Source organism: Antarcticimicrobium luteum, from assembly GCF_004358185.1.
GTDB classification, from domain to species: Bacteria; Pseudomonadota; Alphaproteobacteria; order Rhodobacterales; family Rhodobacteraceae; genus Antarcticimicrobium; species Antarcticimicrobium luteum.
In genome coordinates this window covers 1-57671 of the sequence record NZ_SMUV01000050.1, presented here as the reverse complement: position 1 = coordinate 57671, position 57671 = coordinate 1, and the positions used below count along the sequence as shown (strand labels likewise).

Sequence of the window (57671 nt, the reverse complement as noted above, 5' to 3'; positions counted from 1 at the left end):
GGCTGGCAGGGCCGGATCACCCAGGACAAGGGCATCCGCCTGGCGCGCATTCTGCGCGGCGTCGAAGAGGTGCGCACGCTGGACGGTCCGATGCTGCGCTCGGGCGAGGCGCGCCGCACCGGCACCCTGACCCAGTCTCTGCAAGAGGTCTATGGCACCGCCGCGCAACTGGTGCGCAAGGACCGCTCGCAGATCATCTACGGCCCGCTGGGGCTGCTTAAGGCGATCCTGGACGAGGGCGAGAAGGGGCTGACGCTGCAACGCTACAAGGGTCTGGGTGAGATGAACCCGGAACAGCTGTGGGAAACCACGCTGGACCCCGATGCGCGCACGCTGCTGCAGGTCAAGGTCGACGATCTGGCCGAGGCCGACGACCTGTTTACCAAGCTGATGGGCGATGTGGTCGAACCGCGCCGCGAGTTCATCCAGAAAAACGCGCTGAGCGTCGAGAATCTGGATTTCTGACCCCTGCGCATGGGGCGCGCGGGGGCCGGCTCGGGCCGGTCGCGCGCGTCCCTCGAATGCGGGAGGAAAGGAACGACACGGGTGGGGTGGGGCGAGTTTGCCGCCGCCCCGCGGTCTTTCTGCTGAGCCATTCGGTTCTGCTGCGCCCGGCGATCAAGGGGGCGCGGCTACCACGGGATGTCCCTGCCTGCCCAGTCGAAAAAGCCGCCCGATTGCGCGGGCGTCAATCCGTCGATCACCCGCAAAAGCTGTTCCGCCGCCACCTCCGGCGTCACCGTGGGATGGTCGCCGGCAAAGTCCCGGGTGAGGGGCGTTTCCACCGTGCCCGGATGCAGGCAGACCGCGCAGGCCTGCGGGTGGCTGCGGGCCAGTTCGATCGCGGCGCCGTGGATCAGCTGGTTCAGCGCCGCCTTCGAGGCGCGATAGCTGTGCCAGCCGCCGAGCCGGTTGTCGCCGATCGAGCCGACCCGCGCCGAGAGCGCGGCAAAGACCGACGGGCGGTCGCGCGGGATCAGCCGCAGGGCGTGTTTCAGCACCAGCATCGGGCCGATGGCGTTGACCGCGTAGCTTGCCGTCAGCGCCTGCGCCGTGACCTGGCGCAGCGCCTTTTCAGGCGGGTGCCCGTCGGCGGCCAGAACGCCGGTGGCGACCAGGATCAGATCCTGCGGCGCGGAAAGGCGGCCCAAGACCCGTTCGACCGAGGCCTCGTCGGTGAGGTCGAGTCCGTCCACGCGCCGCGACAGCCGGGTGACAGCGGTGCCGCGCGCCTCCAGCGGGCCGGCGAGCGCGCCGCCGATACCGCCCGAGGCGCCGATGATGACAGCGGTCTGCATGACCCCCAGCTATGGCGCGGCGGCCCGGAGTCAAATGCGGTGTCAAATACGGTATTCGGTGGTGCACAAAGCCTCTGGGCAATTCGCCGGGCGCGGTCTAGCGTGCCGCCATGAGCGACAGCGCGGATATTCACGACAGCCGCTATTCCTGGCTGCGACTTGGCGTCACCATGGCGATTGCCATGGTGGCCAATGTGGGCATGTGGGCGATCATCGTGATCATGCCCGCGGTCGAGGCGGAATTCGGCGCGGGCCGGGCCGAGGCCTCGCTGCCCTATACGCTGACCATGGTCGGGTTCGGGGTGGGCAACCTGTTGATCGGGCGGCTGCTGGACCGGTTCGGCGTGACGCTGGCGCTGATCGGGGCGGCGGCGCTGATCGCGGCGGGCTTTTCCCTTTCGACACTGATGCCGACGATCCCGACGCTGGCGGCGACGCATCTGCTGCTTGGACTGGGCACGGCGGTGGGGTTCGGGCCGCTGATCGCCGATATTTCACACTGGTTCATCCGCCGGCGGGGCATCGCGGTGGCGCTGGTGGCCAGCGGCAATTACCTGTCCGGCGCGCTCTGGCCGACGCTACTGGCCGGAATGCTGGCCGGCAGTGGCTGGCGCATGGTCTATCTGACCCTGGCGGTGGTGGCGCTGGCGGTGGTGATCCCGCTGTCGCTGCTGCTGCGGCGGCGCGTCCCGCTCGAGGCGCAGGCCCATGCCGAGGCCGCCTCGGCGCTGGCGGCGCGCTCTGCCGGTCTGTCGCCGCGGGCGCTGCAACTGCTGCTGGGGCTGGCCGGGATCGCCTGTTGCGTGGCGATGTCGATGCCGCAGGTGCATATCGTCGCCTATTGCGTCGGCCTCGGCTATGGGCCCGCCGTGGGCGCCGAGATGCTGTCGCTGATGCTGCTGGGCGGCGTGGCAAGCCGGATCGTCTCGGGCCTGGTCGCCGACCGGCTGGGCGGGGTCAAGACGCTGCTGGCCGGCTCGATCCTGCAATGCGTCGCGCTGATGCTCTACCTGCCCTATGACGCGATGATGCCGCTTTACGTGGTCAGCATGGTGTTTGGCCTCAGCCAGGGCGGCATCGTGCCCTCTTATGCGTTGGTTGTGCGCGAGTACATGCCCGCGCGCGAGGCCGGCGCGCGGGTCGGTTTCGTGATGATGATGACGATTCTGGGCATGGCGCTGGGCGGCTGGATGTCGGGCTGGATCTATGACCTGAGCGGCAGCTATCAACTGGCGTTCCTGAACGGGATCGGCTGGAATATGGTCAACATCGTGATCATCGGCACGCTGCTGTTGCGGTCACGACCGCGCGCGCCCCGCACCCCGGACGGGGCGCTGGCCTGAGCCGCCCCCGGATCGGGGAGGTTCGGGCGCAAATCGTACAAAACGGGACGGGCGTGGGTGTCTATTCCGCCGCCAGATGCCTTTCGCCGCGGGCGCGGGCCAGGGCGATCTGTTTCTGCCGCTCGCGGAAGCGGGCCTTGTCCGCCTCCGAGGTCTCGTCGATGCACAGATGGCAGGAGACGCCGGCCTCGTACTCCGGGCGCGCCTTGTCCTGTGGCAGGATCGGGCGGCGGCAGCCATGGCACAACTCGTGCGGGCCCTCTTTCAACCCGTGGCCGACCGAGACGCGGTTGTCGAAGACGAAACATTCGCCCTGCCAGCTGCTGTCCTCTGCCGGCACCTCCTCGAGATAGCGCAGGATGCCGCCCTTGAGGTGATAGACCTCGTCGATGCCCTGACCGAGCAGGAAGTTGGTGGATTTCTCGCAGCGGATGCCGCCAGTGCAGAACATGGCGATCCGCTTGTTGTGGAACCGCTCCTTGTTGGCCTCCCACCAGGCGGGAAAATCGCGGAAGCTGTCGGTCTCCGGGTCCACCGCGCCCTCGAAAGTGCCGATGGCGACCTCGTAATCGTTGCGGGTGTCGATCACCGCCACATCGGGGCTGCGGATCAGGTCGTTCCAGTCCTGCGGCTCGACGTAATGGCCGACGCGGGCGCGCGGATCGACGTCCGGCTGGCCCATGGTGACGATCTCCTGCTTCAGCCGTACCTTCATGCGGGCGAAGGGGGGATGATCGCTGGTGGCCTCTTTCCATTCCAGATCGGCGCAGCCGGGCAGGGCGCGGATATGCGCCAGCACCGCGTCGATGCCGGCGCGGGGGCCGGCGATGGTGCCGTTGATCCCCTCGCGCGCCAGCAGCAGGGTGCCGCGCACGTTCTGGGCCAGGCAAAGCGCCAGCAGCGCGGGTTTCAGCGCGGTGGGATCCGGGAAACGGGTGAAGTGGTAGAGTGCGGCAATCGTGTACATGGGCGGCATTTACGCCTTGGGGGCCGTTCCGGCAAGAGGACAGGGGCGCGCAGGGGGGCGGGGCTTGCGCGGCGGCCGTCGGCCTTGATTCCGCGCAGGGGTTTCGCTCGGAGGACCGCCTCGGTCCGGTGGGAAGGGGTCTACCCCTGCACCCCCGGCAATACCGGCACCCGTTTGGCCAACGGCGTATCGGCCTGGCCTTCGGGGTAGAGTCCTGCCAGCGGGTTCCCCGACAGCAGATCGGGATTGCCCTCCAGGAAATCCTCGACACTGCCGCCGCCGTCCTCCATCCGCTGCGCGATCAGGCTGACAAAGGCAAAGGTCACCGTGGCGTTGAATTTCTCCGGCACCCCGGCATTGCCCGCCAGCCGTTGCAACCCGCACGCGATGCGGGCCAGCGCATCATAGAAATCATCCTGTTTCAGCGCGGCGACCGTCACCCCAACATGATCGCGGTGGGAAAACGCCGCCGGGTCGAGCGTGCCGGCGTCCAGCGCCGCAAGCATTCGGTCGTAAGGATCGCTCATTCGCCGTCCTCCCGCAGCTTGTGGCTGTCGCCGGCTGTCAGGTCGAAGTCATAGACCTGTTTCAGCATTGCGATCTTTTCCAGCGTGGCGGCGGAAAACGGCGCCTTGCCCTCGAAGGCGTGCAGCGCCATGCCCTCGATCAGATCGGCGGTCGACATGTCCAGATGCTCTGCCAGCGCTTTCAGCACCTTGAGCAGGCGTTTTTCAAGCCGCAGCCCGGTTTGTACGCGTTCGATTCGTTTCATGTTGCGATATATATACCTTGGTACCAAAATAGCAATTGCATCGCTTGACCACCGGGCGGGCGGTTCTTACCAATTTGCCAAAGGAAGGATTGCCCATGACCCATGCCCTGATCGTGATCGACGTCCAGACCGATTTCTGCCCCGGCGGCGCGCTGGCGGTGCCCGACGGCGATACCGTGGTGGATCCGATCAACGCGATGATGCCCGAATTCGACGCGGTGATCCTGACGCAGGACTGGCATCCGGCGGGCCATTCCTCTTTCGCCTCGTCGCATCCGGGCAAGGCGCCGTTCGAGATGACCGAGATGCCCTATGGGCCGCAGGTGCTCTGGCCCGATCATTGCGTGCAGGGCACGAGGGGGGCGGCGTTTCACCCCCGCCTGCGCACCGACGGCGACCTGATCCTGCGCAAGGGGTTCCGCCCGGCGATCGACAGCTATTCGGCGTTTTTCGAGAATGATCAGAGCACGCCCACCGGGCTTGAGGGATATCTGCGCAGCCGCGGGATCGACCGTCTGACGCTGGCCGGGCTGGCCACCGATTTTTGCGTCCATTTCTCGGCGGTGGATGCCGCGCGGCTGGGGTTTGAGGTGACCGTCCGGCTGGATGCCTGCCGCGCCATCGACCTTGACGGCTCGCTGCAGGCGGCGCTGCAAGCGATGGAAAAGGCCGGTGTCGCCCTGACCTGAAGAGTTTATTAACGACCGGGTGGCTAACTGAACCGAAGACAGGTTCAGCCATCAGGAATATGCCTATGCCGAATTGGGTTATGGGGCCCGGCGATCCAATTTCGGAATTCGAGGTGCGCAACAGCAAGTCCGGCCTGCTGCGGCGCCATGCGCGCGGCCGGGTCAAGAATTTCGGCAGCCGCCAGATCATGACCGTCGTGGGCGGGCTGTTCCTGTGGATGATGAACGGGCCGCAGGCCGGCTTTGCCGCGATGCTGATCGCGCTGCTCGGCGAGGCGGTGGATTGCCTCTATCTGCGCAGTGTCGGACGGCGGCTGAACGAGGGCGAGTCGCTGGAGCGCGTCTATGCCGTCAGCGCGGCGACCGGCGCGTTTCAGGCGATCACCATCTCGATCTGCATCGGTCTGGCGTGGTTCGGGGAAACCACCAGCGCCTCGCCGCTTTTCGCGGTCGCCTTTCTGGCCGGCGCGGCGATCAACGCGGGGCTGGTGCTGCCCTATCACCCGGCGGCAGGAACGATCCGGCTGGCGATCTACGCCGGGGTGGCCATTGGCCTGTTCGTGCTGTCCGGCATCCTTTACGGCCCGCCCGATACAAGGTTCTCGATGAACGCAGCCGGCACGCTGATGCTGGGATTCATGGTGTTCGCCTTTCTCGATTATGTCATCGCCGGGTTTCACCGGAACAGACGGTCCACCCGCGCGGTGATCGAGAAAAGCGCCGAACTGGAAGAGGCCAACCGGAAGCTCGCGCAGCGGCAGAAAGAGGCGCACCGGCTGTCGCTGGTGGCCCGCAACGCCAATGACAGCGTTCTGCTGCTGGATCGGAGCGGCAATATCACATGGGTCAATGACGCCTTTACCCGGATAACCGGCTATACGCCGGACGAGGCCATCGGGCGGCTGCCAGGCGATCTTCTGAACGGCCCGGAGACCGACCCAAAGACCATCGCGGTGCTGAGCGATGCTGTCGCGCTCGGTGTGCCGTTTCGCGGCGAAATCCAGAACCGGACCAAGACCGGTGAGGCGATCTGGATCGAGACCAACCAGGTCCCGGTGATCGACGAGGCCGGCGATGTGGACATGCTGATCGCCATCGAGCGGGACATTACCGCAACCAAGAAACACGAGAGTGAGATGGTCCAGGCGCGGCAGGCGGCCGAGGAGGGCGCGCGGGCCAAGTCGGACTTTCTCGCCACGATGAGCCATGAGATCCGCACGCCGATGAACGGGGTGGTCGGCATGGCCGACCTGCTGATCGAATCCGGGCTGTCGGCGGATCAGCGCGTCTATGCCAATACCATCCGCAACTCGGCCCAGGCGCTTTTGACGATCATCAACGACGTGCTGGACCTGTCACGGCTCGACGCCCGAAAGGTGCGGCTGGACCCGGTGGACTTCGATCTCAGATCCTGCCTGGAGGAGCCGGTTCGCCTGCTGCGCCCGCTGGCCGAGGAAAAGGGGCTGTGGCTGCGTTTTTATTTCGAGGGCGCGGGCGACGACCGTCTGCACGGCGATGACAGCCGGCTGCGGCAGATCCTGATCAACCTGATCGGCAACGCCGTCAAGTTCACCCTGAGCGGCGGTGTGACGGTGCGCGCAAGCATCGCAGGCGCCGGCACGGAGACCGCCGATCTTCTGATCGAGGTCGAGGATACCGGGATCGGCATCCCCGTGGACCAGCAGGAGCATATATTCGAGCGTTTCGCGCAGGCCGATGCCTCGACCACGCGGCAGTTCGGCGGAACCGGCCTGGGCCTGACCATTTCGCGGATGCTGATCGAAGAGATGGGCGGAACCATCGCGGTGCGATCGCAACCGGGCAGGGGATCGTGTTTCACCATCAGGCTGCACCTGCCCTGGGCCGAATACGGGCCCGACTGCGCCGCGGGCGAGGCCCGGATGCCGCGGGCCGGGGATATTGCCCTGCTGCAGGGCAAGCATGTGCTGGTGGCCGAGGATGCCGAGGTCAACCGCACCCTGATCCGCAAGTATCTGGACGGGCTTGACCTGAGGTTGAGCTTTGCCCACGACGGGCAGCAGGCGGTGGCCGAAACGCTGAAAACCCACCCCGACATCGTGTTGATGGACATGTCCATGCCGCGCCTCAACGGTATCGAGGCGACCCGCAGGATCCGCGCCGAGGCGGGGAAACAGCCGGTCATCATCGCGCTGACCGCGAATGCCTTCGACAGCGACAAAGAGGCCTGTCTCGGCGCCGGGATGGACGGGTTCCTGACCAAGCCGGTGCGCCGGGCCGAATTGCTGAGGGGCATGCTGGCCTGCACAGCGCGGACGCAACCGCAACCGGCGGCGTGATTTTCCTTGGCCCCGGGGGTCGGTCTGACGTATCACGCTTGGGCACAAATTCACGAGGCCCGCCTTGGACATCGCAACCCGCGTCTACAACCACAAATGGAAGATCGACCCGATCGTCCGTTCGTTGATCGACACCGACTTTTACAAACTGCTGATGTGCCAGTCGGTGTTTCGCAACAGGCCCGACACAAGGGTCACCTTTTCGCTGATCAACCGCTCCGATCACGTTCCGCTGGCCCGGCTGATCGACGAGGGGGAGCTGCGCGAACAACTCGATCACATCCGCTCGCTCAGCCTGACCCGCGGCGAAAGCACCTGGTTGCGCGGCAACACCTTCTACGGCAAGCGGCAGATGTTCCGCTCCGATTTCATGGAATGGTTCGAGGGGCTGCGCCTGCCGCCCTATCACCTGGAGCGGCGCGGCGACCAGTACGAGCTGACCTTCGAGGGCAGCTGGCCCGAGGTGATGATGTGGGAAATCCCCGCCCTCGCCGTGCTGATGGAGCTGCGCGGGCGCGCCGTGCTGAACGACATGCGCCGGTTCGAGCTGCAGGTACTCTATGCCCGCGCGATGACCCGCGTGTGGGAAAAGATCGAGCGTCTGCGCGCGGTCGGTGGCCCCCCGATCGCCGATTTCGGCACCCGGCGGCGGCATTCCTTTCTCTGGCAGGACTGGTGCGTGCGCGCCATGGTCGAGGGGCTGGGCAGCAGCTTTACCGGCACCTCGAACTGCCTGATCGCCAAGAACCGCGATCTGGAGGCGATCGGCACCAACGCGCACGAGCTGCCGATGGTCTATGCCGCGCTGGCCGAAACCGACGAGGAACTGGCCCAGGCCCCGTACAAGGTGCTGCAGGACTGGCATGACGAGCACGAGGGCAACCTGCGCATCATCCTGCCCGACACCTTCGGCTCTCAGGGGTTCCTTGAGAATGCGCCTGACTGGCTGGCTGGCTGGACCGGCATGCGCATCGACAGCGGCAACCCGATCAAGGGCGGCGAGATGGCGATCGACTGGTGGAAATCCCGCGGCGAGGATCCGCGGGAAAAACGCATCATCTTTTCCGACGGGCTCGACGTCGAAAAGATCGTCGATCTCAACGACCATTTCAAAGGCCGGGTAAAGGTCAGCTTTGGCTGGGGCACCCTGCTGACCAACGATTTCCGCGGGCTGGTGCCGGACGACGCGCTGGCGCCCTTCTCGCTCGTCTGCAAGGCGGTCAGCGCCAACGGGCGGCCCACGGTCAAGCTGTCGGACAACCCCGAAAAGGCGATGGGCCCGACGGACGAGATCGAACGCTACAAGCGCATCTTCGGGGTGGGCGAGCAGGAGCGGATCAAGGTCGAGGTTTAGGCGCCTCGCCGCCGCCCCGCCTCGGTGCAGACCCGGCGCCCGCCCGGACAAGGGGCGGCGGTTTCGAAGTGGCCGCGCGGCAAGCCTACCCGTGAAATGCCGCCACCGTCTTGAGCTGCGAAAACCCGTAGAGTGCCTCGAACCCCTTCTCGCGGCCGTGCCCGGACTTGCCGACCCCGCCGAACGGCAGCTCGACCCCACCGCCGGCGCCGTAGTTGTTGATAAAGACCTGGCCGGCCTGCAGCCGCTTGGCCAGCCGCATCTGCCGCGCGCCGTCGCGGGTCCAGACGCTGGCCACCAGCCCGTAGTCGGTGCTGTTGGCGATCTGAACCGCCTCTTCCTCGGTCTCAAACGGGATCAGAACCTGCACCGGGCCGAAAATCTCGTCGCGCGCCAGCGGGTGATCGGGTGGCACATCGGCAAACAGGGTCGGGCGGACATAGGCCCCGGCCTCGGGCGCGTGATCGACGATGACGCCCTGCGCGGCGATCTCCAGATCGGCACCCTTGTCCAGAAACCCGCTGACGATCTCCTTTTGCCGGGCCGAGATCAGCGGCCCCATGCGCAGATCCTCCAGCGCCGGTCCGACGGTCAGCGCGCCATAGGCCGCCGCCATCCGCGCCTTCACCGCCTCGTAGACCCCGCGCTGGGCAAGGATGCGGGACGAGGCCGAACAGGTCTGCCCGGCGTTCTGGCAGCCGGCGTTGACGAGGAAGGGCAGTGCCGCGTCGAGATCGGCATCGTCGAACACCAGTTGCGGTGATTTCCCGCCCAGCTCCAGCGTCACCGGCACCACGTTCCTGGCCGCCGCCGCCTGCACCAGCGCGCCGGTGGGGACCGAGCCGGTAAAGCTGACGTGCTGCACACCGGGATGCCCCGACAGCGCCGCGCCGGCCTCGGCCCCCAGCCCCGGCACCAGGTTCAGCGCACCGGCGGGCAGCCCGGCCTCCTGCGCGATATGGGCAAAGGCCAGCGCGGTCAGGCAGGCCTCCTCGGCCGGTTTCAGCACCGCGGCATTGCCCATCGCCAGCGCTGCGCCGACCGAGCGGCCGATGATCTGCATCGGGTAGTTCCACGGCACGATATGGCCGGTCACCCCATGCGGCTCGCGCAGCGTGTAAACCGTGTAGCCGTCGAGATAGGGGATGGTCTCGCCCATCACCTTGTCGGCCGCGCCGCCGTAGAACTCCATATACCGCGCCAGCGCCACCGCGTCGGCCCGCGCCTGGCTTAGCGGCTTGCCCACATCCCGCGCCTCCAGCCGCGCCAGCACCTCCACCCGCTCCAGCACCAGCTGCCCGATCCGGGTCAGCACCCGGCCCCGTTCCACGGCGGTCATCCGGCCCCAGTCGCCGTCGCGCGCGGCCTGGGCGGCGGCCACCGCCGCGTCGATATCCGCCACCGTCCCCCGCGCGATGCGGCAGATCTCGGACCCGTCCGAGGGGTCGATCAGCGGCAGGGTCCCGCCGCCGCCGGACTTTGTCCACACACCGCCGATCAGGCAGAGTGCCGGATCGAACCAGATCGGGTTTGCATCGCTCATCACAGGCTCCTTCCCTGCCGGGTCCGGCCCGGCCCTTCTTCTCATTTCAATAACGACCGCCGGAGGCACCGCCGCCTCACGCCGCGCCGACCTCGGGCAGCCTGGGCGCCGCCGCGATCAGCGCCTTGGTGTAGGCGTGCTGCGGATCGGAAAAAACCTGTTCGGTCGCGCCCTGCTCGACGATCTCGCCGGCCTGCATCACCAGCACCCGGTCGGTGACCGTGCGCACCACGCTCAGGTCATGGCTGATGAACAGATAGCTCAGATCATAGGCGCGGCACAGATCGGCCAGCAGGTCGAGGATCCGGGCGCGCACCGAGACGTCCAGCGCGTTCACCGCCTCGTCGAACAGGATCAGCTCGGGCCGGATGATCAGCGCGCGGGCGATGGCGATGCGCTGGCGCTGGCCGCCGGAAAACTCGTGGATGTATTTGCGCGCGTCCCCGGGCTGCAGGCCGACCGCCGTCAGCGCCTCGGCGATGGCCTCGCGCCGCCCCGCCCCGCGCGGCGGATCGTCCAGCAGGTGAAACGGTTCGGTGACAAGCCGTTCGACCCGGTGGCGCGGGTTGAACGAGCCGTAGGGATCCTGGAACACCACCTGCATCCGCCGCCGGACATCGAGGTTGGGACGCTGGCCGGACCAGACCGGCTGGCCGCCCAGCAGGATTTCGCCCCCCTGCAACGGCTCCAGCCCGAGAATCGCGCGGGTCAGGGTGGATTTGCCGCAACCGGATTCGCCGACCAGCCCCAGCCGTTCACCGCGGTTGAGGGTAAAGCTCACCTCGTTGACCGCCCGGTGATGGCCGGGATCGCGCAGGAGGTGCCGGCGCGGCAGGCGATAATCGCGCACGGCGTTCTTCACCTCCAGCAGGGGCTGCGGCGGCGGCGGCTCGGGCAGGGCGACCCGGTGCCCCGAGGCCTCGAACAACATCCGCGTATAGGGGTGGTGCATCCGCGCGAAAAGCTGCCGCGTCTCGCCCTGTTCGACCACCTCGCCGCGGCGCATCACCACGATGCGGTCGGCCATGTCCGAGACCACGGCAAGGTCGTGGGTGATCATCAGCAGCCCCATGCCATAGTCTTCGACCAGCCCCTTGAGCAGGTCGAGGATCTGCGCCTGGGTGGTCACATCCAGGGCGGTCGTCGGCTCATCCGCGATCAGCAGTTTCGGGCGCAGCGCGATGGCCATGGCGATCACCACCCGCTGGCGCTGTCCGCCCGACAGCTCGTGCGGGTAGCGCGTGAGCGGAAAGCGGTCCGCCGGCAGGCCGACCCGGTCCAGCACCTCGCGGGCGCGGGCGCGGGCGGCGTCGCGGTCCATCGCCCGATGGATCAGGATCGTCTCCATCACCTGATCGCCGATGGTCCTGACCGGGTTCAGCGCCGTCATCGGTTCCTGAAACACCATGCCGATCTCGCGGCCGCGGGTGGCGCACATATCGGCCTCGGGCAGCGCCAGCAGATCGCGCCCCTCCAGCATGACGTGACCGTTCACCACCGCCCGCTCGGGCAGCAGCCGCATCACCGACAGCGCCGTCATCGACTTGCCAGAGCCGCTCTCGCCGGTGACCGCCACGATCTCGCCGGAGGCGACGGAAAAGCTCACCCGGTCGAGGATGGTCAGCCCCGCGATCTTCAGCGTCAGCCCGGTGATCTCCAGCAGGCTCATCCGCCCCTCCCCCTCAGCCGGGGGTCGAGCCAGTCGCGCATCCCGTCGCCCATCAGATTCAGTCCCAGCACGGTCAGGATGATCGCCACCCCGGGGATCAGCGCCATATGGGGGGCGAAACTGACCATGGTCTGGGCGTCGGCCAGCATGCGGCCCCAGCTCGGCGTCGGCGGCTGCGCGCCCAGGCCCACATAGGACAGCCCCGCCTCGGCGAGAATGCCGAGAGAGAATTGAATGGTGCCCTGAACGATCAGCAGGTTCGCCACATTTGGCAGGATATGCTCGGCCGAGATCCGCGCCGCGCCCTTGCCCGCCACCCGCGCGGCGAGGATGAAGTCGCGTTCCCACAGGCTCAGCGCGGCGCCGCGGGTGACGCGGGCGAAGACGGGGATGTTGAAGATGCCGATGGCGATGATCGCGTTGACCGCACCGGGGCCGAACACGGCGGTGATCAGGATCGCGATCACCAGGCTGGGAAAGGCAAAGACCAGATCGTTGCCGCGCATGATCACCTCGTCCGCCCAGGTGCCCCGGCGCGCCGCCGCCGCCAGCCCCAGCGGCACCCCCAGGCCCATGCCGATGCCCACCGCCAGAAGCGCCACCGCGATCGAGGTGCGCGCGCCCACCATGATCATGCTGAACATGTCGCGGCCGAAATGATCGGTGCCGAACCAGTGCGCCGCGCCGGGCGTCTGCAGCTTGGCCGGGATGTTCATCGCCGCATGATCGTAGGGCGTCCACAGGAACGAGGTCAGCGCCGCCAGCACCACCAGCGCCGAGAGCAGCCCGCCGAGGATCAGATTGCGGCTCATGTCCGCGCCCTCAGCCGCGGATCGACCAGCGCATAGGCCAGATCGACCAGGAAATTCACCGTGATGACCGCAAAGACCAGCAGCATCACGACCGATTCCACCACGATCAGGTCGCGGGCGCTGATCGCCTGGAATACCAGCCGCCCGAGGCCGGGCAGGTAGAACACCTGTTCGATGATGATCGCCCCGGCCAGAAGGAACGAGAATTGCAGCCCGATGATCGTCAGCACAGGGATCAGCGCGTTGCGCAGGGCGTGGCGCCACAGCGCCTGACGGCGGCTGAGGCCCTTGGCCCGCGCGGTGCGCATGAAATCCTCGCCCAGAATATCGAGCAGTGCCGAGCGCATGACGCGCGCCAGGATCGCCGCCTGCGGCAGCGCCAGCGCGATGGCCGGCAGGGTCAGCGAATGCAGGCCGGTCAGCAGCCCATTCTCCCAGCCGGCGAAACCGCCGGCGCCGAACCAGCGCAGGTTGATGGCAAAGATCAGCACCAGCATCATGGCGAACCAGAAATTCGGCACCGCCACGCCCAGTTGCGTCGCCCCCATCACCACCGCGTCGCCTGGTTTGCCGCGCCGGGCGGCGGCATAGATGCCGGCGGGAAAGGCGATCAGCGTCGACAGCGTCAGCGCATAGAGCGCCAGCGGCAGCGACACCCACAGCCGGTCGGCGATCATGCCCGCCACCGGTGTGCGATAGGTATAGGAGGTGCCGAAATCCCCGGCCGCCATGCCGGCCAGCCAGCTCAGGTAGCGCTCTGCCTTGGGCACGTCGAGGCCCAGCTCGGCCCGCAGCGCGGCGACCGTGTCGGGCTGCGCGTTGATGCCCAGCATGAACGAGGCCGGATCGCCCGGCGCCACCTCGATCACGAAAAAAATCACCAGGCTGGCGACGGCCAGGCTGAGGATCAGCGAGAGCAGACGTTTGAGCGAATAGCGCAGCATCTCTGGCACGTTAGAGCGCAATCCGAAAAGTGGGAACCGGTTTTCGGAGCAAATTGCGCGACAGGGATCAGCGGCGGTTTTCGGGGCCGTCCAGAGCGATCCGCACGCCCCCGTGCACGCTTATTCCGGGCTGCGCAGATAATCGGCGTCGCTGACCTTATCCAGCCATGTGGCGGCGCTGCCGTCTTCCTTTTCCTGGATCGCCAGATGCACCATCGCGGTGTCGGGCGCGGCGCCGTGCCAATGCTCCTCCCCTGGCGGGATCCACACGGTGTCGCCGGCGCGGATGCGCTGCGGGGCCGCGTTGCGCAACCCGATCAGGCCGGAACCCGACAGCACGTGCAGCGTCTGGCCATAGGGATGGGTATGCCAGGCGGTGCGCGCGCTAGGGGCAAAGCTGACGCGGGCGGCGTTGACGCGGGCCGGTTCCGGCGCGTCGATCACCGGATCGAAGCTGACCGCGCCGGTGAAATAGTCGGGGTTGGGATCGGTGGTGGGGCGGCTGCCCACGGGAAAGATCTGCATGATGTCCTCGGGGTTGGATCGGCGTTCTTCAGGGATGCCACGTCTGCGCGGATCATTCCAGTTCGACCGAGACGCGGTCGCTGAGCCCGTCGCGGTCCACCACGACAAGGGTCGAGAATCCCCTGCCCGGGCTGGGAATGTCGACCTCGCGCGCGCGCAGGGCGGTCGCCACCGGCGCCCCGTTCGCCAGAACCGTAAAGGGCGCCGCGCCGCCGTTGAGCTTCAGCGTCAGCCGTCCGTCGCCAAGCGCGAGCCGCGCGCCATCGGGCGGAAAGGTCAGCATCGGCCCGCCGGTGGCGGTCAGCGCCGCGCCGCGCGGGCGATAGCGGCGCAGTGGCGGCGGCAGCTCGGCGGTGCCGAGGATCAGCGTCTCGGGCGGCGGCGCGGGCAGCGGTTCGATCTCGGCCTTCAGCCGCCCGAAGGCCTCGAACAGCACCGGCGCGGCCAGATCGCCGCCAAAGGCGCCCGGCACCGGGGTGCCGTCGGCGCGCCCCATCCAGACGCCGATCACATGGCCGCCGTCGAAGCCCACCGCCCAGGCATCGCGGTGACCGTAGGAGGTGCCGGTCTTGTAGGCCAGCGCATGCGCCGGGGCGCCCGGCGGCGGCGCCAGTCCGCGCAGGATATCGCCCAGCTGCCAGGCCGCGGCGGCCGAGATCACCCGGGCCGTCTCTGCCCGCGGTGCCTCCAGCCGGTCGCGCAGGACCGGCCCCTGACCGCCCCCGGCGATCACCGTGTAAAGCTGCACCAGATCGCGCAGGCTGGTGCCGACCCCGCCCAATGCGATGGCGAGCCCCGGCGCGCCGCCGGGCAACCGCGGATGCGCCTCGGCGCGGCGCAGCGCCCCCATCACCCGCGCGGGGCCGAGATCGTTGGTCAGTTTCACCACCGGGATGTTCAGCGACATCTGCAACGCCGCCCGCACCGGCACGTCGCCCCTGAATTGCCCGTCGAAATTATGCGGCGCATAGCGGCCGAACATCACCGGCCCGTCGCGGATCAGCGTTTCGGGATGCACCAGCCCCTGATCGAAGGCGAGGCCGTAGACCAGCGGTTTCAGCGTCGATCCGGGCGAGCGCAGCGCGCGGGTCATGTCGACGAACCCCTGGCGCCGCTCCGCCCCGGCATAGGCGGGCGAGCCGACAGCGGCGAGGATCTCGCCGCTGCGGTGATCGGCGATCAGGAGCGCGGCGGAGACGCGCGGCCCCGCCTTGCGCGCCGCCTCTTCCACCAGCGCCTCCATCCGCGCCTGAAGCCCGGCCTCCAGCGTCACGTCGTGGCGCGGCGCCAGCGGATCGGCGGCGCGCAGCGCATCGGCCAGATGCGGCGCCAGCAGCGGAAACGGGCGCATCGCCTGCGGCAAGGGCGCACGCGCCGCCGTCGCCGCCTGTTCCGCCGTCAGCACGCCACGCGCTTGCATCCGGGCGAGCACCCGCGCACGACCGGCGCGGGCCGCCTGCGGATGGCGGTCGGGGCGGCGGGTTTCCGGCGATTGCGGCAGCGCGATCAGCAGCGCCGCCTCGGCGGGCGTCAGCCGCGCGGGTTCCTTGCCGAACCAGGCCAGCGTCGCCGCCCGTATTCCCTCCAGATGGCCGCCAAAGGGCGCGTGGGTCAGGTAAAGGGTCAGGATCCGGTCCTTGTCCAGCCGCCGCTCCAGCGCCAGTGCGACGCGGATCTGCCGCAGCTTGCCCGCCCATCGCCCGGTGCCGCCGTCCTCCAGCAGCCGCGCCACCTGCATGGTCAGCGTCGAGCCGCCGGAGACCGCCCGCCCGTTCCACAGCGCCTGCGCCACCGCGCGGCCCATCGCCAGCGGATCGACGCCATGATGGCGACGAAACCGCTTGTCCTCATAGGCCAGCAGCATCGCGAGATAGCGCGCGTCCACCCCGCCAGCGGGCGGCGCGGCCAGCCGCATCAGCCCGTCGGCCACCGGATAGGCGCGCAGCAGCACGCCGTCGCGATCCCGCATTTCCACCGAGGTCTCCGACAGCACCACCGGCAGGTCGGTCGCCGCCACCCAGGCGTCGCCCGCATCCCGCAGCGCCGCCGCGCTGTAGAGCAGCAGCGCCAGCGCGAAGAACCCGCGCGCCGCCCTAGCCATCGACCCAGCCCTCCCAGAGCCCGGGGTAACGGGTGACGAAACCCGAGGGGTGCACCTCCAGCCGCGCCTCGAAATTGGCCGAGGTATAGGCGACGCTGCCATCCTCCTGAGGGCAATAGCTCTGCTCCAGCGGCGCCAGCCGGTCCAGCCCCGGCACCAGCCAGGCCGCCCGCACCGGAACCGGCCCTTCTGGCATCAACCGCCGCAGCGGCAGCAGGTTGGTCGCCGGGGTGAAACTCAGGTCGATATCGGTGCAGCCCGCCGTGCCCGGCTGCTCCACCCCGTTCATCCGCCACCCCTGCGGCCCGGACAGGATGCGCAGCGCCACCGGCGCGCCGGCCCGTTCCCCGGCGATATCGGCCGAAAGCGTCGCCCAGTCCGGCCCGCAGCGCACGGTATAGAGGAGCGAGGACTCTTCGCCGCCCTCCTGCCAATGGACCTGCCCGGTCAGCAGCCAGCCGTTCTCGGCCCGCGCCAGCGTGCAGCGGTCGGTGCCCTCGCCGTCGAGCCGCCGCCAATGCGCCATCGCCAGCGCGCGCCCGGGCATCACCGGGTCACCGTCACCTGGCCGGTTTCGCCCCGTGCGCGGAACCGGGGACGGTACATGTCCTCGACCGAGGCCGCCGGATGGTGGAACACGCCGGGCGTCACCGCGCGCACGATATAGGCCAGCGTCACTTTCTTCGCCTCGCGCATGTCGAGGGCGGCCAGGAACCGGTCGGAGCGGAACTCCGCATGTTCCGCCGCCGAGGGTTTCAGCCAGTCCAGCGCCCGCACATCGCCCGAGCGCAGCAGGTTCGGATTGTCGATCTCGAAGCCGGCGGGCAGCGGATCGTCCACCATCAGCCGCGCGCCCGCCGCCTCGAACGGGGTGACCTCGATCACCGCCACCATCCGCTCGCCCACGGCAAAGCGGTCGCCGTCCACCGGCACCCCCTCCAGGCTGTAGTACTTCCGGCTGATCGCATAGCCGGTGCCGCCCGCCTCCGGCGCCACCTGCGGAACGCCGAGCGTGGTCAGGGTGATATCGGTGGCCTGCCCGTCGGCGGCGGTGATCTCCACCCCCGGGGCCGGCGTGTCATCGGCGCGCATCTGCACGAAGGGGCCGGTGATCGGCGCGCCGTCGACGCGCAGTCCCGACTGCTCGGGCGATGCGATCAGCGCATGCGCCGCCAGCAGCGACCAGGCCGCCTCCTGGGTCGAGGGGCGCAGATCGGCGCGGGTGATCCTTGCGGTCAGCGCATCCCGGTCCACCGCCGCGCTGCCCGCCTCGGCCGCCAGCGCCAGCACGCCGGCCGCATCGCGCAGGTCGGTGCCATAGTCGGCGCGCCACAGGCGGCCGGTTTCGGGCCGGTTCTCGATCAGCTTTGCGGCGCGGGCGAACATCGCGTCGGCGCGCGGCTGATCGCCATAGGCGGCCAGCGCCGCGCCCAGTTGCGCGGCAGCCAGCGGCGTGGCGAAATCATCCGCCTTCACATCGGCGTAGTAACGCAGATCGCCCATCGCCGCCGCGCCCTCGCGCGCCAGCACCATCAGCGCATAGGCCACGTCGCGGCCTGCGTCGTCACCGGCATCGAAATCGGGGGCGTAGTTCACCCGGTTGCGCAGGTTGTCCAGCGCCTGGCGGAACGCCCGGTCAGGCACCTGATGCCCCTCGGCCTTTGCGCGCGAGAGGAAATCGGTGACATAGGCATCGAGCCAGAAATCCCCCGATTCCGCCCGCCAGAGGCCGAACGACCCGTTCGGCGCCTGCCGCGTCAGGATGCGGGAAACCGCCCCGGCGATCCGCGCGTCCACCGCCGGGCCGTCGCCCAGCCCGGTCGCCCGGGCCACGGAAGAGAGGTAGAGCAGCGGCAGCGCCTTGGAGGTCACCTGTTCGGTGCAGCCATAGGGATACCGGTCGAGCCGCGCCAGCAGTCCCGGCGCGTCGAACCGCGCCAGCGGCCCGGCCGAGAGGATCGCGCTTGCCGTGCCCGGCATCAGCCCGGCAAAGACATCGTCGCTGAACACGAACCGGTCGCCCGCCCCCAGCGAGAACCGCCGCGTCTGCGCCACCACCGGATCGTTGCTTCGCACCGGCAGCCGCAGGCTTTGGGTCAGGGTCTGGCCGTCCGGCGTGGTCAGCGCCAGCTCGATGATCGGATCGCCCACGCCCACGGCGCGCACCGGCACCTCGACCACCGCCTTGCCGCCCTCGGTCAGATCGAAGGGCGCCGGACCCGCGCCCAGCGCGATGCCGGGCCCGCGCGCGGTCAGATCCAGCGCCATCCGCCCGGCGGGGCCGTCGGCATGGACCACCTCCAGCCGGATCCGGCTTTCGTCCCCGGGAGCCAGGAAGCGCGGCAGGCTGGCGGTGACCACCACCGGGTCGCGCACCAGCATATCGGCCTCCGCCTGGCCCACCGCACCGAGGGTCCAGGCCACCGCCATCAGCCGCACGGTGCCGTTGAAATCGGGCAGCTCGATATTGACGAAGACCGCGCCATCGGGGCCCACCTGCACCGGGCCGGAGAACACCGCCATCAGATCCTGCGTCGGCGGCGGCGACTGCATCCGCATCCCCGCATCGGCGTCGCCGCCCGAGCGCACCACGCCCATCGCCCCGTTCATCCCGTCGATCAGCCGGCCATAGACGTCGCGCAGCTCGACCCCCAGGCGCCGCTGGCCGAAGTAATGCCCCTGCGGATCGGGGCTTTCGAAGCCGGTGAGATTGAGAATGCCCAGATCCACGGCGGCCAGCGTCAGCCAGGCCCGCTCGCCCTCGGCCGCGCCCGCCACGGTGACGCGCACGCGCTCGCTGCCGCGCGGCCGGGTCAGTTCCGGCGCGTCGATGGTGACCTGCAGGGCCTTGTCGCCGGGATCGATGGCGGCATGCGCCAATCCGATGGCCCGCGCCGGGTTCTGCCCTGCCGCCACATCCATCGGCCGGATCACCGTCGCCTCGACATAGGCGCCGGTGCCCCAATCGGCGGTCACCTCCAGCGGAATGACGGTCTCGCCCGCCTCCACCGTCACCGCCCGACGCGAGATCACCCGATCCGCCATCACCGTGATCAGCGCGGTGCCGCCCGCGCGCGGCACGATCCGCAGTTTCGCGGTGTCGCCCACCGCATAGCTTTCGCGGTCGAGCGACAGATCCAGCCGGTCGGGGGTAGAGGCCGCATCGGCCGCGACATACCAGCCCGCGTAGAAATCGACCGAAGAGGCCGCATAACGCCCGTCGGTCCGCTCCACCACCAGCTCGTATTCGCCCCAGTCGACCGGCGCGGAAACCACCAGAGGCGCGCCGCCGAGTGTGGCCTCGCCCCCGGCGATGCGGGCCCGCCGCGTCACCGGCTCCCAGTTCCAGTTGCCGTAAAGCTGATACCACTGATACCGGGTGGTGACCCGGTTCAGGGTCCAGCGCACCGCCATCGGCTCGGGCGTCAGCTCGGGCGAGAGGCCGATCACCTGGAACCCGGCTTCGGTCCCCTCGGCCACCACCTCGTCGAACATGGGCTTGATGCCGATCACCGGCCCGTCCGGGCGCACCGGCACGCTCAGCCGCCGCTCCACCGGCCGGGCGGAGCCGTCCGCCAGCCGCGCGATCACGGTCGCCTCCAGCGGCTGACCGCCCGCCTCGGGCCGCGGCAGTTCCACCGCCACGGTGGCCAGACCCTGCGCATCGGTGCGCGCGCCGCCGAAATAGCTGCTCTCGGCGCGACCGGCCGCGTCATGCCGGCCGAAGCGATAGCCGGGCCAGCCCGCCACCTCGGTCGCGGGGCGCAGCAGAACCTGCCCCTCGACGCTCAGATCCGCTCCCGGCGCGCCGAACAGATAGCGCGCGGTGATCGACAGCGGCGGCGTGTCGCCCGCGCGCAGCGGCGCGTCGGGCAGCGCCAGATCGAAATCGATCCGCTCGGGCAGGAAATCCTCGACCAGCACCGTCTGGCTCGCCAGCGCCGGGGCATCCGGGTCGGTCCTGATCTCCAGCCGCCAGGAGCCGCGCGGCGCGCTCGCCCCAACCGGGAAAGAGAACACATGCCCCCCCGCATCGCCGCCGCCGGAGATGCGGCGGCGGTATTCCACCCCGTCGGGGCGGCTGAGAATGGCGATCAGCGGCAGCCCCTTGATGGCCTTTGCGGCGCCGTCGCGGGCCAGTGCGGTGGCATGGATCGTCTCGCCCGCGCGATAGGCGCCGCGGTCGGTGGTCAGGAACACATCGACCGGCCCGGCGGGGGGGCGCCCCTCGACGCCGCGGTCGGAAAGGTCGAAGGCCGGTTCGGTCAGCGACAGAAAGCTCAGATCGTCCTCCCCCTGCCGCGCCACGACCAGCGCCGGGGCGCCGCCGCCACTGCCCCGGGTCAGCCCGGCGTCGAACAGGGTGTGCCCCTCCGCATCCGTGGTCCCCTTGCCCAGCACCGCATTGGCGCGCGACACCAGCGTCACCTCGACTCCGGCGCGCGGCTGCGCGTCCGAGAGCCCCGCGACCTGCACATGCAGCCCCTCCGTGCCCGATATGGTGGTAAGCCCCAGATCGGAGAGCACGAACCACTGGGTCGCGCCCGGATCGTCATAGGGATCGGCCCCCGGCACCCTGGCCGTCAGCACATAGATCCCCGGCCCCTGTCCGGCGATGGCCTCGCCCATCGGCAGCCGGGTGGTCATGTCGCGGTTCAGCGCGTTGCCCACCTCGGCCGTGCCGGTCCAGACCTGCTGCGCCACGCTGTCGGCGAAATCCTCTTCCTGCCAATAGGACAGGGGACGCGCGAAATAGTCCTGCTGCATCGCCCGGATCAGGTTGCGGTCGCTGACCCGGCGCAGGGTCAGATCGAGGGTGTCGACGTTGACCGTCTCGACCGGCAGCGCGGCATCGGCCGATTTCGGCAGCACATAGGCGCGGCCCGGAAACCGTACTGTCGGGCTGCGATCCTGTACGTAATGGGTCAGCGTGACGTCCTTCTGCAGCACCTCGCCGCTCGCCGCCGGCAGCCCCCGGCGAAAGGTAATGCGATAGCGCGTGCCATGCTCCAGCCCGTCGACGCAGAGCTGCCGCCCCTGCGGCTGCACCGCCAGTTCCGGCGCGGGCAGCCGCAGGAAGGGTTCGTAATCCACCCCCGCCTTGACCAGACCCTCGGAGAATTCGGCGCAGATGCGCGGCACGTCGGTATCGCTCTCGACGCTGCTGTCGGTGATGCGGAAGCCGTATTTTCCGATGGCATCGTCCAGCGCGGCCAGGATGTCGTCGCGCGGCTGGATATCGCTGGCCAGCCGCAGCGCCGGGATCATGTCGCGGCCGCGCCCGCGCCGTTCCAGCGCCTGGGCCAGCACGCTCAGCGCGGTGGCGCGGGCAGCATCGGTATCGGCGCGCAGATAGCCGTTGATCGCCGCCTCCTGCGCGCGGCGCTCATAATCGCGCTGGCGGCTGCTGCTGTCGCTGCGCAGGAGCAGCATCAGGCGGGCATATTCGCTCCAATAGGCGCCCGCATCGGTCAGCGAGACGACGGCGCCGGTCCAGTTCGCCGCGCGCTGGAGGTTGCCCGATTGCCGGCTTTCGGTCATCGCGTCCAGGACGGCCTTCAGTTCCATGCCCCCGGCACGGTGGATCAGGCCTAGCGTCCGCGCCCGGTCGCGCGCCTGCGCCAGATCGCTCTCGCCCAGAAAATCCAGATCGACGGCGCGCGCCAGGCCGCGCGCGGTGACGGCGGCGGGCGTCGTCAGTTTCTCGGCCGAAAGCGCGCCGTCATAGGGGGCGCGTTCACGCACCCCGCTTTTCGGGAAACAGGAATTCGACCGGGTGTTATAGGTAAAGGCGACACAGCGCGGATTGGCGGTGCAGGCGCGCAGGCAGCTTGGCAGGTCGGTATCGAACAGCGCGTCGAGGTCCGAGCCATAGAAATCCATGTCGTTGGTGACGACATATCGAAACTCGGGCGTTGCCTGCTGTGCCGATGCCGAAATGCCCCAGAGGGCCGCGAAAACAAGGCCGAGGGCCGCGCGCAGAATCCGTTCCATTTCAATACTCCGTGCTATGGCTCAAGGCTCGCACGGCATATGGGGATTTGGCAACGGTTTCCGCGCCGGCCCTGCCGGATCGGCGGGGCCGGACCGGGCGCGCGTCAGGCGGTGCCGACCTCATAGGGGCGGAGGAAGACCGGCCTGTTGTCCGCCGACAGATCGGGGCGATAGACATAGCCGCCGCTGTCGAAATCGGCGAGCGCGGCCGGATCGGTCAGCCGCCGCTGGATGATGAACCGCGCCATCGCGCCGCGCGCCCGCTTGGCGTAGAAGCTGACGATCTTGGGCGCGCCGCCCTTGTCCTCCATGAACACCGGAGTGACCACCCGCAGCTTCAGCGCATCGGCATCGACCGCGCCGAAATATTCCTGGCTGGCGCAGTTGACCAAGACGTCGGTGCCCAGCGCCTCCGCCTGTGCGTTCAGCGCGCCCGAAATCCGGTCGCCCCACCAGTCGTAGAGCGATTTGCCGCGCGGCGTCTTCAGCCGGCTGCCCATCTCCAGCCGATAGGGCTGGATCGCATCGCGCGGCCGCAAGATGCCATAAAGGCCCGACAGGATGCGCAGATGATCCTGCGCCCAGTCCATTTCATCGGGATCCAGCGAGGCGGCCTCCAGGCCCTGATAGGTGTCCCCGGCAAAGGCCAGCGCGGCGGGGCGGGTCTCTTCCGTTCCCGGGGCGTCAACAAAATCGCGGAACCGGCCGCGGTTCAGTTTCGCCAGATCGGCGCTGATCTTCATCAGCTTTTGCAGATCTTCCGCGCTCAGCCCGCGCGCGACTCCGGCCAGTTGCGCCGCCTCGCCGGCAAAGGCCGGTTCGGTGGTTTCGAGATCGCGTTCGGTCCAGTCCAGCTTTTTCGCCGGCGAGATCACAACCAACATATTCCGCCCCTCAGATGGTTTCCCGGCCTGATCTAGCCCGCGTCGCGCAGCACGTCCAGAAAGGCCGGGCCGAACCGTTCCGCCCGCCGTTCGCCAAGCAGCCGCACCAGCGCGGATTCGTCGGTGGGGCGCTGCTGCGCCAGTCTGGCAAGCTGCGCCGCCGAACAGCTGAGCGGCTTTTCGATGCCGCCCGCGCCGCGGGCCAGCCCCGCCTGCGCCTCCAGGAGCCGGTCGAAAAGGCTGCCCGCCTCGCGCCCGGCCAGCTTGCGGCGGGCGGGGTGGGTCTGGGCCGCCTCGCCGTTGATCACCTCGAGAAAGGCCGCGCCATAACGCTCCAGCTTTTTCGCGCCGACGCCGTTGATCCGCGCCATCTGGTCGAGGTTGGCGGGCCGGGTCTCGGCCATCTCGATCAGGGTGCGATCGGGAAAGATGACATAGGCGGGCACCTTGGCGGCCTCGGCCAGCGCCCGGCGTTTGGCCTTGAGCGCCGAGAGCAGCGGCGCGTCCTCCTCCGAGACCAGCGCCTTGACCGCCGGGCGCCGCTCCTGCGCGGCCCGGCGCAGGACGTCCTTGCGCAGCGTGATGTTGCCCTCACCGCGCAGGATCGGCAGCGCGGTGTCGGTCATCCGCAGCGCGCCATGGCGTTCGGGATCGGGGCGCAGCAGGTCGCGGCCCATCATCTGGCGAAAGATCGCGGACCACTGGCGCTTGTCATAGTCGCGCCCCACCCCGAACGTGGGCAGACGGTCATGGCCCCGCTCGCGGATGCGGTCGGTCTGGTTCCCGATCAGGATGTCGGTCAGGTGCCCGGCGCCGAACCATTCCTCGGTGCGCAGGATCGCCGAGAGCGCCATACGCACCGGCGTCGTCGCGTCGAACAGTTCGGGCGGCGTTTCGCAGAGGTCGCAGTTGCCGCAGGGTTCCGACGCCTCGCCGAAGTACTCCAGCAGCGCCTGACGGCGGCAGCCCAGCGCCTCGGCCAGCCCCAGCAACGCATTCAGCCGGGCGTGATCGGCGGCGCGGCGTTCCGGCGGGGCCAGCCCCTCGTCGATCTGGGTGCGGCGCAGGCGGATGTCGTCAGGACCGTAGAGCGTCAGGGTTTCGGCCGGGGCGCCGTCGCGCCCGGCGCGGCCGATCTCCTGATAATAGGCCTCGATGCTTTTCGGCAGATCGGCATGGGCGACCCAGCGGATGTCCGGCTTGTCGATGCCCATGCCGAAGGCGACGGTGGCGACCACGATCAGCCCGTCCTCGCGGGCGAAGCGGACTTCGACCGTGCGGCGGTCCCCGGCCTCCATCCCGCCGTGATAGTGACAGGCGTTGTGGCCCTCATCGCGCAGCGCCTGGGCCAGCGCCTCGGTCTTGGCCCGCGTGCCGCAATAGACGATGCCGGAGCGGCCCCGTCGCGCCGCGGCAAAGTCGAGGATCTGCCGCCGCGGCCCGTCCTTGGCGGCAAAGGCAAGGTGGATGTTGGGCCGGTCGAAACCGCGCAGGAAGCTGCGCGGCGGCACCCCGTCGAACAGTTTCTGAACGATTTCGTCCTGCGTTTCGGCATCCGCGGTGGCGGTAAATGCGGCCAGCGGCACGTCCAGCGCGCGGCGCAGATCGCCGATGCGCAGGTAATCGGGGCGGAAATCATGGCCCCACTGGCTGACGCAATGCGCCTCGTCCACCGCGATCAGGCTGACGCCGATCCGCCGCAGCATTCCCAGCGCCGCGCCCGAGGCCAGCCGTTCCGGCGCCATGTAGAGCAGTTTCAAACGCCCGGCCTCCAGCGCCGCCCAGACCGCGTCGGTCTCCTCCTGGGTATTGCCCGAGGTCAGCGCGCCGGCCTCGACGCCCGCCTCCTGCAACCCGCGCACCTGGTCGCGCATCAGCGCGATCAGCGGCGAGATGACCACCGTCACCCCCTCGCGCAGCAGCGCGGGAAGCTGGAAACACAGGGATTTGCCCCCGCCGGTGGGCATGATCGCCAGCACGTTCTCGCCGGCGGTGACCGCATCCACGATCTCTTCCTGGCCGGGGCGGAACGCCTCGAATCCAAACACGTCGCGCAACAGCGGGGATGGCCCGGGCATTCAGGAAGCCTCGTGTAAGTTATTTTCGACCTGCTCTTGGCGGCAGTTTCACACACTAAGAATCGGGGGACAAGGGCGGCAGGCCCGGGCGCAGGCAGGCGGCGCCGGTGTCACGCGATGTCCGCCGGCATGCGCTGCCGGCAGGGGGCAATGATCAGTAGAACATCATCATGTTGTTCTGCAGCACGATGCGCAGCGCGATGATCGCCAGCAGCACCACCAGCGGCGCCAGATCCAGCCCGCCCATCGGCGGCAGCAGGCGCCGGATCGGGCCATAGAGCGGCTCCAGCACACGGTTCAGCCCGTACCAGATCTGCGCCACCAGTTGCTGACGCGTGTTCAGCACCTGGAAGTTGATCAGCCAGCTCATGATCACATGCGCGATGACAAAGAACCACACGACGTCCAGAACCAGCATCAGGATTTGAAACAGCGACTGCATCGGATTTTTTCCCTTTCGAAACGCCCTCGACCTAAGGCGGACGCGGGCAAAGGGCAAGGGGGCCGTCCCCGCGCCGCCGGAAACAGGGCGCCGGCATGATGTGCCGCAAAAGACGCGATAGCCCCGCGATTGCGCCGCGGCGGCGGGTTTCCTGTTTCGCGTGCGGAGCGGAGTCCTTACCATCCGGTCAAAACACGGGGGTGGGGTATGGCGGCGATTTCTGCGCGCAGACGGATCTGGGGTTGGTTCTTTTTCGACTGGGCCAGCCAGCCCTACAACACCCTGCTGATCACCTTCATCTTTGCACCTTATGTCAAGGAACTGATGGGCGACGGCAGCGCCGCGCAATCGGCCTGGGGCTTCGGCATAGGGGCGGCGGGGGTGGTGATCGCGCTGCTGGCGCCGACGCTGGGGGCGATGGCGGATCTTGCGGGCAACCGGCTGCGCTGGATCTGGTTGTTCTCGGGGCTCTACGTGATCGGCTCGGCGGGGCTGTGGTTTGCCGCGCCGGGCGATTTCAACCTGATGCTGACGCTGGTGCTGTTCGCCATCGGCATGATCGGGATGGAGTTCGCCACCATCTTCACCAACTCGATGCTGCCCGATCTGGGCAGCCGCGAAGAGATCGGCCGGCTGTCGGGCAACGGCTGGGCCTTCGGCTATCTCGGCGGGCTTCTGGCGCTGGTGATCATGCTGGGCTTTTTCGCCGAGAGCGCGGCCACCGGCAAAACCTTCTTCGGGCTCTCTCCGGCGCTGGGGCTGGACCCGGCGATGCGCGAGGGCACCCGGTTCGTCGGGCCACTGACCGCGATCTGGTACGCGGTGTTCATGATCCCGTTCTTTTTGTGGGTGCGCGATCCGGCACCGCGCCGGGCGCCGCGGGGCGCGGTTTCCGCCGCGCTGCGCGATGTGGCCCGGACGGTGCGCAACCTGCCGCGGACGCCGTCGCTGTTCGCCTATCTGGGCTCGTCCATGTTCTATCGCGACGCCCTGAACGGGATGTATACCTTTGGCGGCATCTACGCCGCCGGCGTGCTGAACTGGACGGTGGTCGATACCGGCATCTTCGGCATCCTGGCCATCATCTTCGGCGCCATCTTCGCCTGGATCGGCGGCCGCGCGGATGAGCATTTCGGCCCCAAGCCGGTGATCACCACCTGCATTCTGTTGCTGACGCTGGTGGCGATCGCCATCGTCTTCATCAGCCGCACCAGCGTCTTTGGCCTGCCGGTGGCTGAGGGGTCGTCCTTGCCGGATCTCGCCTTCTACGTGGTGGGCGCGCTGATCGGCGCGGCGGGCGGCGTGATCCAGTCGGCCAGCCGGACGATGATGGTGCGCCAGGCCAACCCCGAGCGGATGACCGAGGCCTTCGGCCTCTATGCGCTGGCCGGCAAGGCGACCAGTTTCATCGCCCCGTTGAGCATCGGCGCGGCGACCCTGATCAGCGGCAGCCAGCAGATTGGCGTGACCCCGCTCATCGCGCTTTTCCTGATCGGGCTGATCCTGCTACGCTGGGTCAAACCGCAAGGAGACTATGCCGCATGACGCGCCTGTTCGCATCGCTCTTCCTGATCCTGGCGCTGGCCGCCCCGCAGGTCATGGCCGAGCCGCTTGCGAAAGAGTTGTTCGGCGCCAAGACCACCGCCTCGCAGCAGCGTCCGGCCCCCTATGGCGGCTATGCCAAGGGCTGCGTCGCCGGCGCGGTGCAACTGCCGGAAACCGGGCCGACCTGGCAGGCGATGCGGCTCAGCCGCAACCGCAACTGGGGTCACCCGGACGCCATCGAATTCATCGAACGGCTGGGCACTTTCGCCGCCACCCTGCCGGGGTGGGAGGGGCTGTATATCGGCGATATCAGCCAGCCGCGCGGCGGACCGATGACCTCAGGGCATCGCAGCCACCAGCTTGGCCTCGATATCGATATCTGGATGCTGCCGCCCAAGCGGCTGGACCTCAGCCGCCAGGCGCGCGAGAACATCTCGTCGATTTCCCTGCGCAAGGCCAACGGCGCCTATGTGAACGCGAATTGGACCGCGCAGCACCACGCGCTTTTGCGGGCTGCGGCGCAGGATCCGCGGGTCGCCCGCATCTTTGTCTTTCCCGGCGCCAAGGTGCGGATGTGCAAGGACGAGAAGGGCGACAGGCGCTGGCTGAGCAAGATCCGGCCCTGGTGGGGGCATCACTATCATTTCCACGTGCGTCTGCGCTGCCCGCGCGGGAAGCGCCGGTGCGAGAATCAGGCGGCGCCGCCGTCCGGGGACGGCTGCGCCGATGCGCAGAAATGGGTGAACGACATCCTCAACCCGCCGCCGCCCAAGCCGCGCGATCCCAATGCGCCGCCGCCCAAGAAACGCCGCGAATACGTGCTGTCCGATCTGCCCCGGCAATGCGCCTCGGTTCTGCGCTCGCAGTAGTCGCGCTGCTGCTCGCCGGCTGCGAGCGGGAGGGGGCCGAAGGCCCCGGTGCGGCGCAATTCCTGTCCGCCCACGACTGGGAGCGGGACGAGGCGTGGTTCGGCGGCTTTTCGGGGCTGCATGTCTTTGCCGGCGGCGCCCGCGCGCTGGTCCTGAACGACAGCGCCCGGCTGGTCGACCTGCGGCTGACCCGCGATGGGGCAGGCCAGATCGCCGGGATCGACCCGCAGATGCGCTGGCGACTCCGCTCCAGCGAAGGCAAGAACCTGAGCGGCCGGATCGCGGATGCCGAGGGGCTGGCGATCGGACCCGGCGGCGCGCTCTATGTTTCTTTCGAGGGGGTGCATCGTGTCGCCCGCTACGACAGGCCCGACGCTCCGGCCAGGGTGCTGAATGCGCCTCAGGTGTTTCGCGGTCTGCCCGAGAACGGCTCGCTCGAGGGGCTGGCGATCGACGCGCGCGGGCGGCTCTACACGCTGCCGGAATCGGGGCGCGACGCGGCGGGCCGGATCCCGGTCTATCGCCGCGACGCCGAAGGCTGGGCGGTCGCCTTTACCCTGCCAGCGCGCGGCCGGTTTCTGCCGGTGGGGGCCGATATAGGCCCCGATGGCCGGCTTTACGTGCTGGAGCGGGCGGTGAGCCTTTTCGGCTTTCGCAGCCGGCTGCGGCGCTGGAGCCTGACAGACACCGCGGCGACGGACGAGGAGACCCTGTTGACCACCGCCGCCGGAACCCACGACAACCTCGAGGGGCTGTCGGTCTGGCGCGACGCGGATGGCGCCCTGCGCGTCACCATGATCTCGGACGACAACTTTCTGGCGCTCCAGCGGACCGAACTGGTCGAATACCGCCTGCCGGATTAGCCTTGCGCAAGGGCGGCAGAGACATTAGACGCCGCCTGTCCGCCAATGGGGCGGGCCAAGTCGCCGCAACCTTGTCAAAACGGGCAAAAAAATGAACCGCACCCATATTCCCGGCATTCTTGCCATGGCCGCCATTGTCGTGGCCTCCAACATCCTGGTCCAGTTCCTGTTCGGCCAATGGCTGACCTGGGGGGCCTTCACCTATCCCTTTGCCTTTCTCGTCACCGACGTGACGACCCGCGTCTACGGCACGGTCGCCGCGCGCAAGGTGGTGTTCGCCGGGTTCGTCACCGGCGTGATCTGTTCGCTGATCGGCACCCAGATCATGGGCGAGTTCGGTCCGCTCGTCACCGTTCGGATCGCCGTGGGATCGGGCATCGCCTTCCTCGTGGCGCAGATGCTGGATGTCAGCATCTTCTCGGCCCTGCGTGGCGGGCGCTGGTGGCGGGCGCCGCTGGCCTCGACGCTGGTCGGCTCCTCGCTGGACACCGCGCTGTTCTTCAGCATCGCGTTTTCGGCGCAGCTGATCTGGCTGGAGCCGGCCAACGACGTGGCCTGGGCCAATGAGGCGCTGCCGTTGCTGGGCCTGGGCCCGGCGGTGCCGCTCTGGGCCTCGCTGGCGGCGGCCGATTGGCTGGTGAAACTGTCGCTGGCGCTGGCGGCGCTGCTGCCCTTCCGCCTGATCGTTACGCGATTGACCGCGCGCCGCCGCCCCGCCTGACGATTTTATTTGGCGTTTCGCGGCCTCCGTGTCACTCTGAGCTTAACCGAAACAGAGAGAACAGGAGGTGATCCAGTGTCGAGAAAGGTATTGGAGCGAGGTGTCGGGACAGCGCGGGGGGCGGCCAGCTAGGGCAACCCCAGGCGGATAGCCCGCCCGCGTGGATCGGTCGATGATCTAACCGGCCCCACCTCCAGAAACTTTCGAAAGGGCCGCCCGCGGGTGGCCCTTTTTCGTGCCCCTTTTTCATGGCTGCCAGCCGGAGTAGTCTGCGCCCATGATGCGGATCACCGACGATATAGAGATTGCCGACTGGGAGATCACCGAACAGTTCGTCCGTGCCTCGGGGCCGGGTGGGCAGAACGTGAACAAGGTCGCCACCGCCGTCGAGCTGCGGTTCGAGGCCGAACGCTCTCCGGCGCTGCAGGGGCCGGTCAAGGCGCGGCTGAAGCGGCTGGCCGGGCGGCGCTGGACCAAGGACGGCGCCATCGTCATCCAGTGCGACGAAACCCGCAGCCAGGCCCGCAACCGCGAGATCGCCCGCGCGCGGCTGGCCGAGCTGATCCGCCAGGCGCTGGTCCGCCCCAAGCGGCGCATCCCCACCAAACCCACCAAGGGCTCGGTCCGCCGCCGGATCGAATCGAAAAAGGCCCGGGGCGAGGTCAAATCCCTGCGCGGCAAGGTCGACGGGGAGTAGGGGTGCAGCCCCCTGCAACACGGGCCTGACGCACAGAACAAGCCGCGCCCTGCGGGCGTGACTCCGCGCGGGTGCGCTTGGCTCGGAGGGTGGCCGCAGGTCATTGTGAGGGGACAGGCAACGCGCCAGCTTGTGCGCCCCCCGCCGTCGCCCTAAGCTCCCGCCGAACCGGAATGGGAGAGGGAAACGCCATGAGACTGAACGGAAAAACCGCCATCGTCACTGGTGGCGCATCGGGTTTCGGCGCGGGCATCGTGCGCAAGTTCCTGGCCGAGGGCGCCCGGGTTATGATCGCCGATATAAACGGTGACGCCGCCGCCGAAATGGCCGCCGAACTGGGCGCCGGGACCATCGCGCAAACCGTCGATGTCTCTGACGCCGCCTCGGTTCAGGCCATGGCCGAGGCCGCGCTCGCCGCCTTCGGCCAGCTCGACATCCTGGTCAACAACGCCGGCGTCACCCATCTGCCCACCCCGCTGGACGAGGTGAGCGAGGCGGAATTCGACCGCGTCTTCAACGTCAACATGAAATCGGTCTACCTGACCGCCCGCGCGCTGGTGCCGCATATGAAGGCGCGGAAGTCCGGGGCGATCCTCAACATCGCCTCGACCGCCGGAGTCAGCCCGCGGCCCCGGCTCAACTGGTACAACGCCTCCAAGGGCTGGATGATCACCGCCACCCGCACCATGGCTGTCGAACTTGCCCCCGAGGGCATCCGGGTCAACGCGCTGAACCCGGTGGCGGGCGAAACGCCGCTGCTGAAATCCTTTCTCGGCGAGGACACGCCGGAGATGCGGGCCAAGTTCCTTTCCACCATCCCGATCGGCCGCTTCTCGACCCCCGAGGACATGGGCAACGCCGCCGCCTTCCTCTGCTCGGAGGAGGCCAGCATGATCACCGGTGTGGCGATGGAGGTCGACGGCGGGCGCTGCATCTGACCGACCCCACGACAGCACGACAACCGCACGATGACTGGACAAGGCGAATGATCCCCGGCCCCCGCAACCTGATCACCGACGTGCCCGGCCTGATGGTCGGGAACGCGCAGGACGATACCCTGAAATCCGGCGCGACCGTGCTCACCGCGGCGCGGCCCTTTACCGCCTCGGTGCAGGTGATGGGCGGCGCGCCGGGCACCCGCGAAACCGACCTGCTGGCGCCCGACAAATCGGTGGCGAAGATCGACGCGGTGGTGCTCTCGGGCGGCTCGGCCTATGGGCTGGATGCCTGTTCGGGAGTGATGGACGCACTGCGCGCGCGCGGGCGGGGGTTCCGCATCGCCGATGCGGTGATCCCCATCGTGCCGGGCGCGATCATCTTCGATCTGCTGAACGGCGGCAACAAGGATTGGGCCGAAAACCCCTATCGCGCGCTCGGCCGCGCGGCCTTCGAGGCCGCCTCCGAAACCTTTGCCGTCGGCACCATCGGGGCAGGCACCGGGGCGCTGACCGCGATGCTAAAGGGCGGGCTTGGCTCGGCCTCCTTCGTGCTCGACGACGGCACCACGGTGGGCGCGCTGGTCGCCGCCAACCCGATGGGCAGTGTCACCACCCCCGGCGACCGCCACTTTTGGGCCGCGCCTTTCGAGGTCGACGGCGAATTCGGCGGCCTCGGCCCCGATCCGGCCGCCGGGCTGGGCCGCGATCTGGAAAGCCGCAAGCTGATGACCATGCTGGCGCAGGCGGGCGACGCCGCGCAGGACCGCGCCAATACCACCATCGCCATCGTCGCCACCGATGCCGATCTGACCAAGGCGCAATGCCTGCGCGTGGCCACCGCCGCCCATGACGGCATCGGCCGCTCAACCGTGCCGGCGCATTCGCCCGGCGATGGCGATCTGGTCTTCGCGCTCTCCACCGGCGCCCGGCCGATGGACCGCCCCGACCGCGACCTGACGCGGATCGGCCACGCCGCCGCGCTGTGCCTGAGCCGCGCCATCGCCCGCGCGGTCCATGCCGCCACCCCGGCCCCGGGCGATCTGCTGCCCTGCTGGTCGCAGACCGCCGGCTGACCGGGGCCGGTCCGCTGCTGCACCTGCGTCGCAACCGCGCGGGGCGGCATAGCGTGGATTGACTCTCGCCGATCCCATCTACCTAATCCGTCACAGCCAATTCTAATGGAGAGGAAGCCATGAACCGTCTGATTGCCACTGCGATTGTTGGTCTGCTCGCGTCCCCGGCGCTGGCCGAGGGCGACGTTGCCAAGGGGGAAAAGACCTTTGGCAAATGCAAGGCCTGTCACTCGATCGTATCCGATGCCGGCGAAACCATCGTCAAGGGCGGCAAGACCGGCCCGAACCTTTTCGGCGTGGTCGGCCGCACCGCCGGAACCTATGAGGATTTCCGCTATGGCGACGATATCGTCGCTGCGGGCGAGGCAGGGCTGGTCTGGGACGAGGAAACCTTTGACGAGTATGTGAAGGATCCGCGCAAGTTTCTGCAGGAGCACCTCGGCGACAAGGGCGCCAAGTCCAAGATGACCTTCAAGCTGAAGAAGGGCGGCGATGACGTCTTCGCCTATCTGGCCAGCCTCGCACCGGCACCGGCCACCGAGGGCGAGACCGAAGAGAAATCCGGCGACTGATCCGTCGCAACCAAGACAGCTGGCCAGGGCCGCGGCAGTCCACGCCGCGGCCCGACGCGTTCTTGTCCAGGCGGGGCAGAGGGGATATGCAGCCGCCGCCCGCCTCCGGCGGATGCGCCCGGCCCGATCCACTGCAGAGTTCCGCGATGATCCTTTTCCCGCCCCAAATCCCCGATCTGACGGCCCCGGCCCGCCGGAGCCTGCGATGAGCCTGAAAATCCCGGCCTGGGTCGAGGGCAGGCTGACACCGGTGGACAAGCTGGAAGTCCATCAAAAAGGGCTGCGCCACAAGGCTGTCTCGGTCTTCGTGCTGCGCGGCGACGCGATCCTGCTGCAACGGCGCGCGCTGGGCAAATACCACACACCGGGGCTCTGGGCGAATACCTGCTGCACCCATCCGCATTGGGACGAGGCGCCGGAGGTCTGCGCCCTGCGCCGCCTGGAGGAGGAACTGGGCATCACCGGTCTGGACCCCGAGTACCGCCACCGGTTGGAATACCGCGCCGATGTGGGCGGCGGCCTGACCGAGCATGAGCTGGTCGAGGTGTTCGTCGCCCGGGTGGAGGGCACCTTGGATATCCACCCCGACCCCGGCGAGGTGATGGAGACGCGCTGGGTCGATTATCACGATCTGAAGCAGGAAATCGCCCGCCACCCGGACCGGTTCACGCCGTGGCTGCGGATCTATCTCGATGGCCACACCGACGAGATTTTCGGCGCGGCCACCTCCTGAGGCTTGCACTGGGCGGGCCATGCTGCTTGATAGCCGGTCAAACAGCGGGAGGCGCCTGATATGACCATTCTCATCGCCGGGGGCGGGATTGCCGGGCTCAGCCTGGGGCTGACGCTGCACCAGATCGGGCTGCCGTTCCGCATCTACGAATCAGCGCCCGAGGTGCGCCCGATGGGCGTCGGGATCAACCTTCAGCCCAACGCGGTGCGCGAGCTGTTCGACCTGGGGCTGGAGGAGGAGCTGGCGAAGATCGGGGTAAAGACCCGGCAACTGGCCTTCTACTCCAAGCTCGGCAACCCGATCTGGGAAGAGCCGCGCGGCATCGCGGCCGGCTATGCCTGGCCGCAGTATTCGGTGCATCGCGGCAAGCTGCAGATGATGCTCTATCATGCGCTGATCGCCCGGGCGGGGGCGGATTGCATCGTCACCGAGGCCCGCGCCACCGGGTTCGAAGGCGGACCGGAGGGCGCCACGTTGCTGCTGGAGGGCGGCGAAAGGATCGCGGGCGATCTGATCGTCGCCGCCGACGGCATCCATTCGGCGCTGCGGGCGCAGATGTATCCCGATGAGGGCGCGCCGATCTGGGACGGGCGCATCCTGTGGCGCGCCACCACCCGGGCGCCGGATTATCACGGCGGCGGCTCGATGGTGATGATCGGCCATGACGATCAGCGGGCGGTGGCCTATCCGATCTCCGATCCGGACCCCGAGACCGGTCTGGCCACCATCAACTGGATCGCCGAGAAACGCTTTGACCCCGGCGACGACTGGCGGCGCGAGGATTGGAACCGTGCCGCCCGGATCGAGGAGTTTCTGCCCGATTTCCGGGATTGGCGCTTCGGCTGGATCGACCTGCCGCAGCTCATTACCGGCGCCGAGGCGGTTTATGAATACCCCATGGTCGACCGCGATCCGCTGCCGCGCTGGACCGAGGGGCGGGTGACGCTGATGGGCGATGCGGCGCATCCGACCTATCCGGTCGGCTCGAACGGCGCCAGCCAGGCCATCGTCGATGCCCGCACCATCGGCGCCCGGCTGCTGGACCACGGGGTGACGGGCGCGGCGCTGGCGGCCTATGAGGCCGAGATCCGCCCGCTGACCACCGCCGTGGGGCTGGCCAACCGCGCCGGCGGCGGCCCCGACGCGGTGATGCAATGGGCCGAGGACCGCTGTGGCGGCGATTTTGCCAATATCGATGACGTGATCCCGCGCGCCGAACTGGCCGCCCATGCGGCGAAATTCAAATCCATCGCCGGGTTTTCCATCGCCGAGCTGAACGAAAAACCACCGATCATCCCGACCGGGGCGCGGGTGGGGTGAGCGCCGCACAGATCTGAAACGGAGTTCTGAGCCAATCCCCCTGCGCGGAACAAGGCCGCAGGCCGCCGCGCAAGCGCCGGACCGGCCGTCGCACCGGAGGTGCGCCACTTATTGGTTGGCAAGCCTGCGGCGTGACGGGCCAGGCGCTTGGTCGATGTGTGTACGCCGATCAGATGTCGTCCGGATTTGGCCGGGATGAAGCGCGCCGATCAGAGGGTGCTGCGCCAAACCACGGTCCGGCGCTTGCGCGGCTTGCTCTGTTGTTCCTTGAGGTGGGCAATCGCCCCCCTCAAAACGCCATCGCCGCCGTCACCGCCCGCTGCCAGCGCCCATAGGCCGCCGCGCGTGCTGCCTCGCCCATCGCCGGCTCGAACCGGCGGTCCAGCGCCCAGCCCTCGGCGAACCCCTCCATCCCCGGATAGACCCCGGCCCGCATCCCCGCCAGCCAGGCCGCGCCCAGCGCCGTGGTCTCCTGCATCACCGGCCGGTCCACCGGCGCACCGAGGATGTCAGCCAGCCCCTGCATGGTCCGATCGCTGGCGCTCATGCCGCCATCGACGCGCAGCACCACCTGAGCCTCTTGCCCCCAGTCGGCACGCATCGCCTCCCACAGGTCGCGGGTCTGAAAGGCGACGCTCTCCAGCGCGGCCCTGGCGAACTCCGCCGGTCCCGAATTGCGGGTGAGCCCGAAGACCGCGCCGCGACACTCCGGCGCCCAATAGGGCGCGCCGAGCCCGGTAAAGGCGGGCACCAGCGTGACCGCCTGCGCCGGATCGGCCTGTGCCGCCAGCTCCCCCGACTGCGCCGCCGTCTCGATGATCCCCAGCCCGTCGCGCAGCCATTGCACCGCCGCGCCGGCGATGAAGATCGAGCCCTCCAGCGCATAGGTGGGCTTGCCATCGAGCTGGTAAGCGATGGTGGTCAGCATCCGGTGGGTCGAGGCTACCGGCACCCCGCCCGTATTGAGCAGCGCGAAACAGCCCGTGCCATAGGTCGATTTCATCATACCGGGCGCGAAACAGGCCTGCCCGATGGTCGCCGCCTGCTGATCGCCCGCGACGCCGAGGATTGGGAGTTTGCCGTCCAGAATGTACGCTTCGGTTTCGCCGAAATCAGCGGCACTGTCGCGCACCTCCGGCAGCATCGCCATCGGCACACCGAGCAGATCGCAGATCTCTGCGCTCCATTCCCCCCGGTGAATGTCGTAAAGCAGCGTCCGCGCCGCATTGGTGGCATCGGTGGCATGCACCCGCCCGCCGGTCAGCCGCCAGATCAGAAAACTGTCGATGGTGCCGAACAGCAATTCGCCCCGTGTCGCCCTTGCGCGGGCGTCCGGGATCATATCGAGCAGCCACTTCACCTTGGTGCCCGAGAAATAGGGGTCGAGCAACAGACCGGTCCGGGCGCTGATCATGTCGCCGTGCCCGGCCTCGCGCAGCCCGGCACAGATCGCCGTGGTGCGCCGGTCCTGCCAGACGATGGCATTGTGGATGGGTTTGCCGCTGGCGCGGTCCCAGATCACCGTGGTCTCGCGCTGGTTGGTGATGCCGATTCCGGCAACCTCGGCCGCGCTCACCCCGGCCTGTTCCAGCGCGGCGCGGCAGACGGCGACGGTGGCGTTCCAGATCTCCTCGGGGTCATGCTCGACCCAGCCGGCCCGGGGATAGTGTTGGGTGAACTCCCGTTGTGCGATCTGTACCGGGTTCATGTCCTTGTCGAACAGGATCGCGCGGGTCGATGTGGTGCCCTGATCGATGGCCAGAATGAATGTCATGCGGCGTTCTCCCCCGGAATTGACCGCAGAGTATCAGCCGGGCAGCCGGGTGCCAGTCTCAAGATGCCTGCACATCCAACCCACAGAGCGAGCCGAGCAGAGGGGTTCGGCTCGAAGCCCCGCCGCCCCGTTCACACCGCCGGCACCGCCAGGTTGTCGATCAGCCGCACCCCCTCGATGTAGGCGGCGACAAAGATCCGGGCCGGCCGGTCCGGATGGTCGAGCGCCTGCAAGCCGTCCTCGCTGCGCAGATCGAAATACTCGACCTCGTCGAACCCGGCCTCGGCCAGACGGGCGCGGGCCCGCTCGGCCAGCGGCGGGAAGCGGTTGCCGTCGGCAAGCTCGGCCGCCACATCGCGCAGCACCGGATAAAGCAGCGCCGCCTGTTGCCGCCCCTCGGGCGAGAGCCGCAGGTTGCGCGATGACATGGCAAGGCCGCTGTCTTCGCGCACGGTGGGGCAGGCGATGACCTCGATCGGAATGTCCAGATCCCCGGCCATCCGGCGCACCACCTGCAACTGCTGGAAATCCTTCTCGCCGAAATAGGCGCGATCCGCCCCGGTCTGCAAAAAGATCTTGCTGACCACGGTGGCGACCCCGTCGAAATGCCCCGGCCGGTGCGCGCCGCAAAGCACGTCCGTCAGCCCCGCGACCGAGACCGTGGTGGCAAAGCCCTCGGGATAGACCTGATCCACATCGGGCGCATAGACCGCGTCGACCCCATAGGGCGCCAGCTTTTCCGCATCCTCGACCTCGGTGCGCGGATAGTTCTCCAGGTCTTCGGGGTTGTTGAACTGCTTCGGGTTCACGAAAATCCAGACCACCACCCGGTCGCAGTCCGCCTTGGCGGCCTCGACCAGCGACAGATGCCCAGGATGCAGCGCGCCCATGGTGGGCACCACGCCGATACGCTCGTCGGCGGCGCGCCACCGGGCGGTCAGCGCCCGCATCTGGGACAGTTTGCGGAGGATCGGCGCGGTCATTTCGAGCCGCCCTTCACCTGATCGGCAAACACATGCTCCGGCCCGGGAAAGCTGCGCGCGCGGACGTCCGAGGCATATTCCGCAATCGCCGCCTCGGCCCGCTGGGCCAGATCGGCATAGCGTTTGACGAACTTCGGTTTGAACTCGGCGAAGAGGCCCAGCATGTCGTCGACCACCAGAACCTGCCCGTCGCATCCGGCGGAGGCACCGATGCCGATGGTCGGGATCGGCACCTCGGCGGTGATCCGGTCGGCGAGACTGGCCGGGATCTTTTCCAGAACGACGGCAAAGGCGCCGGCCTCCGCCACCGCGCGGGCATCGGCCAGCACCGCCGCGGCCTGATCGTCTCGGCCCTGCACCTTGTAACCGCCCAGCGTGTTGACCGACTGCGGCGTCAGGCCGATATGGGCCATCACCGGGATGCCGCGGGCGGTCAGAAAGGCGATGGTCTCGGCCATGTGCAGCCCGCCTTCCAGCTTGACGGCGCCGGCGCCGGTCTCGGCCATCAGCCGTGCGGCGTTGCGGAACGCCTGCTGCGGTCCCTCCTCATAGCTGGCGAACGGCATGTCCACGACCATCAGCGCATGGGTGAGTCCGCGCGCCACCGCCTGGCCATGCAGGATCATCATCTCCATCGTCACGCCGAGAGTGGAGGGCAGGCCGTGCAGCACCATGCCGACGCTGTCGCCGACCAGCACGAAATCGCAATGGGTATCCATCACGCGGGCCATGGGGGTGGTGTAACAGGTCAGGCTGACCAGGGGGGTGCCGCCCTTGCGGGCACGGATGTCGCCGGCGGTGAGGGCCGGGCTGGAGGCGGTTGCGCTCATCGTCCTCGTTCTTTGTAACGCCGCCGGGAAAATTCACGGGCGGCAGGGTGCAGGCGGGATAGCAACCCCGATCCCACTGTTCCACCCTGATTGCGCCAACATTTCCTTGATCGCGGGCGGGGTTTGGGTGGACACTTGCCCGGACAGCCCCGGCACCGGCGGGGCCAACAAGAGGGGATTTCGACAGATGCAACATTTTCGGTTCATTCGGGGGGTTGGTTCGGCCCTCGCGCTGAGCACCGCGCTCACCGCAGGGGCGGCGCTGGCGCAATCGGACATCACCGTGGCGATGCAGCTGGAGCCGCCGCATCTGGACCCGACCAGCGCTGCGGCGGGGGCCATCGACTCGGTGCTCTATTCCAACGTGTTCGAGGGTCTGACGCGGTTCATGGGCGACGGCTCGGTGGTGCCGGGGCTGGCCGAAAGCTGGGACATTTCCGGGGACGGGCTGACCTATACCTTTCATCTGCATGACGGGGTGAAATTCCACGACGGCACCGCGATGGACGCCGAAGACGTGAAATTCAGCCTGGATCGCGCCCGCGCCGAGGACAGCGCCAATGCGCAAAAGGCGCTGTTTGCCGGGATCGCCGATGTGGCGGTGGTGGACCCGCTGACCGTCCAGGTGACGCTGAGCGAGCCGAACGGCAGTTTCCTGTTTAACATGGCCTGGGGCGATGCGGTCATCGTGGCCCCCGAGAGCATCGAGGGCATCAAGCAGACGCCGGTGGGCACCGGCGCCTTCAAATTCGCCGAATGGGTGCAGGGCGACAAGATCGTGCTGGAGAAGAACCCCGAGTATTGGGGCACCCCGGCCAAGCTGGACAAGGCGACGTTCAAGTTCATCTCGGACCCGACCGCCGCCTTTGCCGCGGTGATGGCCGAGGATGTGGATGTGTTCTCGGGCTTCCCCGCGCCGGAGAACATGCCGCAGTTCGAGGCCGATCCGCGGTTCCAGGTGCTGGTCGGCTCGACCGAGGGCGAGACCATCCTGTCGACCAACAACAAGCAGCCCCCCTTTGACAACGTCAAGGTGCGCGAGGCGGTCGCCCATGCCATCGACCGGCAGGCGATCATCGACGGCGCGATGTTCGGCTATGGCACCCCCATCGGCACCCATTTCGCGCCGCATAACCCGGCCTATGTCGATCTGACCGGGCAGTCCGCCCATGATCCCGAGCTGTCGAAGAAACTGCTGGCCGAGGCCGGTCTGCCGGACGGGTTCGAGACCACGCTGCACCTGCCGCCGCCCTCTTACGCGCGGCGCGGCGGCGAGATCATCGCGGCGCAGCTGGCCGAGGTCGGGATCAAGGCGCAGATCGTCAATGTGGAATGGGCGCAATGGCTGGAAACCGTGTTCCGGGGCAAGAATTTCGGTCTGACCATCGTCAGCCATACCGAGCCGATGGACATCGGAATCTATGCCCGGCCGGAGTATTATTTCCAGTATGACAACCCGGGCTTTCAGGAGCTGATGACAACGCTCAATGCCACCACCGATCCGGCCAAACGCACCGAGCTGCTGCAACAGGCGCAGAAGATCATCGCCGACGATTACGTCAACGGCTACCTGTTCCAGCTTGCCGCGCTGAGCGTGGCCAAGGCCGGGGTGCAGGGCCTCTGGAGCAACGCGCCGACCCAGGCGACCGACCTGACGGCGGTCAGCTGGGCCGAGTGATCCGAGGTTGAAAAGTGAAAGGGAAGGGGCCCCGTCGGGCCCCTTTTTCATTGGCCTGCCGGGCAAAGTCCCCTGTGCGGAATCAAGGCTGAAGGCCGCCGCGCCAGCGCCGGACCGTCCCGGCGGTCTGGCGTTCTATCAACGTGAGCGCGCCGCTCGGATGTCGTCCGGATTTGGTAAAGATAAAGCGCGCCGAACAGCCGTTGCTGCGCCAGCCCCCGGTCCGGCGCTCGCGCGGCCTGCTCTTTGGGGCCTCCGCTACCGCCGCCCCTCCCGCAACCACCCGGCCAGGATCAGCCCCGAGGCCAGCAGCAGCACCAGCCAGGCCGGCAACAGCGGCGACTGCCGCACGTCCCGGGTCTCATAGGCCCCGCGTGGGGTCAGGCCGATCCAGCCGCGCCCGGCCGCCGGGCGGCCCTCGCGCACCTCGCGCAGGCGCGGCAGCCCGTCCTCCAGCCGCAGGATTCCGCCCCTCAGCGGCGCGATCACCGGTTCCATCACCGCGCCGGTGGCGATGGTCTGCTCGAACTCCTTTGGCGCCGCCGGGCCCAATCCGATCACCGCGTGCTGCTCGCCCTCCACCAGCCGGTAAAGCCCGATCTCGGGCCCCTCATAGCGCGCCTCGAACCGGCCTGGGGATACCTCGCTGAGGTCGATGTCTTCCGTGCTGCCGTCGGGGCGTGTCACCGTCACCGGTCCGACCGCCTCGCCCAGCGTGCGGCGGATGATGCGCATCGACTGCCCGGTCGCCTCGGCCCAGAGCGCCTCTTCCTCCAGTTCCGGCTCTTTCATCATCCAGTGGGCCAGCCGTCGCAGCAGCTCCAGCTGCGGGCCGCCGCCATCATATCCCCGGCTCCACAGCCAGGCGTGATCCGAGGCCAGCAGCGCCACCCGCCCCTCGCCGACGCGGTCGAGGATCAGCAGCGGCTTGCCCTCATATCCGGTCATCACCACGTCGCCGGCCTCCGGCGTAACCTCGATCTGGCGCAGCCACGATCCCCAGCGATCGCTGTCGCCGAGATCGGCGGTGACGGGGTGGCGCGCGCCCAGGTCGGTCACCTCGGGGCGATAGCGCTCTTCGATCACCCGGGCGGTGGGCCGCGCCGGCACAACCGGGGCAAGCGGCGAGCGATAGATGCTGTCGGCGGTGGCGAAGTCCGGCCCCGCCGCGACCAGCACCGCGCCGCCGCCGGTCACGTAATTGGCCACGTTGTCGAGGTAGATCGCCGGCAGGATGCCGCGCCGCTGATAGCGGTCGAAGATGATCAGGTCGAAATCGTCGATCTTTTCCAGAAACAGCTCGCGCGTCGGAAAGGCGATCAGCGACAGCTCGTCCACCGGCACGCCGTCCTGTTTCTCCGGCGGCCGCAGGATGGTGAAATGCACCAGATCGACGGATGAGTCCGATTTCAGCAGGTTGCGCCAGGTGCGCCCGCCCGCATGCGGCTCGCCCGAGACCAGCAGCACCCGCAGCCGGTCGCGCACCCCGTTCATCTGGATCAGCGCGCTGTTGTTGCGGTCGGTCAGCTCGCCCGCCGCCTCGGGCACCGAGAACCGGATCACGTTGCGCCCGCCATGGGGCAGGGTGACGGGCAGCTCGATGTCCCGCCCGATCGGCAGCTCGAACCGTTCGGGCGGGGCGCCGTCGACCGAGATGTCCAGCGGCGCGCTGGCCGCCGCGCGCGGTGCCGCGCCGCTGTCCTCGATCCTCAGCGTCAGCGTCACCGGCTCGCCGATGATGGCAAAGGCGGGGGCGTTGCGCACGGTCAGGCGGCGATCCCAGTCCTCCGCGCGCCCGGTCAGCAGCAGGTGCAGCGGCGCCGGCAGCTCCGGCGCGCGCTCGATGTCATGCACACGCCCGTCCGACAGCGCGATGATCCCGGCGATACGCCCGCGCGGCTCTTCGGCCAGAGCGGTGGAAAGCGCTGTCATCAGTTCGGTGCCGGCATCGCCCGCGCCGTCGGGCACCCGCACCCGGCGCAGGTCTGTATTGGGCCGCGCCGAAAGCTGCGCGGCCAGCGCCTCGGCCGCCGCGCTCAGCTGATCGGGCCGGTCCGAGAGGGACTGGCTGGCGCTTTCATCTTCGAGCATCAGCACGATATCGGTGAGCGGCGCGCGATCCTCGAGCTGATAGCCGGGCCCGCTCAGCGCACCGGCGATCACCACGGCGGCCAGCAGCCGCAGCGCCCAGCCCGTCAGGCCGCGCCAGAGCGCCAACGCAACCGCCGCCAGCGACAGTGCCGCCAGCACCGCCAGCACCGGCCAGGGGATCAGCGGGTCGAAGACGATGGTTCCGGTCATTGTCCCAGCCTGTCGAGAAGTGCGGGCACATGCACCTGGTCGGATTTGTAGTTGCCGGTCAGCACATGCATGATCAGGTTGACGCCAAACCGCAGCGCCAGTTCGCGCTGCCGCTCGCCGGTGAACCCGCGCCCGACCGGCAGCAGCGGCCGCCCGTCACGGTCCACCGCCCAGGCCCCGGCCCAGTCGTTGCCACCGATCACCACCGGCGTCACCCCGTCGTTGAGGTTGCGGAACGGCATCCCCTCGATCTGTTCGGCATCGGGTGGGGCGGCCTCGACCCAGATCCGGCCCTCGGCATGACGGCCGGGGAAATCCTGCAACAGGTAGAAGGCCCGCGTCAGCACGTGGTCGCGCGGCACCGGCTCCAGCGGCGGGATGTCGAGCGGGGCGGCCAGTTCCTGCAGCTTGCGGCCATTGGGGCTGGCGGCGCCGAAGCTGGCGATATTGGCGTCGCGGGTGTCGAACAGGATCATGCCCCCGGACCGCAGATAGGCGTTGAGCTTGGCATAGGCCGCATCCGAGGGGCGCGGCTGTTCCGGCGTCACCGGCCAGTAGAGGATCGGAAAGAAGGCCAGCTCGTCGCGTTCCAGATCGACGCCCATCGGCGGTGCCGGCTCGACCGAGGTGCGGAAACTGAGCGTGTCGGACAGCCCGCGCAGCCCGGCCCGGGCGATGTCGTCCAGCTCGGCGTTGCCGGTCAGCACATGGGCGAGGGTCAGCTCGTGGGTGGCGGCGAGGGCAAAGGCGGTCTGGTCCGCATCGGAATCCTGGGCCCCGACCGGATGGCCGGGCAGGCCGGCCAGACACAGCGCGGCACCGAGGGCGGCGATGCGCCCGCGCGACGGCATCAGCCGCCCGCCCAGCGCCAGCGCCGCGATCACATCGGCCACCAGCAGCAGCAGCGCCAGCGCCAGCAGCGGCCCGCCCAAGGGCCGCTCCGGCGTGCGGGTCAGGGTCTCCACCGGCACCCCCTCGGGCCACTGCACCGGCGTCAACACCGCCTCCGGGCCCAGCACGTTGCGCGCCAGCCGCCGCTCGCCGTCGTCATAGATGCCCGGACGCAGGTCGGGGCCGGGCGGCGCCCCGGCCAGCGCCTCGCCGGCGACCCCGGGCAGGTTGCCGGCGTCGTGCAGGGTACCGAACCCGTCCATCACCTGCACCGGCCGCCAGGTGGTGCCGGCCAGATCGCCCGCCTGCGGCGGTTTGGCCGATGAGGACACCGCCAGCCGCTCCAGCATCTGCACGAAGAGACCGGAAAGCGGCAGTGTCGACCATTCGGCGTTGGCGGTGACATGAAACAGCACCACCTGCCCCTGACCCAGCGCCTTGCGGGTCACCAGCGGCGTGCCGTCGCCCAGCGCGGCGATCACCCGCTCGGCCAGCACCGGGTCGGGCTGGGCCATGACCTGCGCGCTCACATTCACATCCTCGGGGATCGGCAGCCCGGCAAAGGGGGTGTCGGGGGGGAAGGCGGCCAGCGCCTTGGGCGCGCCCCAGCTCATCGCGCCGCCGACGGTGCGGCCGCCGCTGCGCAGCCGCACCGGCATCAGCGGATCCTCCTCGGTGCGGCTGACATCGCTGGCGGCCAGATGCGGGCCGGCAAAGCGCAGCAGCATGCCGCCCTTTTCCACCCAGCCGGTCAGCGCCGCCTGCTCGGCCTGCGACAGGGTGGCGACATCGGCCATCACGATCACATCCGGGTTTGCGGGGATCAGATCCAAAAGCGCGCCTTCGAGCAGATCGGCACTCGGCGCCAGCGCCTGTTTGAGGTAATGCAGCGGCGACAGCAGCTCCAGCCCCTCACGGTCCTCGCGCCCGGCGATCAGCGCCACCTCGCGCCGCCGCAGCCGGTCGTCGGCCAGCGTCATCGCCCCGGCCGACCGCTGTCCCTGAATCTCGAACCGGGTGATCCGCGCCCGCAGCTCGGCCGGCAGCGACAGGGCGGCGCTGGCCTCGGTCGCGCCCGGCTCGAACCGGGCCGGCAGGCTGGCCAGCACCCGGGCGGTGCCGGCTGGATCGTGGCCCTGCGCCAGCACCGTCACCTCGCGCGCGGGGCCCACGTCGGAGCGGTGCAGCGTCAGCTGCACGGCGCCATCCTTGAACCCGGCGGGGCCGATGCCCAGCACCGGCTGGCCGGTCTCGACCACCCGCAGATCGCCCCTGGCGCGCAGGGCCCCGAGCAGCGGCGCGCGGTCCGGATAGGCCAGCCCGTCGCCGAGCCAGAGGGTATCAAAGCCGCCCGCGCCGCCCTCCTCGACCGCCGCGCGGGCTACCTCAAGCTGTGCCGCGGTCGGCTGCCAGGGCGCGGGGGCAAGTCCGGGCAGCCGGCTGCGCCAGATGTCCGCCGACTGGAAATTCAGCGGCTCGGGCGCGGTCAGCGCCAGCAGCGCCACCGGCCGGCCACCGCGCCCGGCCTCGGCAAGCTGCGCGTCGAGAAGCTCCAGCCGCGCGGTCCAGCGCGGCGCGCCGGCCCAGCTGGCATCCAGCACGATCAGCAACGGACCGCGACCGGCCCGGTCCTGTTGCGGGTTCAGCACCGGGCCGGCCAGCCCGACGATCAGCGCCGCCAGCGCCAGCATCCGCAGCGCCAGCAGCCACCAGGGCGTGCGGTCCGAGATGCTGTCGTCGTCCTTCAGCCCCAGCAGCAACGCGACGCCGGGAAACCGCCGCCGCACCGGTGCCGGCGGGATCGCGCGCAGGATCAGCCAGAGGATCGGCAGCGCGAGCAGCCCCAGCAGCAACCAGGGCGCGGTAAAGCCGATGCCGCCCAGCACGGTCACGAGGTGCCTCCATCGAGCGCGCGGTAGAGCCAGAGCAGCGCCGATTGCGCGCTGTCTTGGGTGTGGTGCAGGCCCAACCGCCAGCCGGTCGCGCGGCACAGCGCCGCCAGCCGGTCGCGCCGCGCCGCCAGCCGCGCCCTGTAGCGGTCGCGCAATTCGCCTGCCTTCAGCGTCTCATGGCGCAGGGTGCCGCCGACGCTCTCGAAGATCGTGCGGCCCTGGAACGGAAAGCTTTCCTCGCTGGGGTCGAGCACTTGAAAGAGCACGCCGCGCACGCCGCGATCGGCGGCCTTGGTCAGCGCCCGCTCGACCTCATGCAGATCGCCGAGGAAATCGGACAGGAACACGGCGCGGGCATGGGGGATCATCGCCCGATGCTCGGGCGGGGCGTAGTCCTCGGGCGCGTCAACGCCCAACGCCTCGGCCAGGCGCAGGATCTGGTTGCGGCCGCGCCGGGGCGGCAGCGCGCTGCCGGTCAGCCCGACCCGCTCGCCCCCCTGTACCAGCAGGATCGCCAGCGCCAGCCCCAGCAGCCGCGCGCGGTCGGCCTTGGTCGGCAATCGGTCGTGCGAGGTAAACCGCATCGAGGCGCCCTGATCGACCCAGAGCATCACCGATTGCGCGATCTGCCATTCCCGTTCGCGCACGAACTGCTGATCGCCCCGGGCGGAGCGGCGGTGGTCGATCATCCGCCGGCTGTCGCCCGGTTGCGCCGGCCGGTATTGCCAGAAATCGTCCCCCAGCCCGGCGCGGCGCCGGCCGTGTTCGCCCAAAAGGACGGTGCCGGCCAGATGGTCGGCCCGCGCCAGCAGCGGCGGCAGCCGCGCGGCCTCCGCCTCGGCGCGTTCGCGCAGTGTTGGGGCGGAGGGGGATGTCACGCCGCAGCCTCGTTGCGGGTCAGCGCGGCGGCGGTGTTTTCGATCAGTTCGGCCAGGCTGTCACCGCGCGCCCGCGCGGCAAAGTTCAGCGCCATCCGGTGGCTCAGAACCGGGCGGGCCATGTCGATCACGTCCTCGGCGCTGGGCGCCAACCGCCCCTGCAGCAGCGCCCGCGCCCGCACCGTCAGCATCAGCGCCTGCGCCGCGCGCGGCCCCGGTCCCCAGGCCACGGTCTCGGCCACGCGCTCCGACACCCCCGGCTCGTCCGGGCGGAAGGCGCGCACCAGATCGAGGATCATGTCGACCACCGACTCGCCCACCGGCATCCGCCGCAGCAGGGTCTGCGCCGCGATCAGCTCTGCCGCCGTGAACACCTGCACGGCCTCCTCCTCGGCCACGCCGGTGGTGGCCAGAAGGATGTCGCGTTCGGTGCGGCGGTCGGGATAGGGGACATCGATCTGCACAAGGAAGCGGTCGAGCTGCGCCTCGGGCAGGGGATAGGTGCCCTCCTGCTCGATCGGGTTCTGGGTGGCCAGCACATGGAAAGGCGCGCCCAGCGGCCGGTCCTCGCCCGCCACGGTCACCACCCGTTCCTGCATCGCCTGCAGCAGCGCCGACTGGGTGCGCGGGCTGGCGCGGTTGATCTCGTCGGCCATCAGCAGCTGGCAAAAGATCGGCCCGGGCACGAAGCGAAAGCTGCGGCTGCCGTCGGGCGCGGTGTCCAGCACCTCCGAGCCGAGGATGTCGGCGGGCATCAGGTCGGGCGTGAACTGGATGCGGTTGCCGTCCAGCCCCATCACCGTCGACAGCGTCTCGACCAGCCGGGTCTTGCCCAGACCGGGCAGCCCGATCAGCAGGGCGTGCCCGCCGCAGAGCAGCGCAGCCAGCGTCAGGTCCACGACCCGCTCCTGCCCGATGAACCGGCGGGTGATCGACGCCCTGGCCTGGGCCAGCTTGTCCTCCAGCGCCTCAATCTCGGCGATCAGATCGTCAGGATCGGACATGACATTCCTTTCATGGGCCATATGTTTGATAAGACTATAGTGCGGAATGGAAATGGCAAAACAGATGAGCGGACAAAAACCTGTGACACCTTCGGCCGAGGGCATAGCCAGCGCGGTGCGCGCCGGCAAAACGCGCGGATTGCCGCCGGTGCATCTGTGGAACCCGCCGTTTTGCGGCGATCTGGACATGCGCATCGCCCGCGATGGCACCTGGTTCTATCTCGGCACACCGATCGGGCGGCCGGAACTGGTGAAACTGTTTTCCTCGATTCTCAGGAAGGAGGACGGGAAATACTTTCTGGTCACGCCGGTGGAAAAGGTTGGAATCACCGTCGATGATGCCCCCTTTGTCGCCGTCGATTTCGAGGCGGAGGGCGAGGAGCGGGCACAGATCCTGACCTTCGTCACCCATGTGGGCGACCGGGCGGTGGCCGGCCCCGATCACCCGATCAGGGTGGAGCGCGATCCAGAGACGGGCGAGCCGTCGCCCTATGTCCTGATCCGCGCCAACCTCGAGGCGCTGATCGACCGCAAGAGCTTTTACCGGCTGGTCGATCTGGGCGTCCATCACGACGGCTGGTTCGGGCTGTGGTCGCAGGGCGCGTTCTTTCCGGTGATCCCCTCGGCCGAGCTCGACGCCGCCTGAGCGGGCCTCATTCGGCGGCGGCGCGCCCCTCGCCGATGAAGAGTTTCTGCATGTCGGCAAACGGGCCGTCCGTCAGCTGCGCGCGGATCGGTGCCCATGCACCGGGCGCCTCTTCGATGGCGTCATAGAGCGCGCGGTGGGCGGCGAAGCCGTCCATCGGCACCTCCCGCTCGGTCAGGATCCAGACGAAATTCAGGGCGTCCTGCTCGACCGAGGTCACCCGCAATTCGCGGCCCGGGCCCATGTCGGCCTCAGGCAGCCGCCGCATCAGGTCGAGCTTGAGCAGTTCGACGGTGACATCGTCCAGCCCGGCCGCGCGCAGCACCAGCTTTTCCGTCAGCGCCGGCCAGCCGAACACCAGCCGCACGTCGAGCCCGGCGCCGATCTCGCGCGCCGAGGGCAGGGCGCGGGCGCCGTAGGAGGTTTCGAACACCTCGGTGATCGCATCCTCGACCGCGATGTAATCGGGCATCATCCGGCCGGGAAACACCGCGATCCACAGCCCGGCGCCGACCTCGAGGTAATTGAACTGCGGCTCCATCCGCACGGTCTCGCCGCAGCCGGGACAGGGCAGGCTCTGAAAGCTGCCCTCCAGGATCGCCTCGCGCAGGTCGGGCCGGCGGTCGGCGTTGACGCTGTCGCATTCCTCGAACGGGATGTCCGCGCCGCAGGACGGGCAGGCGATGACGGTGGATCTGAACAGGGACATGGCAGGCGGTCCTTTCGGGGATCAGAGGTCTTCCAGCCAGGCGACGGCGGGGTGATTGTCCTTGAGCTTGCCGCTGTGGAAGGCAGCGTAAAGCTCCGAGAACCATTCGGCGGGGGCGCGGAACTGGTATCCGGTCACCCCCTTGGCCCGGGCCGAGGCCAGGTAGCTGACCCAGTCGCCCTTCATCGCCTCGTGATAGGCGCGGTTGCCGATGGTGCAGGCGTCGGCCGAAACCTTGGTCTTCCAGGGCGCGTTGCCCTCGCGCGCCCGGTCGACCCAGATCTCGCAATCGCGCCGCCGCCGGTCCCATTCCTCGGCGTCGCAGTCGCGCGGCTCGGGCACCGGCGGAGAGGAGCCTTCGCCCATGATCATGTATTCGGCGACATAGGCGGGGTCGAAGTCGAACTTGCCGGCCACCGCGGCGGCCACCGGCCCCACGTCGGCGCGGTGATGGCGCCAGCCGCCATAGGTGTCGCTGTCCTCGCCCAGATGCCGGGTCATGAAGCCCATCTTGTCGTCGACCGCATGGGCCACCTCATGCAGGGTGTTCCAGTTGAAAAAGCTGACCGGCTCGTCCTCCTTGGTCTTGTACAGATCGTCCTGCGGACCCAGCTCGGCCTCCTGGCTGATGCCGTAGATGGCGCTGGTCTTGGCCTCGCCCTCGTGCATGGCGACAACCTTTTCGACAAAATTGAAATACGAGCCGTCCTGCACCCCGCCGCGATGCGAGAAGGACAGGAAACTGTCGTTGTCCAGCGTATCGCTGCCCGGCAGGGCGGCCATCAGGTCGTAGAACCGGCGCAGGTTGGGGGCATCGCGGTCGAGGTCGGTGTCCTCGGTGATCTCCTTTTCGAAGCCGCCGCTGCCATCGGGAACCCAGCGCTTGTTCGACAGTGTCAGATCGCAGCCGAACCGTTCCTTGAACGCCACCGCGATGACCTTGCGCTGAATGTCGGGCTCCAGCGTCTTGATGATCCGGTCGAGCGCCTTTGTGCTCTCCGCATCGCCCAGAAAGGCGCGGATATCCTCGGGGGCAGGCACCTCGTTGGCGGCCAGCTTGAGCCGCAGCTCGGCTGCCGGGATCTGCGCGCGGGCCTTGTTCAGCTCGGCCGATGCGCCCTTGTAATCCTTGGCGGTTGCCTTGGTCTCGGCCTCGTCCAGCGCGCTGTGGATCAGCGCGATGTCGGTTTTCATCAGGTACCGGTCGCGGTGCTTTTCCAGACGGCCGTTCAGGGCGAACCGGATCTGGTTGCGTTCGGCCACATAGACGGCATGGGCGTCCAGTTCGCTGCGCAGGGCGCGCAGGGCCGCGATCGCCTGCTCGACCGTGTCGGTGCTGACGCCGCGCCGGGCGCGATCGCGCCGGGCCTCGGCCATCGCCGTCTCCACCCGCGCCAGCTCGGTCTCGGTCGCGGCGCGCCCGGAGGCGTATTCGGGATGCTGCGCCAGGCTCGCGGCCAGCCCGCGCGCTAGGTCGGCGGCATCGCATAGCTGATCGAACTGCCCCATCTCCGAGGCGATGCCGCGGCAGTGATCGATGGCCTCGCCGACCCTGGTGCGGGCGGTCTCGAAGTCGTCCCCGACCTTGTCGCGGGCCTCCTGCAACGCGGTCTGCACCGTGTCCAGCAGGGCCTTGACGTACATCGCCGAGGGGCGGCCGCGCAGCTGTTTGAAGGTGGCGTCGGCGGCCTTGATCGACATCTTCAGATCGTCGGTGTCATCGCTTCCGACCGCCTTGATCGCATCCAGCACCTCACCAAAGGCGGTCTGCTCATCCAGCGTTGCGGCGGCGGTGGCGCAGTCCGAAACCAGTTCCTGAAACAGCGTGGTGGCCATGGGAAAATCGAACGCCGCCGCCTTTGCCAGCGCGTTGTCGCGCTTGCCCTCAAGCCGGGCGAACAGCGGTGCGATCGGGGCGGTGTCGCGGCTGGCGATCTGTTGCAGCGCGGCCAGTCCGGCCTCGCGCGCAAGGGCGTAGCGTTCGAACCGGTCGACCTGATCCTCGATGGCGTCGCAGGCGCCGACAAATCCGTCGAGCTTGCGCAGCGCGCCTGCGAATTGGTCCATCCCGGCGTCCTTGAGCGCGGCGTCATAGCGGGCCTTCAGCTCGGCGATGCGGTCATGGGTCGGACCCATCGCCGCGTCGTCGCGGTCCAGCAGCGACCGGATCGCGGGATCGGCCTTGTCCTTCGCGGCGGCATAGGCGGGGTAATCGGCGATCGCCTTGACCACCCGGTCGATCAGATAGGCGGTCCGCTCGATCTGCAGATAGGCGGCGCGATAGGCGTGCTGCGCCATCAACCGGTCGACGCCCTCGATGATCTCGTGCAGGCGCGCGATCTGACCGGCGAGCGCGGGGTGATTCAAATTCTTCGCGCCGGTTTTGGTATAGCGGGCCTTGTACGATTTGGTGGCGATTTTGTAGTTCTCGGCCAGGTCCAGATAGGGCTGCAACAGGCCGTTGCCCTCCTTGGCCAGCGCCCTGATGCGGGCGGTGTCGCGGGCCGTCAGCGCCGCCTCCATGTCGGTGCCGATCCGGTCGAGCCGCGCGATCTCGTCGCCCAGGCCGGGCTGGACGTCGGACTTGCGCAGCTTTTTCAGCACGTATTTGAAATCGTCGCGGGCCGGTTTGTAGAGGGTTTCATAGACATCGCGCACCTGCACCGCGATGCCGATCTGCCTGTTCGCCTCGGTCAGCTCGTCCAGCGCGCCGGAATGGTCCCGGTCGGTCGCCAGTCGGCCGGCGGCGCGCAGCCGGGCCTTGATCTCGTTCAGTTCGGGATCGAGGCTTTTGCCAACGTTCCCGTCCTTGACGATGTCGCGGTCGCGTTCGGCCTGTTCCACCTTGCGCTGGAACAGGTTTTTCAGGGTGATCTTCGTCGCCACCTGTTTGCAGGCGGCGATTGCCTGTTCGATGCACTGGCGGGCGGCGGCGGCATCGGGCGCGGCGGCGGCCAAATGGGCGCGGCCGGATTCCGCGGTCTGCGCGGCCTGGTCCAGCAGGTCGTCGAACACATTGTCGGTGTCCAGTCCCGCGACGGCGCGCGCGATCTTCTGAAACTCGCCCAAGGCGGCGTCGAAATCGCCGGCGATACCGTCCAGCTTGTCCGTGTCCTGCATCCCGTCGATCCGGTCGGCGATGTCGGCGGCGCGGGTGCCCTGTTCGAGCTCCATGGCCGCGTGTTGTAGCAGCCGCACCGCGCCGCCCCAGTCGCCCGACTGTGTCGCCGCCTGGGCGTTGGCCATGGTCTGGCGTGCGGTGGCGATGGCCTCGGCGGCCTGTTCGCCGCCGGCTGCGCCGCCCTGCAGGCGGGCAATTTCGGTGTTCAGCGCCCCGCGCCGCTGGAGATAGTCCTGCGCCTGATCGGCCAGCGCCATCATCGCGGCATGTTTGTCCTTGAGCGCGATGGCCGCAGCCAGGGCGAGGCCGAAATCCTTGTCGGTGCCGGTGGTGTAATCCTTGATGCGCGCGTCGTCGTCCCTGAGGCGCTGGTAATATTCCTCGATCGCCACCCGCCCGCCGGCGCCGCGCCGCGTCCTGGTTTCGCGGCGGCGCGCGGTGAACAGCGGGTATTCGGTGTTGAACTCGGTGATGTGCGCGATGGTCCTGTCGAGCGCCTTGAAATGCCCGCGCAGGCCCTTGAGCCTGTGCGAGCCGCCCAGCAGGTCGCCGGCCACGACCAGATCTTCTGCCTCTTGCAGGGTGTCGCGCATCAGGTCGATCTCGTCCGCGACCTTGTCGGTCACCGCCGCGTCCATCGCGTCATAATCGGTAATCTTGGCGTCGACCGCCTCGAGGTTGCTGTTGAAATTCTTCAGCGCCACCCGCAGGCGGTCATAGGCCCCGACCGCCGCCGGGATCGCGTCGAGCTTGCGCACCGCCTCGGCCATGTCCTCGCCGTCGCGGGCCGCCTTCGCCTCGTCCATCAGGGTCAGCGCCGCCTCGATGGCGGTCTTGATCTGCGGCACCCCGGCAAAGCCCCCGGGGGCAGGCAGGGCGTCCAGCATGGCCTGCCGGCTGGCCTCCATCACGAGGAAACGGCCGTAGTCGTCGGCGATGTCCAGCAGGGTCGCGGCGTTTGCCAGATGCGGTTGCAGATCGGCGCTTGCCCCGGCGAAATCGCCGCGCGCGACCTTGTCCTGCGCGGTCGTGTAGGCGGCGGCGATGGGATCGAATTTCGGCTTCACATAGGTCGGCTCGTCCTTATGCGCATGGCCGGTGATCATGTCCCAGCTGCGCAGGAAGCGGCGTTCAAGATCCTGCCAGGCGGTCTTGTCGTCGGCGCGGCCTTCGACGGCGGCCTCGGCGGCGTCAAAGGCGGTGCGGGCCACGGCGGCGCGGGCCGGCAGTTCGGCGGCGCCGACCGCGCCCGCCGCGTCCAGCCGCCGGTCGACCCGGTCCAGCAGCGCCTCGATGTCATCGGGGATCGCGGCGGCGCCAAAGGCCCGCGTGGCCCGGTCGCGCAGTTGCAGCTGCGCGTTGGAGATCTCGGTCAGCTCGCGGCGCGCCGCCTGCACGGTTTCCGCCAGCCCCTCCTCGGCGCTTTCGCGGACCTCGGCCAGAACCTCGGCGCGCAGCTCGAACGGATTGACGGTGTCGGCGCTGTCGAGCAGCCCCGACAGCCGGTCCAGCGCCTTGACGGCGCCGCCCAGATCCTTGAGCGAATCCGTCTCCAGCCCGCTGTTGAATTTCTCCTGCGCAAACTCCCAGACCAGGATGATGTCGTCCTGATTGTCAAAGGCCATTACATCGGGCCCGTCCCTGAGCGAGGCGAGCATGGCCTCCACCCGGTCGCGCACGGCATCGTATTTCTTGCCCGCCTCCTGCTGTTGCAGGCGGATCCAGGCGGTGGTGTTGACCTGATCGAGATGCGCCAGCCCGCCGTCGAAATCGGGCTTCTTCGGGTTCGCCTCCACGATCTGCGCGGCGCGGGCGAGATCGGCCAGCAGGCCGGCGCGGATGCCGGCATCCTCGATTTGCAGAATACGCTCTTCGACCACGTCGTGGCGCACGTTGAAGGCGCCGAATTCGCGCGCCGCCGCCTCGCGCCGCTTGCGGGCCTTTTTCTTGCCCATGCGCTTGGGCATGCGGATATAGGTGTTGATGAATTCGATCTGCGCAGGGGTCAGGCCGTCGGGCATCGGCGCGGGCTCCAAAAACAATGTCCGCCGGGCAATCCGGCGAAAGTGGAAACGGTAATCAAACAATGTGTTGACGCAGAGTGACCCGGACCGGTGATTCGGGGCAAGCGCCGGGTGCGCCCGGCGGTCAGTCCGCCACCGAGAATGCGATCCGCCGGTTGCGCGCCTTGCTGGCGGCGCTGTCGTTGGGAACCAGCGGTTCGGTTTCGCCAAAACCCTGCGCCTGCAGCCGCGCCCGGTCGATGCCGCGCATGGCCAGCGCCGCCGCCACCGCCTCGGCGCGCGCCCGGCTGAGCCGCAGGTTGGCCTCGGCGGCGCCATCGGAATCGGTGTGCCCGGCAACCAGGATGCGCAGGCCGCCGCAGGCGCGGGCGATCTCGGCCACCCGGTCGAGCGCGGCGGCGCTGTTGCCGCTGAGCCGGGCGCTGCCGGGGGCGAAATGGATGCCGCCGGCGCGCGACGCCTCGACCAGCCGTTCGGCGCAGCCGGCCGGCCCGGTGCCGGAGGGGGCGGCCGTGGTTGCGGCGCTCTGGGGCTGCGGCGCCGCCTCCGGCGCTTCGGCTGCGCCGCGGTCGAAGACAAGGGTGAAACTGACGATTCCGACCGGCACGACGGCCACCGCGGCCGCCTTTTCCATCGCGGCGATTCCCTGCGCCATGCCGAATTTGATCGCCGAGACCGGGATCGGCGCGACCGAGGCCACCTCGACCCGCTCCTCGTCCAGCAGGGTGACCGAAACCCGCGCGGTGTTGCTCAGCGTCATGCCGTGCAGCGACAGCGCATAGCTGAGGTCGATCTGCTTGCTGCGCACCGCCGGCAGGTCGCGCAGCCGGGCAGAGTCAAGCTGGGTGGTGATGATCGCCTCGGGGTGCAGAAAGGTCTCGAACAGCATGAAGCGCAGCCGCACGTTGCGCAGGTCGATGCCGGTATCGACCGAATCGAGCAGCACGCGGATCTGCGCCTTGCCCTGATCGGTGATCAGCCCGCTGAGCGTGCCAAAGCGGCTGGCCTCGGCCAGATCGCCGTTCTTGATCGACACGAACCGAATCTCCGACCCGGCGGGATCGAGCCGCCAGCCACCGGCGAAGGGCTGTGTCTCCTGCGCCTGTGCGCCCGGCACCGGGGTCAGCACCGGGGTCAGCACCAGAAGCGGGACGATGAAAATCAGGGTGCAGAGGCGGGACAAGACCGTCATGCGATCCTCCTTTCGCGGGCTGGGCGTTGCATCGAAATCAGAGTATCAGCAAACTTGCCCGGGGCGGGAAAAAAAGCGATAGTTTCAATGCATTGCAGAACGCGATGCGGCATGTCGGCCTTGACCGGGGTCGGGCGGGACCGGGAACACCGAATGAGTTTGCAGAACAGGTTCAACAGCCACCTGCGCCGCGCGCTGCTCCTGATGGTGCTGGTGGTGGGCGTCGTGCGGGGGGCCGCCGCCGAGGAACGGCTGGCGCTGGTCATCGGCAACTCCGCCTATGGCACTGTCACGGCACTGGAAAATCCGGTGAATGACGCCCGTCTGATCGCCACGGCGCTGGAGCGGCTGGGTTTCGACGTCACGCTGATTTCCGATGCCAGCCAGATCGCCATGAAGCGCGGCATCGCCCAGTTCGGACGCGAATTGCGCGAGGCCGGCAAGGAGGCGACCGGGCTGTTCTACTATGCCGGGCACGGGGTGCAGAGCTTCGGGACCAACTATCTGTTGCCGGTCGACGTGGCGCTGGCGGATCCGGCCGATCTGGATCTGGTGGCGGTCGAGGCGCAATCGGTGCTGCGGCAGATGTATTCGGCGCGCAACCGCACCAATATCGTGATCCTCGACGCCTGCCGCAACAACCCGTTCTCGACGCTGCCGGCGTTTGACGACAACGGGCTGGCCGAGATGCAGGCGCCCACCGGCACCTTTCTGGCCTATGCCACCGAGCCGGGGGGCGTGGCGCTGGACGGGGCGGGGGGCAACAGCCCGTTTACCCAGGCTCTGGCCGAGGCGCTGGAACAGCCCGGCCAGCCGATCGAACAGCTGTTCAAGCAGGTGCGCGTCGCGGTGCTGGAGCGGACCGGCGGTCAGCAGACGCCCTGGGACACCTCGTCGATGACCAGCGATTTCTTTTTCTCCGCCGCGGCCGCGCCCTCGGACACGCTGGAGGAGCTTCAGGTCTGGCGCAGCGTTCAGGCGGCGGGCGATCCGGTGCAGCTGATGCTGTTCCTGCGCGCCTATCCCGACAGCGTCTATGCCGCCGAGGCGCGCCGGCTGCTGGAATCGGTGATGGAGTACGAGCTGGCCACCGGCAAGGACAGCGCGCCGTCGGCGTCGCGCAGCGGGCCGAGCCCGGATGAGCAGACGCAGCTGGCGGCGGCGCAGCAGGCCGGCTCCGCCGCGCAGTACCGCGCCTTTCTCGACCGTTTCCCGGACAGCGTCTATGCCGAGTTCGTCGCGCAGGAGATCGCCGCGCTGGACCGGGGCGCCGCGACCGATCCCGCCGGCCCGCCACCCGAGCCGCCCGCGCGGGAGGCCGAGCCGCCGGCAGAGCCGGGGGCCGAGGCCGGGCCGGTCACCTTTGCCAGCCCGCTGTTGTCCGACGATCCGGCGGTCTCGGGCAAGTCGATGGCCGAGCTGATCGGGATGAGCCCGCTGTTTCCGCCGGTGGAGGGGCTGCCCGAGAGCTACTGGAAGGACAAGACCTGCGCGAGCTGTCACCAGTGGTCGAAAGAGCGGCTGTGCGATCAGGCCCAGGTCTATGCCAGCACCACCCATCGCTCGCTCGACAAGATGCACCCCTTCGGCGGGGTGATGAAGCGCGCGATGAAGAGCTGGGCGGCGGGGGGATGCCAGTAGGGGCTATCTCTCCGAGGTGCGCACAAAGAAATACACCCATTCGCCCTTGAAGTCGGGGCTCCGCGCGCGCGCCTCGGCGACCCGGCCCTTGAGCCAGACCAGATAGGGTTCGGCCGGTTCGGTCAGCGGGCGCAGCCCGTCGTAGAGCGGCTCGGAGGCGGCGAAGGCGACCGCGATTTCCTGCCCGTAGGGCGGGCCGATCAGCAGGCGCAACCCCTCGTCCGAGTCCGATTGCGCGCCGATCCGAAGCGCGTTTTGCGCCTGCGACCGGCGCAGCGGCACGTGGACGTTCGGCACCAGGTGCAGCACGCCGCCGGCGGCGTCGAAGTAATCGACATAGATCCAGGCCGGGTAGTCGGGTGCTGTCAGATCAAAGGACAGCGGATCGCCGGCGACATAGGAAAACACGCGCGCCTGGGTGCCCGCCCCGATCAGCAGCGGGTTGGTGATCTGGTCGGTGGATTGCGGCAGGCCGACATCGGCGATGCCGGTCAGCGCGCCGCATTGCGGGCGCGGCAGGATCAGGATGTTGTCCGACACAGCGATGTCGGCGCCCATCTGCGTCCGCAGCGCGGCCAGGACCGGCGCGCGCATGTCGCCCTCGGGCACGTGGCCGTTCACCTGCAGCGTGGCGCTGTCCGGGTCGAACCCCACCTGCAACCGCCCGCAGGGCACCGAGGCCAGCAGCCCGGCGACGCCGTCGCGCAGCGCCTGCGCGCCGGCATCTCCCGGACGCACGAAGCTCTGGAACGCGGCCAGCGAGGCCGGGTCGATCTCGCCATCGCTGCCCTGAAAGGCCAGCGCGGCGGTCACATGCTCGGCCTGCGGCGTGGCGGCCGCGGCGGGCAGCGCCGCCGGGACGACAGCGCCGAGATCGTCGGCGCGGGCGACGGCGGGCTGAACCCGGGCGGTGGCGGCGGCGGTCGCCGCCGTTTCCTGCACCGGCGGCCGGCTGGCTGACAGCTGCGCATAGGCCATTGCCGGCTGGGCGCGGGCCGGGTCCGCCTGCGCCGCGATCCTCTGCGCCGGGGCGGCGGTGGGGC

At 68.8% G+C, this 57671-nt stretch carries 44 protein-coding genes (1 of these 44 running past the window's edge); 18 read left to right on the top strand and 26 right to left on the bottom strand.

The window, feature by feature from the left end; translation table 11 throughout:
* Nucleotides 1-465: the final stretch of a DNA topoisomerase (ATP-hydrolyzing) subunit B gene (gene gyrB / locus E1832_RS04500; protein ID WP_133358541.1), read on the top strand. 1953 nt of this gene lie to the left of the window's left edge; only the last 465 of its 2418 coding nucleotides appear in the window; the start codon falls outside the window, past its left edge; it ends in the stop codon at nt 463-465.
* 167 nt (nt 466-632) lie between these two features.
* On the opposite strand, the gene E1832_RS04495 is transcribed toward gyrB, so the two are convergent.
* Nucleotides 633-1298 (bottom strand): SDR family NAD(P)-dependent oxidoreductase, encoded by a 666-nt coding sequence (locus E1832_RS04495; protein ID WP_133358540.1) that lies wholly within the window; start codon nt 1296-1298, stop codon nt 633-635.
* Nucleotides 1299-1408: 110 nt separating this feature from the next.
* Here E1832_RS04495 and E1832_RS04490 point away from each other — a divergent pair, with 110 nt between their 5' ends.
* Complete coding sequence (locus E1832_RS04490) at nt 1409-2641, top strand: MFS transporter (RefSeq protein ID WP_133358539.1); 1233 nt, start codon at nt 1409-1411, stop codon at nt 2639-2641.
* A gap of 61 nt (nt 2642-2702) precedes the next feature.
* Here E1832_RS04490 and trhO read toward each other — a convergent pair whose 3' ends face one another.
* From trhO to E1832_RS04475, 3 genes are all read right to left on the bottom strand, one after another.
* Complete coding sequence (gene trhO, locus E1832_RS04485) at nt 2703-3608, bottom strand: oxygen-dependent tRNA uridine(34) hydroxylase TrhO (RefSeq protein ID WP_133358538.1); 906 nt, start codon at nt 3606-3608, stop codon at nt 2703-2705.
* A gap of 140 nt (nt 3609-3748) precedes the next feature.
* Entirely contained in the window at nt 3749-4135 is a 387-nt protein-coding gene (locus E1832_RS04480; RefSeq protein ID WP_133358537.1) for a hypothetical protein, read from the bottom strand.
* The gene (locus E1832_RS04475; protein ID WP_133358536.1) at nt 4132-4380 is read right to left on the bottom strand and encodes a hypothetical protein; all 249 of its coding nucleotides are present in this window, start codon (nt 4378-4380) and stop codon (nt 4132-4134) included. Before E1832_RS04475 ends, E1832_RS04480 begins: the two co-directional genes overlap by 4 nt.
* Nucleotides 4381-4475: 95 nt before the next feature.
* On the opposite strand from E1832_RS04475, the gene pncA reads away from it, so the two are divergent.
* From pncA to pncB, 3 genes are all read left to right on the top strand, one after another.
* Nucleotides 4476-5069, top strand: coding sequence for a bifunctional nicotinamidase/pyrazinamidase (pncA, locus tag E1832_RS04470; protein ID WP_133358535.1), 594 nt, complete (start codon nt 4476-4478; stop codon nt 5067-5069).
* Nucleotides 5070-5134: 65 nt separating this feature from the next.
* On the top strand, nt 5135-7387 hold the full coding sequence (locus E1832_RS04465) for an ATP-binding protein (RefSeq protein WP_165978794.1): 2253 nt from the start codon (nt 5135-5137) through the stop codon (nt 7385-7387).
* A gap of 64 nt (nt 7388-7451) precedes the next feature.
* Nucleotides 7452-8741 carry a nicotinate phosphoribosyltransferase gene (pncB, locus tag E1832_RS04460; RefSeq protein WP_133358533.1) on the top strand — a complete coding sequence of 430 codons (1290 nt, stop codon included), beginning with the start codon at nt 7452-7454 and terminating at the stop codon, nt 8739-8741.
* Nucleotides 8742-8826: 85 nt separating this feature from the next.
* On the opposite strand, the gene E1832_RS04455 is transcribed toward pncB, so the two are convergent.
* The 11 genes from E1832_RS04455 to E1832_RS04405 form a co-directional block, all read right to left on the bottom strand.
* Complete coding sequence (locus tag E1832_RS04455; protein ID WP_133358532.1) at nt 8827-10284, bottom strand: aldehyde dehydrogenase family protein; 1458 nt, start codon at nt 10282-10284, stop codon at nt 8827-8829.
* Between the two features lie 76 nt (nt 10285-10360).
* Nucleotides 10361-11953, bottom strand: coding sequence for an ABC transporter ATP-binding protein (locus tag E1832_RS04450; RefSeq protein ID WP_133358531.1), 1593 nt, complete (start codon nt 11951-11953; stop codon nt 10361-10363).
* On the bottom strand, nt 11950-12765 hold the full coding sequence (locus tag E1832_RS04445; RefSeq protein WP_133358530.1) for an ABC transporter permease: 816 nt from the start codon (nt 12763-12765) through the stop codon (nt 11950-11952). The genes E1832_RS04450 and E1832_RS04445 overlap by 4 nt, the downstream gene beginning before the upstream one ends.
* The gene (locus E1832_RS04440; RefSeq protein WP_133358546.1) at nt 12762-13709 is read right to left on the bottom strand and encodes an ABC transporter permease; all 948 of its coding nucleotides are present in this window, start codon (nt 13707-13709) and stop codon (nt 12762-12764) included. Before E1832_RS04440 ends, E1832_RS04445 begins: the two co-directional genes overlap by 4 nt.
* A gap of 120 nt (nt 13710-13829) precedes the next feature.
* A complete protein-coding gene (locus E1832_RS04435; protein WP_133358529.1) occupies nt 13830-14234 on the bottom strand; it encodes a (R)-mandelonitrile lyase in 405 nt (134 codons plus the stop codon).
* Nucleotides 14235-14286: 52 nt separating this feature from the next.
* Complete coding sequence (gene pbpC / locus E1832_RS04430; protein ID WP_133358528.1) at nt 14287-16335, bottom strand: penicillin-binding protein 1C; 2049 nt, start codon at nt 16333-16335, stop codon at nt 14287-14289.
* On the bottom strand, nt 16328-16882 hold the full coding sequence (locus E1832_RS04425; protein ID WP_133358527.1) for a putative glycolipid-binding domain-containing protein: 555 nt from the start codon (nt 16880-16882) through the stop codon (nt 16328-16330). The genes pbpC and E1832_RS04425 overlap by 8 nt, the downstream gene beginning before the upstream one ends.
* The gene (locus E1832_RS04420; protein ID WP_133358526.1) at nt 16882-22329 is read right to left on the bottom strand and encodes an alpha-2-macroglobulin family protein; all 5448 of its coding nucleotides are present in this window, start codon (nt 22327-22329) and stop codon (nt 16882-16884) included. The genes E1832_RS04425 and E1832_RS04420 overlap by 1 nt, the downstream gene beginning before the upstream one ends.
* Before the next feature lie 104 nt (nt 22330-22433).
* Nucleotides 22434-23213: a peroxide stress protein YaaA gene (gene yaaA / locus E1832_RS04415; RefSeq protein WP_133358525.1), complete on the bottom strand. Its 780-nt coding sequence runs from the start codon at nt 23211-23213 to the stop codon at nt 22434-22436.
* Nucleotides 23214-23245: 32 nt separating this feature from the next.
* Nucleotides 23246-25291: a DNA helicase RecQ gene (gene recQ / locus E1832_RS04410; protein ID WP_133358524.1), complete on the bottom strand. Its 2046-nt coding sequence runs from the start codon at nt 25289-25291 to the stop codon at nt 23246-23248.
* A 154-nt stretch (nt 25292-25445) separates the two neighbouring features.
* Nucleotides 25446-25733 carry a YggT family protein gene (locus tag E1832_RS04405; protein WP_133358523.1) on the bottom strand — a complete coding sequence of 96 codons (288 nt, stop codon included), beginning with the start codon at nt 25731-25733 and terminating at the stop codon, nt 25446-25448.
* Nucleotides 25734-25940: 207 nt separating this feature from the next.
* Here E1832_RS04405 and E1832_RS04400 point away from each other — a divergent pair, with 207 nt between their 5' ends.
* The 10 genes from E1832_RS04400 to E1832_RS04355 all read left to right on the top strand — a co-directional run bounded on the left by E1832_RS04400 (nt 25941) and on the right by E1832_RS04355 (nt 35064).
* Nucleotides 25941-27278: an MFS transporter gene (locus E1832_RS04400; protein WP_133358522.1), complete on the top strand. Its 1338-nt coding sequence runs from the start codon at nt 25941-25943 to the stop codon at nt 27276-27278.
* On the top strand, nt 27275-28147 hold the full coding sequence (gene mepA, locus E1832_RS04395) for a penicillin-insensitive murein endopeptidase (protein WP_133358521.1): 873 nt from the start codon (nt 27275-27277) through the stop codon (nt 28145-28147). The genes E1832_RS04400 and mepA overlap by 4 nt, the downstream gene beginning before the upstream one ends.
* The gene (locus tag E1832_RS04390) at nt 28120-29010 is read left to right on the top strand and encodes an esterase-like activity of phytase family protein (protein ID WP_133358520.1); all 891 of its coding nucleotides are present in this window, start codon (nt 28120-28122) and stop codon (nt 29008-29010) included. Before mepA ends, E1832_RS04390 begins: the two co-directional genes overlap by 28 nt.
* A gap of 91 nt (nt 29011-29101) precedes the next feature.
* The gene (locus E1832_RS04385; RefSeq protein WP_133358519.1) at nt 29102-29731 is read left to right on the top strand and encodes a queuosine precursor transporter; all 630 of its coding nucleotides are present in this window, start codon (nt 29102-29104) and stop codon (nt 29729-29731) included.
* Between the two features lie 277 nt (nt 29732-30008).
* Entirely contained in the window at nt 30009-30428 is a 420-nt protein-coding gene (arfB, locus tag E1832_RS04380) for an alternative ribosome rescue aminoacyl-tRNA hydrolase ArfB (RefSeq protein ID WP_133358518.1), read from the top strand.
* A gap of 191 nt (nt 30429-30619) precedes the next feature.
* Nucleotides 30620-31366 (top strand): SDR family oxidoreductase, encoded by a 747-nt coding sequence (locus E1832_RS04375; RefSeq protein ID WP_133358517.1) that lies wholly within the window; start codon nt 30620-30622, stop codon nt 31364-31366.
* Nucleotides 31367-31413: 47 nt separating this feature from the next.
* Nucleotides 31414-32439: a P1 family peptidase gene (locus E1832_RS04370; RefSeq protein WP_133358516.1), complete on the top strand. Its 1026-nt coding sequence runs from the start codon at nt 31414-31416 to the stop codon at nt 32437-32439.
* Nucleotides 32440-32558: 119 nt separating this feature from the next.
* Nucleotides 32559-33011 carry a c-type cytochrome gene (locus E1832_RS04365; RefSeq protein ID WP_133358515.1) on the top strand — a complete coding sequence of 151 codons (453 nt, stop codon included), beginning with the start codon at nt 32559-32561 and terminating at the stop codon, nt 33009-33011.
* Between the two features lie 205 nt (nt 33012-33216).
* Nucleotides 33217-33744 (top strand): isopentenyl-diphosphate Delta-isomerase, encoded by a 528-nt coding sequence (gene idi, locus E1832_RS04360; RefSeq protein WP_133358514.1) that lies wholly within the window; start codon nt 33217-33219, stop codon nt 33742-33744.
* Nucleotides 33745-33804: 60 nt separating this feature from the next.
* Nucleotides 33805-35064, top strand: coding sequence for a flavin-dependent oxidoreductase (locus E1832_RS04355; protein WP_133358513.1), 1260 nt, complete (start codon nt 33805-33807; stop codon nt 35062-35064).
* 289 nt (nt 35065-35353) lie between these two features.
* Here the strand turns inward: E1832_RS04355 and glpK are convergent, their stop codons facing one another.
* The 3 genes from glpK to panB form a co-directional block, all read right to left on the bottom strand.
* Nucleotides 35354-36838 (bottom strand): glycerol kinase GlpK, encoded by a 1485-nt coding sequence (gene glpK, locus E1832_RS04350; RefSeq protein WP_133358512.1) that lies wholly within the window; start codon nt 36836-36838, stop codon nt 35354-35356.
* A 131-nt stretch (nt 36839-36969) separates the two neighbouring features.
* Nucleotides 36970-37821 (bottom strand): pantoate--beta-alanine ligase, encoded by an 852-nt coding sequence (gene panC / locus E1832_RS04345; protein ID WP_133358511.1) that lies wholly within the window; start codon nt 37819-37821, stop codon nt 36970-36972.
* A complete protein-coding gene (panB, locus tag E1832_RS04340; protein ID WP_133358510.1) occupies nt 37818-38651 on the bottom strand; it encodes a 3-methyl-2-oxobutanoate hydroxymethyltransferase in 834 nt (277 codons plus the stop codon). The genes panC and panB overlap by 4 nt, the downstream gene beginning before the upstream one ends.
* Before the next feature lie 187 nt (nt 38652-38838).
* Here panB and E1832_RS04335 point away from each other — a divergent pair, with 187 nt between their 5' ends.
* Nucleotides 38839-40329 carry an ABC transporter substrate-binding protein gene (locus tag E1832_RS04335; protein WP_133358509.1) on the top strand — a complete coding sequence of 497 codons (1491 nt, stop codon included), beginning with the start codon at nt 38839-38841 and terminating at the stop codon, nt 40327-40329.
* A 258-nt stretch (nt 40330-40587) separates the two neighbouring features.
* Here E1832_RS04335 and E1832_RS04330 read toward each other — a convergent pair whose 3' ends face one another.
* From E1832_RS04330 to E1832_RS04315, 4 genes are read right to left on the bottom strand one after another with little or no spacing between them, the layout of a single operon-like run.
* Entirely contained in the window at nt 40588-42630 is a 2043-nt protein-coding gene (locus E1832_RS04330; RefSeq protein WP_133358508.1) for a hypothetical protein, read from the bottom strand.
* A complete protein-coding gene (locus tag E1832_RS04325; RefSeq protein WP_133358507.1) occupies nt 42627-45413 on the bottom strand; it encodes a DUF4159 domain-containing protein in 2787 nt (928 codons plus the stop codon). Before E1832_RS04325 ends, E1832_RS04330 begins: the two co-directional genes overlap by 4 nt.
* On the bottom strand, nt 45410-46291 hold the full coding sequence (locus tag E1832_RS04320; protein WP_133358506.1) for a DUF58 domain-containing protein: 882 nt from the start codon (nt 46289-46291) through the stop codon (nt 45410-45412). Before E1832_RS04320 ends, E1832_RS04325 begins: the two co-directional genes overlap by 4 nt.
* Nucleotides 46288-47295: an AAA family ATPase gene (locus E1832_RS04315; protein ID WP_133358505.1), complete on the bottom strand. Its 1008-nt coding sequence runs from the start codon at nt 47293-47295 to the stop codon at nt 46288-46290. The genes E1832_RS04320 and E1832_RS04315 overlap by 4 nt, the downstream gene beginning before the upstream one ends.
* Nucleotides 47296-47359: 64 nt before the next feature.
* Here E1832_RS04315 and E1832_RS04310 point away from each other — a divergent pair, with 64 nt between their 5' ends.
* Nucleotides 47360-47941, top strand: coding sequence for a DUF1285 domain-containing protein (locus tag E1832_RS04310; protein WP_133358504.1), 582 nt, complete (start codon nt 47360-47362; stop codon nt 47939-47941).
* 7 nt (nt 47942-47948) lie between these two features.
* On the opposite strand, the gene E1832_RS04305 is transcribed toward E1832_RS04310, so the two are convergent.
* The 3 genes from E1832_RS04305 to E1832_RS04295 form a co-directional block, all read right to left on the bottom strand.
* A complete protein-coding gene (locus E1832_RS04305; RefSeq protein ID WP_133358503.1) occupies nt 47949-48650 on the bottom strand; it encodes a CpXC domain-containing protein in 702 nt (233 codons plus the stop codon).
* A gap of 21 nt (nt 48651-48671) precedes the next feature.
* On the bottom strand, nt 48672-53792 hold the full coding sequence (locus E1832_RS04300; protein ID WP_133358502.1) for a hypothetical protein: 5121 nt from the start codon (nt 53790-53792) through the stop codon (nt 48672-48674).
* Nucleotides 53793-53919: 127 nt separating this feature from the next.
* The gene (locus E1832_RS04295) at nt 53920-54987 is read right to left on the bottom strand and encodes an OmpA family protein (protein ID WP_133358501.1); all 1068 of its coding nucleotides are present in this window, start codon (nt 54985-54987) and stop codon (nt 53920-53922) included.
* A gap of 153 nt (nt 54988-55140) precedes the next feature.
* Between E1832_RS04295 and E1832_RS04290 the strand changes: the two genes are divergently transcribed.
* Nucleotides 55141-56628 carry a caspase family protein gene (locus tag E1832_RS04290; RefSeq protein ID WP_133358500.1) on the top strand — a complete coding sequence of 496 codons (1488 nt, stop codon included), beginning with the start codon at nt 55141-55143 and terminating at the stop codon, nt 56626-56628.
* Nucleotides 56629-56631: 3 nt separating this feature from the next.
* Here E1832_RS04290 and E1832_RS22410 read toward each other — a convergent pair.
* Nucleotides 56632-57671, bottom strand: a 1040-nt coding sequence (locus tag E1832_RS22410; RefSeq protein ID WP_165978793.1) for a DUF4384 domain-containing protein, incomplete at its 5' end; no start/stop codon positions are given.

Bases quoted from the DNA above. Each gene is read 5' to 3' on its own strand.
- E1832_RS04495 (WP_133358540.1), bottom strand. From the start codon at position 1,298: ATGCAGACCGCTGTCATCATCGGCGCCTCGGGCGGTATCGGCGGCGCG.
- E1832_RS04490 (WP_133358539.1), top strand. From the start codon at position 1,409: ATGAGCGACAGCGCGGATATTCACGACAGCCGCTATTCCTGGCTGCGA.
- trhO (WP_133358538.1), bottom strand. From the start codon at position 3,608: ATGTACACGATTGCCGCACTCTACCACTTCACCCGTTTCCCGGATCCC.
- E1832_RS04480 (WP_133358537.1), bottom strand. From the start codon at position 4,135: ATGAGCGATCCTTACGACCGAATGCTTGCGGCGCTGGACGCCGGCACG.
- E1832_RS04475 (WP_133358536.1), bottom strand. From the start codon at position 4,380: ATGAAACGAATCGAACGCGTACAAACCGGGCTGCGGCTTGAAAAACGC.
- pncA (WP_133358535.1), top strand. From the start codon at position 4,476: ATGACCCATGCCCTGATCGTGATCGACGTCCAGACCGATTTCTGCCCC.
- E1832_RS04465 (WP_165978794.1), top strand. From the start codon at position 5,135: ATGCCGAATTGGGTTATGGGGCCCGGCGATCCAATTTCGGAATTCGAG.
- E1832_RS04455 (WP_133358532.1), bottom strand. From the start codon at position 10,284: ATGAGCGATGCAAACCCGATCTGGTTCGATCCGGCACTCTGCCTGATC.
- E1832_RS04450 (WP_133358531.1), bottom strand. From the start codon at position 11,953: ATGAGCCTGCTGGAGATCACCGGGCTGACGCTGAAGATCGCGGGGCTG.
- E1832_RS04445 (WP_133358530.1), bottom strand. From the start codon at position 12,765: ATGAGCCGCAATCTGATCCTCGGCGGGCTGCTCTCGGCGCTGGTGGTG.
- E1832_RS04440 (WP_133358546.1), bottom strand. From the start codon at position 13,709: ATGCTGCGCTATTCGCTCAAACGTCTGCTCTCGCTGATCCTCAGCCTG.
- E1832_RS04435 (WP_133358529.1), bottom strand. From the start codon at position 14,234: ATGCAGATCTTTCCCGTGGGCAGCCGCCCCACCACCGATCCCAACCCC.
- pbpC (WP_133358528.1), bottom strand. From the start codon at position 16,335: ATGGCTAGGGCGGCGCGCGGGTTCTTCGCGCTGGCGCTGCTGCTCTAC.
- E1832_RS04425 (WP_133358527.1), bottom strand. From the start codon at position 16,882: ATGCCCGGGCGCGCGCTGGCGATGGCGCATTGGCGGCGGCTCGACGGC.
- E1832_RS04420 (WP_133358526.1), bottom strand. From the start codon at position 22,329: ATGGAACGGATTCTGCGCGCGGCCCTCGGCCTTGTTTTCGCGGCCCTC.
- yaaA (WP_133358525.1), bottom strand. From the start codon at position 23,213: ATGTTGGTTGTGATCTCGCCGGCGAAAAAGCTGGACTGGACCGAACGC.
- recQ (WP_133358524.1), bottom strand. From the start codon at position 25,291: ATGCCCGGGCCATCCCCGCTGTTGCGCGACGTGTTTGGATTCGAGGCG.
- E1832_RS04405 (WP_133358523.1), bottom strand. From the start codon at position 25,733: ATGCAGTCGCTGTTTCAAATCCTGATGCTGGTTCTGGACGTCGTGTGG.
- E1832_RS04400 (WP_133358522.1), top strand. From the start codon at position 25,941: ATGGCGGCGATTTCTGCGCGCAGACGGATCTGGGGTTGGTTCTTTTTC.
- mepA (WP_133358521.1), top strand. From the start codon at position 27,275: ATGACGCGCCTGTTCGCATCGCTCTTCCTGATCCTGGCGCTGGCCGCC.
- E1832_RS04390 (WP_133358520.1), top strand. From the start codon at position 28,120: ATGCGCCTCGGTTCTGCGCTCGCAGTAGTCGCGCTGCTGCTCGCCGGC.
- E1832_RS04385 (WP_133358519.1), top strand. From the start codon at position 29,102: ATGAACCGCACCCATATTCCCGGCATTCTTGCCATGGCCGCCATTGTC.
- arfB (WP_133358518.1), top strand. From the start codon at position 30,009: ATGATGCGGATCACCGACGATATAGAGATTGCCGACTGGGAGATCACC.
- E1832_RS04375 (WP_133358517.1), top strand. From the start codon at position 30,620: ATGAGACTGAACGGAAAAACCGCCATCGTCACTGGTGGCGCATCGGGT.
- E1832_RS04370 (WP_133358516.1), top strand. From the start codon at position 31,414: ATGATCCCCGGCCCCCGCAACCTGATCACCGACGTGCCCGGCCTGATG.
- E1832_RS04365 (WP_133358515.1), top strand. From the start codon at position 32,559: ATGAACCGTCTGATTGCCACTGCGATTGTTGGTCTGCTCGCGTCCCCG.
- idi (WP_133358514.1), top strand. From the start codon at position 33,217: ATGAGCCTGAAAATCCCGGCCTGGGTCGAGGGCAGGCTGACACCGGTG.
- E1832_RS04355 (WP_133358513.1), top strand. From the start codon at position 33,805: ATGACCATTCTCATCGCCGGGGGCGGGATTGCCGGGCTCAGCCTGGGG.
- glpK (WP_133358512.1), bottom strand. From the start codon at position 36,838: ATGACATTCATTCTGGCCATCGATCAGGGCACCACATCGACCCGCGCG.
- panC (WP_133358511.1), bottom strand. From the start codon at position 37,821: ATGACCGCGCCGATCCTCCGCAAACTGTCCCAGATGCGGGCGCTGACC.
- panB (WP_133358510.1), bottom strand. From the start codon at position 38,651: ATGAGCGCAACCGCCTCCAGCCCGGCCCTCACCGCCGGCGACATCCGT.
- E1832_RS04335 (WP_133358509.1), top strand. From the start codon at position 38,839: ATGCAACATTTTCGGTTCATTCGGGGGGTTGGTTCGGCCCTCGCGCTG.
- E1832_RS04330 (WP_133358508.1), bottom strand. From the start codon at position 42,630: ATGACCGGAACCATCGTCTTCGACCCGCTGATCCCCTGGCCGGTGCTG.
- E1832_RS04315 (WP_133358505.1), bottom strand. From the start codon at position 47,295: ATGTCCGATCCTGACGATCTGATCGCCGAGATTGAGGCGCTGGAGGAC.
- E1832_RS04310 (WP_133358504.1), top strand. From the start codon at position 47,360: ATGAGCGGACAAAAACCTGTGACACCTTCGGCCGAGGGCATAGCCAGC.
- E1832_RS04305 (WP_133358503.1), bottom strand. From the start codon at position 48,650: ATGTCCCTGTTCAGATCCACCGTCATCGCCTGCCCGTCCTGCGGCGCG.
- E1832_RS04300 (WP_133358502.1), bottom strand. From the start codon at position 53,792: ATGCCCGACGGCCTGACCCCTGCGCAGATCGAATTCATCAACACCTAT.
- E1832_RS04295 (WP_133358501.1), bottom strand. From the start codon at position 54,987: ATGACGGTCTTGTCCCGCCTCTGCACCCTGATTTTCATCGTCCCGCTT.
- E1832_RS04290 (WP_133358500.1), top strand. From the start codon at position 55,141: ATGAGTTTGCAGAACAGGTTCAACAGCCACCTGCGCCGCGCGCTGCTC.